At 71.4% G+C, this 57,671-nt stretch carries 45 protein-coding genes (2 of these 45 cut by a window edge); 22 read left to right on the forward strand and 23 right to left on the reverse strand.

The genetic code is table 11. The features are described 5' to 3' along the window. The 4 genes from A0130_15425 to A0130_15440 form a co-directional block, all read left to right on the forward strand. Nucleotides 1–634, forward strand: the end of a protein-coding gene (locus A0130_15425; protein ANF32865.1) for a transcriptional regulator. The gene continues 728 nt to the left of window position 1, outside the view; only the last 634 of its 1,362 coding nucleotides appear in the window; its start codon lies off the left edge, out of view; the stop codon is at nt 632–634. Between the two features lie 134 nt (nt 635–768). After that, nucleotides 769–1,965, forward strand: a complete 1,197-nt coding sequence (locus A0130_15430; GenBank protein ANF33485.1) for a hypothetical protein — start codon at nt 769–771, stop codon at nt 1,963–1,965. Nucleotides 1,966–2,120: 155 nt separating this feature from the next. Next, nucleotides 2,121–3,710, forward strand: coding sequence for a hypothetical protein (locus A0130_15435; protein ANF32866.1), 1,590 nt, complete (start codon nt 2,121–2,123; stop codon nt 3,708–3,710). A gap of 85 nt (nt 3,711–3,795) precedes the next feature. Continuing rightward, complete coding sequence (locus tag A0130_15440) at nt 3,796–4,659, forward strand: sortase (GenBank protein ANF32867.1); 864 nt, start codon at nt 3,796–3,798, stop codon at nt 4,657–4,659. On the opposite strand, the gene A0130_15445 is transcribed toward A0130_15440, so the two are convergent. The 4 genes from A0130_15445 to A0130_15460 all read right to left on the reverse strand — a co-directional run bounded on the left by A0130_15445 (nt 4,607) and on the right by A0130_15460 (nt 10,217). Continuing rightward, a complete protein-coding gene (locus A0130_15445; GenBank protein ANF32868.1) occupies nt 4,607–5,755 on the reverse strand; it encodes a mannosyltransferase in 1,149 nt (382 codons plus the stop codon). The genes A0130_15440 and A0130_15445 overlap by 53 nt on opposite strands. A gap of 86 nt (nt 5,756–5,841) precedes the next feature. Beyond that, the gene (locus tag A0130_15450) at nt 5,842–8,238 is read right to left on the reverse strand and encodes a hypothetical protein (GenBank protein ID ANF32869.1); all 2,397 of its coding nucleotides are present in this window, start codon (nt 8,236–8,238) and stop codon (nt 5,842–5,844) included. A 141-nt stretch (nt 8,239–8,379) separates the two neighbouring features. Then, nucleotides 8,380–9,228 (reverse strand): NAD(P)-dependent oxidoreductase, encoded by an 849-nt coding sequence (locus A0130_15455; protein ID ANF32870.1) that lies wholly within the window; start codon nt 9,226–9,228, stop codon nt 8,380–8,382. After that, nucleotides 9,228–10,217: a dTDP-glucose 4,6-dehydratase gene (locus A0130_15460; protein ID ANF32871.1), complete on the reverse strand. Its 990-nt coding sequence runs from the start codon at nt 10,215–10,217 to the stop codon at nt 9,228–9,230. The genes A0130_15455 and A0130_15460 overlap by 1 nt, the downstream gene beginning before the upstream one ends. Nucleotides 10,218–10,359: 142 nt before the next feature. On the opposite strand from A0130_15460, the gene A0130_15465 reads away from it, so the two are divergent. The 4 genes from A0130_15465 (at nt 10,360) to A0130_15480 (ending at nt 15,780) form a co-directional block, all read left to right on the forward strand. Continuing rightward, nucleotides 10,360–12,162, forward strand: coding sequence for a hypothetical protein (locus A0130_15465; protein ID ANF32872.1), 1,803 nt, complete (start codon nt 10,360–10,362; stop codon nt 12,160–12,162). Between the two features lie 9 nt (nt 12,163–12,171). Beyond that, the gene (locus A0130_15470) at nt 12,172–12,795 is read left to right on the forward strand and encodes a dTDP-4-dehydrorhamnose 3,5-epimerase (GenBank protein ANF32873.1); all 624 of its coding nucleotides are present in this window, start codon (nt 12,172–12,174) and stop codon (nt 12,793–12,795) included. Between the two features lie 2 nt (nt 12,796–12,797). Continuing rightward, complete coding sequence (locus tag A0130_15475) at nt 12,798–13,661, forward strand: glucose-1-phosphate thymidylyltransferase (GenBank protein ANF32874.1); 864 nt, start codon at nt 12,798–12,800, stop codon at nt 13,659–13,661. An 85-nt stretch (nt 13,662–13,746) separates the two neighbouring features. After that, entirely contained in the window at nt 13,747–15,780 is a 2,034-nt protein-coding gene (locus A0130_15480; protein ANF32875.1) for a hypothetical protein, read from the forward strand. A gap of 57 nt (nt 15,781–15,837) precedes the next feature. Here the strand turns inward: A0130_15480 and A0130_15485 are convergent, their stop codons facing one another. The 6 genes from A0130_15485 to A0130_15510 form a co-directional block, all read right to left on the reverse strand. After that, nucleotides 15,838–16,650: a hypothetical protein gene (locus A0130_15485; GenBank protein ANF32876.1), complete on the reverse strand. Its 813-nt coding sequence runs from the start codon at nt 16,648–16,650 to the stop codon at nt 15,838–15,840. Then, a complete protein-coding gene (locus tag A0130_15490) occupies nt 16,632–17,504 on the reverse strand; it encodes an N-acetylglucosaminyl-diphospho-decaprenol L-rhamnosyltransferase (protein ID ANF32877.1) in 873 nt (290 codons plus the stop codon). Before A0130_15490 ends, A0130_15485 begins: the two co-directional genes overlap by 19 nt. Continuing rightward, nucleotides 17,501–18,700: an ABC transporter gene (locus A0130_15495; GenBank protein ID ANF32878.1), complete on the reverse strand. Its 1,200-nt coding sequence runs from the start codon at nt 18,698–18,700 to the stop codon at nt 17,501–17,503. Before A0130_15495 ends, A0130_15490 begins: the two co-directional genes overlap by 4 nt. A 57-nt stretch (nt 18,701–18,757) precedes the next feature. Beyond that, nucleotides 18,758–19,657 (reverse strand): sugar ABC transporter, encoded by a 900-nt coding sequence (locus A0130_15500; GenBank protein ID ANF32879.1) that lies wholly within the window; start codon nt 19,655–19,657, stop codon nt 18,758–18,760. Nucleotides 19,658–19,689: 32 nt separating this feature from the next. Next, nucleotides 19,690–20,994 (reverse strand): glycosyl transferase family 1, encoded by a 1,305-nt coding sequence (locus A0130_15505; protein ID ANF33486.1) that lies wholly within the window; start codon nt 20,992–20,994, stop codon nt 19,690–19,692. A 277-nt stretch (nt 20,995–21,271) separates the two neighbouring features. After that, nucleotides 21,272–22,339, reverse strand: coding sequence for an aromatic ring-opening dioxygenase LigA (locus A0130_15510; protein ID ANF32880.1), 1,068 nt, complete (start codon nt 22,337–22,339; stop codon nt 21,272–21,274). A gap of 89 nt (nt 22,340–22,428) precedes the next feature. On the opposite strand from A0130_15510, the gene A0130_15515 reads away from it, so the two are divergent. Beyond that, nucleotides 22,429–25,362 carry a hypothetical protein gene (locus A0130_15515; GenBank protein ANF32881.1) on the forward strand — a complete coding sequence of 978 codons (2,934 nt, stop codon included), beginning with the start codon at nt 22,429–22,431 and terminating at the stop codon, nt 25,360–25,362. Here the strand turns inward: A0130_15515 and A0130_15520 are convergent. Then, nucleotides 25,293–26,834: a hypothetical protein gene (locus A0130_15520; GenBank protein ANF32882.1), complete on the reverse strand. Its 1,542-nt coding sequence runs from the start codon at nt 26,832–26,834 to the stop codon at nt 25,293–25,295. The genes A0130_15515 and A0130_15520 overlap by 70 nt on opposite strands. Before the next feature lie 2 nt (nt 26,835–26,836). Next, a complete protein-coding gene (locus tag A0130_15525) occupies nt 26,837–28,204 on the reverse strand; it encodes a hypothetical protein (protein ID ANF32883.1) in 1,368 nt (455 codons plus the stop codon). Between the two features lie 136 nt (nt 28,205–28,340). Here A0130_15525 and A0130_15530 point away from each other — a divergent pair, with 136 nt between their 5' ends. Continuing rightward, complete coding sequence (locus tag A0130_15530; GenBank protein ANF32884.1) at nt 28,341–30,818, forward strand: glycosyl transferase; 2,478 nt, start codon at nt 28,341–28,343, stop codon at nt 30,816–30,818. Further along, nucleotides 30,815–31,819, forward strand: coding sequence for a hypothetical protein (locus tag A0130_15535; GenBank protein ID ANF32885.1), 1,005 nt, complete (start codon nt 30,815–30,817; stop codon nt 31,817–31,819). Before A0130_15530 ends, A0130_15535 begins: the two co-directional genes overlap by 4 nt. Before the next feature lie 1,665 nt (nt 31,820–33,484). Here the strand turns inward: A0130_15535 and A0130_15540 are convergent. The 5 genes from A0130_15540 to A0130_15560 are packed head-to-tail and all read right to left on the reverse strand — an operon-like array spanning nt 33,485 to nt 37,732. Beyond that, entirely contained in the window at nt 33,485–35,038 is a 1,554-nt protein-coding gene (locus A0130_15540) for a hypothetical protein (GenBank protein ID ANF32886.1), read from the reverse strand. Nucleotides 35,039–35,042: 4 nt separating this feature from the next. Continuing rightward, nucleotides 35,043–35,420, reverse strand: coding sequence for a hypothetical protein (locus tag A0130_15545; GenBank protein ID ANF32887.1), 378 nt, complete (start codon nt 35,418–35,420; stop codon nt 35,043–35,045). Next, nucleotides 35,420–36,154 (reverse strand): glycosyl transferase family 2, encoded by a 735-nt coding sequence (locus A0130_15550; GenBank protein ID ANF32888.1) that lies wholly within the window; start codon nt 36,152–36,154, stop codon nt 35,420–35,422. The genes A0130_15545 and A0130_15550 overlap by 1 nt, the downstream gene beginning before the upstream one ends. Nucleotides 36,155–36,212: 58 nt before the next feature. After that, the gene (locus tag A0130_15555) at nt 36,213–36,773 is read right to left on the reverse strand and encodes a hypothetical protein (protein ID ANF32889.1); all 561 of its coding nucleotides are present in this window, start codon (nt 36,771–36,773) and stop codon (nt 36,213–36,215) included. Further along, nucleotides 36,770–37,732 carry a hypothetical protein gene (locus tag A0130_15560; protein ANF32890.1) on the reverse strand — a complete coding sequence of 321 codons (963 nt, stop codon included), beginning with the start codon at nt 37,730–37,732 and terminating at the stop codon, nt 36,770–36,772. Before A0130_15560 ends, A0130_15555 begins: the two co-directional genes overlap by 4 nt. Before the next feature lie 100 nt (nt 37,733–37,832). Between A0130_15560 and A0130_15565 the strand changes: the two genes are divergently transcribed. Beyond that, nucleotides 37,833–39,689 (forward strand): hypothetical protein, encoded by a 1,857-nt coding sequence (locus tag A0130_15565; protein ANF32891.1) that lies wholly within the window; start codon nt 37,833–37,835, stop codon nt 39,687–39,689. A gap of 10 nt (nt 39,690–39,699) precedes the next feature. On the opposite strand, the gene A0130_15570 is transcribed toward A0130_15565, so the two are convergent. Further along, the gene (locus tag A0130_15570) at nt 39,700–40,587 is read right to left on the reverse strand and encodes a glycosyl transferase family 2 (GenBank protein ANF32892.1); all 888 of its coding nucleotides are present in this window, start codon (nt 40,585–40,587) and stop codon (nt 39,700–39,702) included. A 209-nt stretch (nt 40,588–40,796) separates the two neighbouring features. Between A0130_15570 and A0130_15575 the strand changes: the two genes are divergently transcribed. Further along, nucleotides 40,797–42,032, forward strand: a complete 1,236-nt coding sequence (locus tag A0130_15575) for a hypothetical protein (protein ID ANF33487.1) — start codon at nt 40,797–40,799, stop codon at nt 42,030–42,032. Here A0130_15575 and A0130_15580 read toward each other — a convergent pair. The 3 genes from A0130_15580 to A0130_15590 are packed head-to-tail and all read right to left on the reverse strand — an operon-like array spanning nt 41,974 to nt 45,808. Next, complete coding sequence (locus tag A0130_15580) at nt 41,974–43,263, reverse strand: exopolysaccharide production protein (protein ANF32893.1); 1,290 nt, start codon at nt 43,261–43,263, stop codon at nt 41,974–41,976. The genes A0130_15575 and A0130_15580 overlap by 59 nt on opposite strands. A gap of 23 nt (nt 43,264–43,286) precedes the next feature. Beyond that, complete coding sequence (locus A0130_15585) at nt 43,287–44,627, reverse strand: exopolysaccharide production protein (protein ANF32894.1); 1,341 nt, start codon at nt 44,625–44,627, stop codon at nt 43,287–43,289. Between the two features lie 14 nt (nt 44,628–44,641). Continuing rightward, nucleotides 44,642–45,808: a mannose-6-phosphate isomerase gene (locus A0130_15590; GenBank protein ID ANF32895.1), complete on the reverse strand. Its 1,167-nt coding sequence runs from the start codon at nt 45,806–45,808 to the stop codon at nt 44,642–44,644. Between the two features lie 115 nt (nt 45,809–45,923). Between A0130_15590 and A0130_15595 the strand changes: the two genes are divergently transcribed. From A0130_15595 to A0130_15615, 5 genes are all read left to right on the forward strand, one after another. Then, nucleotides 45,924–47,102 (forward strand): acyl-CoA dehydrogenase, encoded by a 1,179-nt coding sequence (locus A0130_15595; GenBank protein ANF32896.1) that lies wholly within the window; start codon nt 45,924–45,926, stop codon nt 47,100–47,102. 54 nt (nt 47,103–47,156) lie between these two features. Beyond that, on the forward strand, nt 47,157–48,119 hold the full coding sequence (locus A0130_15600; protein ANF32897.1) for a UDP-glucose 4-epimerase GalE: 963 nt from the start codon (nt 47,157–47,159) through the stop codon (nt 48,117–48,119). Nucleotides 48,120–48,359: 240 nt separating this feature from the next. After that, on the forward strand, nt 48,360–48,629 hold the full coding sequence (locus tag A0130_15605; protein ANF33488.1) for a transcription factor WhiB: 270 nt from the start codon (nt 48,360–48,362) through the stop codon (nt 48,627–48,629). A gap of 81 nt (nt 48,630–48,710) precedes the next feature. Continuing rightward, on the forward strand, nt 48,711–51,899 hold the full coding sequence (locus A0130_15610; GenBank protein ANF32898.1) for a hypothetical protein: 3,189 nt from the start codon (nt 48,711–48,713) through the stop codon (nt 51,897–51,899). Continuing rightward, complete coding sequence (locus tag A0130_15615) at nt 51,892–53,322, forward strand: hypothetical protein (GenBank protein ID ANF32899.1); 1,431 nt, start codon at nt 51,892–51,894, stop codon at nt 53,320–53,322. The genes A0130_15610 and A0130_15615 overlap by 8 nt, the downstream gene beginning before the upstream one ends. Nucleotides 53,323–53,340: 18 nt before the next feature. Here the strand turns inward: A0130_15615 and A0130_15620 are convergent, their stop codons facing one another. After that, nucleotides 53,341–53,784: a hypothetical protein gene (locus tag A0130_15620; protein ID ANF32900.1), complete on the reverse strand. Its 444-nt coding sequence runs from the start codon at nt 53,782–53,784 to the stop codon at nt 53,341–53,343. A 42-nt stretch (nt 53,785–53,826) separates the two neighbouring features. Here A0130_15620 and A0130_15625 point away from each other — a divergent pair, with 42 nt between their 5' ends. The 4 genes from A0130_15625 to A0130_15640 all read left to right on the forward strand — a co-directional run bounded on the left by A0130_15625 (nt 53,827) and on the right by A0130_15640 (nt 57,607). Beyond that, nucleotides 53,827–54,033 carry an alcohol dehydrogenase gene (locus A0130_15625; GenBank protein ID ANF32901.1) on the forward strand — a complete coding sequence of 69 codons (207 nt, stop codon included), beginning with the start codon at nt 53,827–53,829 and terminating at the stop codon, nt 54,031–54,033. Nucleotides 54,034–54,061: 28 nt separating this feature from the next. Beyond that, a complete protein-coding gene (gene manB, locus A0130_15630; protein ANF32902.1) occupies nt 54,062–55,486 on the forward strand; it encodes a phosphomannomutase/phosphoglucomutase in 1,425 nt (474 codons plus the stop codon). A gap of 91 nt (nt 55,487–55,577) precedes the next feature. Beyond that, nucleotides 55,578–57,056: an adenosylhomocysteinase gene (locus A0130_15635; GenBank protein ANF32903.1), complete on the forward strand. Its 1,479-nt coding sequence runs from the start codon at nt 55,578–55,580 to the stop codon at nt 57,054–57,056. Continuing rightward, nucleotides 57,056–57,607, forward strand: a complete 552-nt coding sequence (locus A0130_15640; GenBank protein ANF32904.1) for an acetyltransferase — start codon at nt 57,056–57,058, stop codon at nt 57,605–57,607. The genes A0130_15635 and A0130_15640 overlap by 1 nt, the downstream gene beginning before the upstream one ends. Before the next feature lies 1 nt (nt 57,608). Here the strand turns inward: A0130_15640 and A0130_15645 are convergent, their stop codons facing one another. Then, nucleotides 57,609–57,671 carry the 3' portion of a cyclase gene (locus tag A0130_15645; GenBank protein ANF32905.1) on the reverse strand. The gene runs 615 nt beyond the window's last position, so only the last 63 of its 678 coding nucleotides appear in the window; its start codon lies off the right edge, out of view; it ends in the stop codon at nt 57,609–57,611.

The following is a 57,671-nucleotide window of genomic DNA, read 5'->3' on the forward strand; positions in this document are numbered from 1 at the left end:
CAACTCCATCTACACCGAGGTCGAGCTGTACAAGCCCGAGCTGTACCCGAACGCCACGAAGAACAAGAGCGAGCCGGGTATCGAGGCGATGCGGGACGCGCTCGAGGGAGCGACTGGGCTGAAGATCCAGTACTACGTGCTCATCGACATGCAGGGCTTCGCGGACCTGGTGGACGCGCTCGGCGGCGTCGACATCACCGTCACCCAGCGCATCCCGATCGGCGGCGACGAGAACCTGAACGGCGTCGTCGAGTGGATCGAGCCGGGTCAGCGCCACCTCGACGGCTATCACGCCCAGTGGTACGCCCGGGCGCGGCACGGCACGAGCGACTACGACCGCATGGCGCGCCAGCGGCAGCTCCAGGATGCGATCCTCAAGCAGGTCAACCCGGTGAACGTCGTGTCGAAGTTCCAGGACATCGCCAAGGCGGGCTCGCAGGTGATGAAGACGGACATCCCCCAGTCGATGCTCGGCTACTTCGTCGATCTGGGCATGAAGACGCGGAAGCTGCCGATCTCCCAGCTGGAGCTCGTGCCGCCGACGATCGACCCGACGAACCCGGATTACACGCAGATCCACCAGCTCGTCCGGCAGGCGTTGCATCCCACAACGGCCAAACCGACAGGCAAGTAGGAGACCCCGCCGCGTCCAGGTGGCCCCTTAATAGGTCACAGGACCTGTCCAGCGCAACCCCGTATCTTCGACCGCTTATGACGGGTACAGGTGGAATCGTGGGAGAGAAGACGGGACAGGTGAACGGCGGACGGCTGGCCGCGCTCGACGGACTGCGCGGGATCGCCGCTCTGGTCGTCCTGCTGCACCACGCCATGTACACGAACCCCGACTTCCCGGGGGCACCCGGCGGCGGAACCGCACCGACCGGCTCCGCGATGTGGTGGATCAGTTATACGCCGCTGAAGCTGTTCACCGCCGGCGTGGAGTCGGTCATCGTGTTCTTCGTCCTCTCCGGACTGGTGGTCACGCTCCCGGTCATTCGCAAGCGCGGCTTCGACTGGGTGGCCTACTTCCCCCGACGCGCGGTGCGCCTGCTGGTGCCCGTGATGGCGTCCGTCCTGCTCGCCGCCGTCTGGGTCATGGCGATCCCGCAGAAGACGACGCAGCCCGACGGCACCTGGCTCAGCAACTCCTCCACGCCCAACTTCGGCTGGGAGTACATCGTCAAGGCCTGGGACCTCCTCGGCGGCGACGGTCAGATCAACAACCCGCTCTGGTCGCTGCGCTGGGAGCTGGTGTTCTCCCTGGCGCTCCCGATCTTCGCCGTCCTCGCGCTCGCCGTGCGCAAGTGGTGGATCGGCGGCCTGGCCGCTGCCTGCGCGCTCACCTATCTGGGCGTGCACGCCGGCTCGGGCGAGCTGCAGTACCTGCCGGCGTTCTTCGTCGGAGCGGTCATCGCCGTCCGGCTCGATGCCGTCCGCAACGTCGCCGAGCGGATCAACACGCACTGGTACCGCCACCCGCTCTGGGCGGGACTGACCACCGGCAGCCTCCTGCTGCTGATCGCGCCGTGGCTGGTCGGTCCGAACGTCGGGGAGATCCCGGAGCTCGAGCCCGTCCTGAAAGGCATGGTCCCGCTCGCGGCGGCCGGCCTGGTCGTCGCCGCGCTCGGCTGGAAGCCGCTGCGCGCGCTGCTGGAGACCCGTCCGGTGCAATTCTCGGGCACGATCTCGTTCAGCCTGTACCTGGTGCACGTCCCGATCCTCATCTTCAGCACCTACCTGTTCGCCGACGCTGCGTGGTTCGTGGGCCCGTTCCTGTTCGGCATCCCGGTGGCGGTGCTGGTCGCGGTCGGCTTCACGTGGCTGATCGAGAAGCGCAGCCACGGCTGGTCGAAGGCCGCCGGCGCGTGGGCGTCGAAGCGTTACGCCACCTGGTTCGGGCGCGAGGAGGCGTCCTCGGCGGAGTCGCGGACGGACGCCGAGTCGGCGGCGCCGTCGCGCCGCTAGCGCTTTCGCTCAGCGCCGCGCATATATACCCCCAAACCCATCTATACCCTGGCGAATCGCGTAGCGAAGGCCGCCCTGGGCCGGTCCTCAAGTGTGAGGGCATGTCGCCTCGCTCATCCGCTTACAGCGGCTTCGAACCAGGGAGTAACACTGCAATGACCACGAACTCGGGGCTCCGCGGGCGCACTGCGCTCGCTGTCGGAACGGCGTTGTCGCTCGGGGCACTGGGAGTGCTGACGTCGGCGACGGCCGCGTCGGCCGCCTCCATCGACCCGGCGCGCACCGGCCAGATCATCATCCACAAGTACGCCGATCCGGGGAACGGATCCCAGAACCCTTCGGGAACAGGCACGGACCCGGACACCGCCCCGATCGCGGGCGTCGTGTTCGAGTACTGCACCATCGACGGCATCGACCTCCTCGACGGCTCCGGCTCGGGGTGGGATGCCGTGAACGCCATCACCGCCGCTGACAGGCTCGCCTCCGGCGCTCACGGAGTCGACACGCTCGCCTCCCATGCGCTGACCGGCTGCGCCGAGCTGCCGGCCACCGACGCGGCCGGCCGTGCCGCGTCGGCGGCGGATCTGCCGCTCGGGGCGTACTTCGTGCGCGAGATCTCGGCGCCGGCGAACGTCGTCGCCCCAGCGGCGCCCTTCATCGTGACGCTCCCGTCACCGCAGGACCCCCACGACCTCACGGGCGGATGGGTCTACGCGGTGAACGTCTACCCCAAGAACACCATCGCGACGGGTCCGGTGAAGAACGTCGTCGGCCAGCCTGCGAACGGGTCGCTGCTGGGCGCGCCGGTGCGGTACGAGGTCACGCAGCTGGTCCCCGCGCTCGCGCCGGGTGAGGCCTACACCACGTTCTCGATGGTCGACACGCTCGACGCGAAGCTGACCCCGTCAACAGGCAAGGGAGTGACCGTCGAGGCGGGCTCCACGAGTCTCGTGGCCGACGTCGACTATCAGGCGGTCTGGGCGGGGCAGAGGCTCACGGTGACGTTCACGCCGGCTGGGCTGGCGAACCTCCGGGCAGGACAGCATGTCGTGTTCGGATTCGAAGCCGCCGCGAACGCCGTAGGCGAGATCGACAACACGGCGTTCGTGAATCTGAACGACTTCGTCCTCACCCCCGGCAGCCCGAACGGTCCGGACGGATCGCCCACCACCACCGCCACGACCAGGTGGGGCGACCTGACGGTTCGGAAGGTCAACGCCGCTGACGCCGCCGACGGCCTCGCCGGTGCGAAGTTCCGCCTCTACCGGGGCGACACCGACCATGACTGCGCGGCGGACATCGCGGGTCTCGCACAGGTCGCCGACCCGGTGAGCGGCGACCCCTACGTGGTCACGTCGGACAGCGCGGGCACCGTCGCCGTCCCCGGTCTCTGGATCGGCGACACCGAGAAGACGGTCGAGGCCGACGGCACCGTCTCCACCACGACGGTCGCGGGCCACGATGTCGATGCGCGGTGCTACGTGCTGGAGGAGATCGCCGCTCCGGCCGGATTCGTGCTCCCGAACAGCACGGGGAAGCTGACGCCGGTCCTCGTGAAGACGGGCGCCAACGGCGCGGTGCCGCTGGTGACGATCGAGAACCGGCAGCAGGGCGCGCCCGAGCTGCCGTTCACCGGATCGAACGCCCAGGTGGCGCTGACCATCGGCGGTATCGCGTTGGTCGTCGTCGCGGTCGGCGGCGTGCTCCTCGTCCGTCGCCGCAATGCGACGCGCGCGGGCGACTGATCGGCGCTCGTCGCAGGGAGGGCGGCCCGGCGCACCGGGTCGGTCCGTCCTCCCAGCGACGACGAGGCGCTGGCGGCCGAGTGTCGTGCTGATCCTCGCGGTGATCCTCGCCGTGGGCGGGGTGACCGCGCTGACCTACTCGCCGGCCGCCGGCTGGTTCTCGGGCTACAACCAGTCCCTCGCCGTCGGCGACTACATCGACGCGATCGACGGCCTGGGGCCGGCCGCAGAGCGCCAGCTGCGCGCGGCCCAGGACTACAACGACGCGCTCTCGTCCGGAGCGACGCTCGAGCCCGGCACCGCCATCGCCACCGGCGACGGCACGAGCGCGCAGCCATCCCTCGACTACGCGAAGCTGTTGCGCACGCCCAACGGGATCATGGCCCGCATCCAGATCCCTGTGATCGGTGTCGACCTGCCGATCTACCACGGGACCGACGAGAGGACGCTGCTCCGGGGCGCCGGCCACCTCCGGGGGACGTCGCTCCCCATCGGCGGCGTGAACAGCCATGCCGTCATCACGGCGCATCGGGGGTTGGCCGAGAGCACGATGTTCACCGACCTGGACAGAGTCTCGGTGGGCGACCGGTTCATCATGACGACCTTCGGTCGCGTCCTCGCCTATGAGGTCACGGCCACGCGGGTGGTCGAGCCCACGGACACCGCCGCGCTCCGTCAGGAGGCGGGGAGGGACCTCGTCACGCTGGTGACGTGCACACCACTTGGGATCAACACGCACCGCATCCTCGTCACCGGAGAGCGGATCATCCCCACACCGACCGGCGACCTCGACAGAGCGAGGGAGCCTCCCGCGGCCCTGGGCTTCCCCTGGTGGGCTGTGCTGTACCTCGCGGCGCTCGTGGTCATCGCGCTCGCCGCCTGGTGGGGAGGCCGGGTCAGAGGTCCGCGTGGAGCTGCCACACGCGCTCGGCGGAGTCGCGCCAGCTGAACGCGCGGGCGCGGTCGGCGGCGAGCACGCTCAACCGGGAGCGCAGCTCGTCGTCGGTCAGCACGCGTCCGATGGCCTCGGCGAGGAGCTCCGAGTATGCGGCGTCGTCCTCTGTGCTCGCCGGCCGCTCGACCACCAGGCTCGAACCGGCTGCGACCTCCACGAGGGCCGGGTCGTCCGAGTGGATGACCGGGAGGCCGAACTTGAACGCCTCCACGATCGGCAGGCCGAAGCCCTCCGCCAGGCTCGGAAAGACGAACAGCGTCGCGCGGTCGAGTGCGACGGCGAGATCCGCGTCCTCCAGGCGGCCGAGTGCGCGGACGCGGTCCTCCGGCAGACCCGCCGCCGCGGCCACGCCGGTGGCCGAGCGCTCGCCGACGCGGTCAGGCCCGGCGATCAGCAGAGGAAGACCCTCCGCCTCGGGACGGGCCATCGCCCGGATGAGCGGAGCGAGACCCTTACGCGGCTCGACGGAGCCCAGCGTGAAGGCGTACCGCTCCGGCAGCCCCAGCCGCTCGGCGCGCTCGTCGGCGTCGGCCGGGACGCGGAGGGCGGTGGCCGGTGCCCCGCCGATCACGCGGATGCGGTCGCCGAAGTCGAGCACGTCGGCCAGGCGGTCGGCGACGGCGTGGGTGGGGACGACGATGGCGTCGGCGTGCTTGCGGGCGCGCTTGGCCATCGCCTTCGTCCACAGCGTCGTCGGCGTGCCGAGGGCGTCAGGATGGGTCCACGCGAGCGTGTCGTGGATGGTGACGGCGACCTGCTCGGGCGCATCCAGCTGGCTGTGGCGCCGCAGCGGCGCGAGCAGTGTGGGGGCGTGCAGAATGCCGGGAGGGCCGCCGACGGCGAGGCCGGACTGCCACGCGAGCGACAGCTCGCGGCGGGCGAGGGGGAGTCGGGTCACCGCCGCGACGCCGGGAAGACGAGTGCGAACCTCCTCCAGCTGCTGGTCCGAGACGGCGGAGACGATCGCCTCCACGTCGCAGTTCCGCGGAGCAGTGAGGATGAGCTGGCGAGTCAGCTCCTCGGTGTAGCGGCGCGCCCCCTGGGGTGCGTCGACGACGAGGTCGTCGACGATCACTCTGAGGGTCGTCATGCCCGCTCCTGTCTCCCGTCCGGATGTCGGATCCTATGAAACCATGCTCCGGCCCGGAAGTCGCTGGGCGCGCACGACGGCGCGGGTCAGCAGGCGGTGAGAGAGTTCAGCGAGGTGGCCAGGACGGCGGTGCCTCCGAGCAGGAACACGCGCTGCGCGTTCTGGGCGCCGAGGTCCGAGAGCACCGAGCGCGGGACGCAGCCGCCGTTCGTGGTGAACAGCGGGGCGCCCTTGGCCCCGGCCAGCGCCGATCCGGACAGGGCGTCCGGGAACCCGAGACCGCTGGCGAGGTAGGCGGTGGTGTACGTCGCGAACGACGCGCGTCCGACCTGCTCCGCCGTCTCGAACCGGTCGCTGCCCGACAGCCGGGTGACCGTCGCGCCGTTCGCGCCGAGGCCGCTGACGACTCCCGGACTGACGACGTTGACGCCGCCGACGACCTTGATAGCGGTGGTGTTCTTCAGGAAGGCGGTGGTGAACGAATCCACGGACGGGGCGCTGCCGTTGACCAGCAGGACGGGAGCGCCGGCCGCGCCCGCGGCGGCACCGGCGGCCAGGGCGTCCGGGAAGTTCATAGCGGTGGCGACGAACACGGTCGGGATGGAGGCGCCGAACGCCGTCGTTGCGATCTGGCGGGAGGTCTCGAAACGGTCCGAGCCGGCGATGCGCGTCACCGTGGCGCCTAGCTGCTTCCCGACGTCGACGAGCGCCGACTCGATGGCGGGCGAAACGGCGTTGACGCCTCCGACGACGCGGATCGTCTTCGGGTGCAGCGACAGGATCTCGTCCCGCACCGCGTCCGAGAGCGTGTAGGCGACGAGCAGCAGGGGACCGCCCTCCTTCGCCGCCGCCGGCGCGGCGCTCAGCGCATCCGGGTAGTTGAGGCCGTTGGCGACCCAGACTGTGTTCGCCGTCGTCGGATACGCCTCCTGGGCGATCTTCACGCTCGTGTCGAAGCGGTCCGTGCCCGCGATCCGCTGTGTCGGGATCGCGTCGATCGAGAGCGGGCCGCCGACGGCCGGGCCGACCGAGCGCGTGCCGTAGGCCGCACGCACGGTGAAGCTGGTGTCGCCGTTGGGCGCGCCCACGAGCGACACGGACCACGCGCCGTTCACGATCGTCGCCACCCGTGCCGTGCTCTCCGACGCGAGCTGGAGGCGGACGGTGGAACCGGAGACGGCGCCGGTGGCGGTGCCCGAGATCGTGGCGCCCTGCGTCACGTGGTTGCTCGCCGGCAGCGAGGTGACAGCGACGGTGGCTGTGACGGACACCGCGGGCTCCCACCTCCCGGAGTAGCGCGACATGACGCTGGAGCGCCCGGCCGAGGAGACGAGCGGGTAGAACGCGGTGAAGTAACCCTGCTGGTCGCACGCGATGTCCGGGCCCGCGGAGACGAGGCCGATGGCCGTGCCGCCGGTCATGGCCGCACCGCCGCTGTCGCCGTGGTCGGCGCAGGTGGTCGCGATGATCGAGTTCACCGAGTGCACGCCGTTCTCGTCCTCGACCGACACGCTCGCGTCGGTCTCCTCGATCGTGCCGCAGGTCCATCCGGTCGTCGAGCCGCTCTTGCACAGCGGCGCGCCGGCGACGGCAGCACCCACGCCGGTCACGGTGCTGGGAGCGGTGCCCAGCGGGGTGCCCGTGCCGTTCGTCCCCCAGGTCAGCACCGACGACTGCGGGGTGTGACCGCCGGTCAGCGCGATGAGCGAGGAGTCGGCGTCGTTGCCGAACTGATTGGCGCCGCTGACCCAGGGACCGAGCGGGGCGCCGACCGTACCGTCCGAACCGGTGTACTTCTGCGGCCCGGTCATGCTGAGCTCCGAGGTCGTGGAGCCCGGCTCGACGCAGTGACCGGCCGAGAGGAGCTGCGGCGCCCCGCTCGCGACGGCGTAGCCGGGGAAGCCGGCCGAGCACCGCCAGGCACCGGATGCGTTCTTGATCAGGTAGGGCTGCCCGCCGTACACCTCGCCCGCCAGGGGCCGCAGTGCGACCTTCGGCAGCGGGCGGTGGGGCGCGGCCCCGACGACGGCCGTCGCCCCCGCCTCCCGGGCCAGGGACGCCGTCTGAGCGTCCGACGCGTAGACGGTCACAGCGGTGCCGTCGAGGCGCGCGCTGACGGTCGCGCCGGTCCGGTCCTTCAGCGCGCCGACGAGCGCGTCCGCATCCTGAGCCGCGGCCGCCTGCGCCAGGTATTGCGCCGGGTCGATGTGGAGGTCGCGGCGGACCGCCTGGGCGACGCCCGGCTGGAGCTTCTCGGCGGCGGAGCGGAAGGCGTCTGCGGACCGCGGGTGCAGCCGGGGGAGTGCGGGAGGCGTGGCGTTCGTGTCCGGCGCGTCTGAGTGCGGCCCGCCCGTGCCCGGCGCGGCGGCCGTCGCGACGACGGCGGAGCGTGCCGGCGTGGCGCTCTGCGCGGAGGCCGGAGCCGGGGCCAGCAGCGCGAGGCCGGCCGCGGCCGCCACGGCGAGGACAAGTGCTCGGTTCACGAAAAGGCATCCCTCGTCGAAGGCGAGGGCGAATCGGGCACTTCGATCCCCGCGCTGATGGTGTCGCAGCAAACCTAGACGGCCGGGGAAATCGCCCGCAAATCCCCCGACCGGGGTTCGTGTCCGGAAGGAACGCCCGGGTCAGTCGAAGAGACCGGCGGCGGTCGCCGCCTCGAGGGCCTCCTGCCAGGGCCGCATGGGCTGCAGCCCGGCGCGCGTCCACGCGTCGTGCCCCAGTACGGAGTAGGACGGGCGCGGGGCCGGGCGGACGAAGGAGGAGCTGTCCGTCGGCTTCACGCGCTCCGGATCGAGCCCGGCCGCGGCGAAGACCGCGCGCGCGAAGCCGTACCAGGAAGTCTGGCCGGAATTCGTCCCGTGGTACACGCCGGCCGGCGCGTCGCTGTCGACGAGCGCGACGATCTGCGCCGCTAGATCGCCGGTCCACGTCGGCTGCCCGACCTGGTCGTCGACGACGCTGACGGTCTCGTGGCTGCCCGCGAGCTTCACCATCGTCTTGGCGAAGTTCGGGCCGCCGGCGCCGTACAGCCAGGCCGTGCGGACGACGTACGCGCCGTCCGGGTGCGCCGCGAGCGCGAGCTCCTCGCCGGCCGCCTTGGTGCGGCCGTAGGCGTTCAGCGGGTCGCGCGGGGTGTCCTCGGCGTACGGCTCGGTCGCCTCGCCGTCGAACACGTAGTCGGTGGAGACCGTGACGAACCGTGCGCCGTTCCGTGCTGCGGCGAACGCGAGGTTCTCGGTGCCGAGCGCGTTGATGGCGTAGGCGTCGTCCTCGTGGGTCTCCGCGTCGTCAACCTTCGTGTAGGCGGAGGCGTTGATCACGACGTCGTGGCCGGCGACGGCGGCGAGCACCGCATCCCGGTCGGTCACGTCGAGCTCGGCGCGCGACAGGGCGGTCACCTCACGGCCCGCCAGCGCCTTCTGGAGGTCCTGGCCGAGCATCCCGGCTGCGCCGGCGATGAGGTAGCGCGTCATCAGTTGTCGAGCGCCGCGCGGGCCTTCAGCGGCTCCCACCAGGCGCGGTTGTCGCGGTACCACTGCACCACGTCGGCGAGGCCCTGCTGGAACGGCACCAGCGGCTCGTAGCCGAGCTCCGACTGGATCTTGGAGATGTCGACCGAGTAGCGCAGGTCGTGGCCGAGACGGTCGGCGACGCGGTCGACGTACGACCAGTCCTTGCCGGTGGCGTCGAGCAGCAGCTGGGTGAGCTCCTTGTTGGTGAGTTCGGTGCCGCCGCCGATGTTGTAGATCTCGCCGGCGCGGCCGTTCACCAGCACCATCGCGATGCCGCGGGTGTGGTCGTCGACGTGCAGCCAGTCGCGGATGTTGTTGCCCTCGCCGTAGAGCGGCACGTGCTTGTCGTCGATGAGGTTCGTCACGAACAGCGGGATGACCTTCTCGGGGAAGTGGTATGGCCCGTAGTTGTTCGAGCAGCGCGTGATCGAGAGGTTGAGGCCGTGGGTGCGGAAGTAGCTGCGCGCGAGGAGGTCGCTGCCGGCCTTCGAGGCGGAGTACGGCGAGTTCGGCTCCAGCGGGCGGTCCTCCGCCCACGAGCCCTCGGCGATCGAGCCGTAGACCTCGTCGGTGGAGACGTGGACGAAGCGCTTCAGGTTGTTGCGCAGCGCTGCGTCGAGCAGCTGCTGGGTGCCGAGGACGTTGGTCTCGACGAAGATGGAGGCGTCGCGCACCGAGCGGTCGACGTGCGACTCGGCGGCGAAGTGCACCACCGCGTCCACGGTCGGGAAGAGCTCGTCGAGCAGGCCGCCGTCGCGGATGTCGCCCTTGACGAAGGTGTAACGCGGCGAGTCGGCCACGGGCGCCAGGTTGGCGAGGTTGCCCGAGTAGGTCAGCGCGTCGAGGACGACGACCTCGGCGCCCTCGAGGCCCGGGTACGCGTCCTGCAGGGTGCGGCGGACGAAGTTCGAGCCGATGAAACCGGCGCCGCCGGTGACGAGAATCTTCATGGGGATGGATGACCTGCCTCACGGAGTTGGATTACCGGGCGAGTCTACCGGGTAGGGCATGGAAGCTCTTGCAGAGGGCCGAGGCGGGACCGCTAGGCTGCCGATCATGGTCTCTGGGGGGAAGCGCGCGAGGGCGCGCGCGATGGTCACTGCTCTGTTGTCGCTCGCGGTCGCGGTGGGGGTGATGACGGCGTCGCCCGCGGTGGCGCAGGAAGTCTCTCCCGGTGCGCCGCCGACCGCGCAGCAGCAGAACCGGTACGTGGTCGAGGGCCTCTCGAGCGGCGTCTCGCCGCTGGGCGCCGCAGACGCCGACCTGTCGAAGTTCGTCGACGGCGACCTGGTCAGCGACGCCGTGTTCTTCAACGGCACGGCCTGGTCGGCCTCCACGATCCAATCGCTTCTGAACACCAAGGGCGCGAGCTGCCCGGCCGGCAGCAATCCGGCGTGCCTCAAGAGCGCGACGTTCACGACGCCGAGCAAGGCGGCGGGTGCCGCGTGCCCGGCCGGATACACGGGAGGAAGCGGACAGACGGCCGCGCAGATCTTCGCGGGTGTCGGCGCGGCCTGCGGCATCAATCCGGCGGTGCTGGTCGCTCTGGTCCAGAAGGAGCAGGGCCTCATCTCCACGTCTGCGCCCACCCAGTGGATGTACGACCACGCGACCGGATGGAACTGCCCGGACGTCGGGGCGGACCCGCAGTGCGACGACACGCCCACCTCGACCGGCTTCTTCAACCAGGTGTACGGCGCGGCGTGGCAGTTCAAGCAGTACGGGGCCGACCCGTACTTCGCGAACCGGTTCCCGGTCGGAAAGGTCAGCGCGATCGGCTACAACCTCGACGCGAGCTGCGGGACGAAGCAGGTCGCCGTGCAGAACGAGGCGACCCGGGCGCTGTATATCTACACCCCGTACACGCCGAACGCCGCCTCCCTCGCGAGCTACCCCGGCGAGGGCGACGACTGCTCCGCGTACGGCATCCGCAACTTCTGGATGCTGTTCAACGCCTGGTACGGCTCCTCGACCGCGGGCTCGGTGCCGGCGGTGTACCGCATCGCCGGTGGAGACCGGTTCGAGACGGCGGCCGCCATCTCGCAGGCCGCCTACCCGAGCCCGGGGACGGGTGTGGACGCGGTCTACATCGCCAACGGCCTGAACTTCCCCGACGCGCTGGCGGCGGCGCCCGCGGCGACGCAGGCCGGCGGCCCGCTCCTGCTCGTCCAGACGACGGCCGTCCCGCAGGTGATCATGACCGAACTGCAGCGGCTCAAGCCGAAGCACATCTACGTCGCCGGCGGGGTCAACGTCATCACCGACGCCGTCCTCGGCCAGCTGGCGACCGTGCAGCCCGCGATCACCCGCCTCGGCGGCTACGACCGCTTCAACACCTCGGTCGTCATCGCGCAGCAGGCCTTCGGCACCTCGTCGAGCTCCGCGTACATCGCGTCGGGGCTGGGCTTCGCCGACGCGCTCTCCGCGGGAGGCGCCGCGGGCGCGAAGCACGAGCCGGTCATCCTGGTCAACGGCGCGCTCGGCGCGGTCGATGCGGGCACCCTGCAGGGCCTGCGCGACCTGCACATCACGAACGTGACCATCGTCGGCGGCACGACGATCGTCTCCAGCGGATTCCAGTCGAGCCTGGCGAGCAACGGGATCACTGTCACCCGCCTCCAGGGCTCCGACCGCTTCGAGACCAGCATCGCGGTCAACGCGCAGGCGTTCCCCGGCGCGACCACGACCTCCTACTACGCGTCGGGTACCTCGTTCCCGGACGCGCTCGCCGGAGCCGCCTGGGCCGGCAAGGCCGGAGGTCCGCTGCTGGTCTCCCCGTCCGGCTGCGTCTATCCCGGCGCCGCGGAGCTCGGGTTGCGTTCGACCGCCATCGGCCTCCTCGGCGGCGCCAACGCCCTGGGGGCCCAGGTGGGGGCCTTCTCGGTCTGCCAGTAGACTCTCGGAGTGCAGATCCGCGAATTGACGATCCCCGACTCGTACGAGATCACCCCGAAGCAGCACGCCGACGACCGCGGCGTGTTCCTGGAGTGGTACCGGTTCGACCGGCTGGAGGAGGCCGTCGGCCACCGCCTCGACCTGCGGCAGGCCAACACCTCCGTGTCCCGGCGCGGGTCCGTGCGCGGCATCCACTTCGCCGACATCCCGCCGAGCCAGGCCAAGTACGTGACCGCCACGCGCGGCGCCGTGCTCGACTACGTGATCGACATCCGCGTCGGCTCGCCGACGTACGGCCAGTGGGACTCGGTGCTGCTCGACGACACCGACCGTCGCGCCATCTACATCGCCGAGGGGCTGGGCCACTGCTTCGTCGCGCTGACCGACGACGCCACCGTGAGCTACCTCGTCACCGATGTCTACAACCCGGGACGCGAGCACGGCATCAACCCGCTCGACCCGGACATCGCGCTGCGTTTCCCGGAGGAGGCAGGCGAGCCGCTGCTGTCCCCGAAGGACACCGACGCGCCGTCGCTCGCGGAGGCCGCCGCGGCCGGCCTGCTCCCCACCTGGGACGCGGCCCGCGCGTACTACGCGTCGCTCGACGCATCCACCGACAAGGGAGGCAACTGACGATGCGCGGCATCATCCTCGCCGGCGGATCCGGCACCCGGCTGTGGCCGATCACCAAGGGCATCTCGAAGCAGCTGATGCCCATCTACGACAAGCCGATGATCTACTACCCGCTGTCGACGCTGATGATGGCGGGCATCGACGAGATCCTCATCATCACCACCCCCGAGTACAACGACCAGTTCCGTGCCCTGCTCGGCGACGGCTCGCACCTCGGCATCCGCATCGAGTACGCGGTGCAGGAGTCGCCGGACGGCCTCGCGCAGGCGTTCATCATCGGCGAGGAGTTCATCGGCGACGAGTCGGTCGCCCTCGTCCTCGGCGACAACATCTTCCACGGCACCGGACTCGGCTCGTCGCTCCGCAACCACAGCAGCATCGACGGCGCCCTGATCTTCGCCTACCAGGTCAGCAACCCCACCGCGTACGGCGTTGTCGAGTTCGACGACGACTTCAAGGCCATCTCCATCGAGGAGAAGCCGGCGAAGCCGAAGTCCAAGTACGCCGTCCCCGGCCTGTACTTCTACGACAACCGCGTGGTCGAGATCGCGAAGACCATCGAGCCCAGCGCGCGCGGCGAGCTGGAGATCTCGACGGTCAACGAGCGGTACCTCGAGGCCGGCGACCTGCAGGTCCAGGTGCTCGACCGCGGTACCGCGTGGCTCGACACCGGGACGTTCGAGTCGATGATGCAGGCGTCCGAGTACGTGCGCGTCATCGAGGACCGGCAGGGCTTCAAGGTCGGCTGCATCGAGGAGATCGCCTGGCGCGCCGGGTGGATCGACGACGCGCAGCTCGAGGCACTGGCCGGGCCGCTCGTGAAGAGCGGCTACGGCAGCTACCTCATGCGTCTGCTGAGCGAGTAGCGCGCTCTCCGTGCGTCGCGCCCGGGGTGGAGCACGACCCCGGGCTAGGCTGGCCCGCGTGACGCCGACTCGCCACCCCTTCCGCATGCTCGCCGCCGTGCTCTCGGTGATAGCGGTCGTGCTCGTCGGCGCCCTCGCCACGACGCCCCAGCGTGCCGAGGCGGCGAACGCGACGGACTTCCAGCCCGGCTACATCATCAGCGACTCCAACTTCTACAACGGGAGCGCGGTCGACGCCGGCAACATCCAGGCGTGGCTCAACGTGCAGGTGCCGAAGTGCGACTCCGGCTACACCTGTCTGAAGGACTACCGCGAGTCGACCTACTCCCGGCCCGCGGACGCGATGTGCGCCGCCTACTCCGGGGTGGCGAACGAGACGGCCGCGACGATCATCGCCCGGGTCGGCGCCGCCTGCGGCATCAGCCAGAAGGTCATCCTCGTCCTGCTCCAGAAGGAGCAGAGCCTGGTCACCGACACGTCGCCGACGGCCGGTCAGTACCAGAAGGCGACCGGCTTCGCGTGCCCCGACACCGGCGGCTGCGACGCGACCACCCTCGGCTTCTACAACCAGGTCTACAAGGCCGCGTGGCAGTTCAAGCGCTACAGCAACCCGCCGGGGACGTCGCCCTACTTCACCTGGGTGCCGGTCGGCCAGGTGAGCGCGATCCGCTACAGCCCGAACGCCGCCTGCGGTTCGTCCAACGTGCTGGTGCGCAACCAGGCGACCGCCGCCCTCTACTACTACACGCCGTACCAGCCCAACGCCGCGGCGCTCGCCAGCCTCTACGGGACCGGCGACGGATGCTCGGCCTACGGCAACCGCAACTTCTGGCGGCTCTACGCCGACTGGTTCGGTTCCCCCACGTCCGGCGCGCGGCCCACCGGGAACTTCGAGGCGGGGACGCTCGGCGCGACCACCTTCTCGGTCTCGGGATGGACGTTCGACCCGTCGCTCAGCACCGTGCCGCTCAACGTGCAGATCACGTGGAACACCCCGTCCGGCGTGAGCTCGCAGACCGCCGTGGCCAATCTCAGCCGACCGGATGTCGGCAACGCCTACCCGATGGCCGGACCGGCGCACGGCTTCGCCGCCAGCGTCCCGCGCACGACGGACGGGCAGTACTCGGCGTGCCTCGTCGCGATCGCGGCGCCCGGCAACCCGGCCGGCAACAGCGACCTCGGCTGCCGCACGGTGCTCTACTCCAGTACGATCGGCGGCAGCCCCACCAGCAGCAGGATCTCGGGCTCCGACCGGTTCGACACGTCGGTGGCCGTCTCGAAGGCCGCCTACCCGGCGGGTAACGTCCCCGTGGTCTACATCGCCTCGGGCATGAACTTCGCGGATGCGCTCTCCGCCGGCCCGGCGGCCGCCGCCCAGAAGGGGCCGCTGCTGCTCTCGACCGGTGCGGACGTCACGGACAGCGTGCTGGCCGAGGTGAAGCGCCTCGCGCCCGCCAAGATCGTCGTCGTGGGCGGGGTGAACGCGGTGTCCGCCGCAGCGGTGGCGAAGCTCGCGGCCCTGCAGCCGAACCTGCAGCGCATCGCCGGCTCTGACCGCTTCGAGACCTCGCGTCTGCTCGCCCAATACGCCTTCCCCGGGGTGAAGGGCGCCTACTTCGCCTCCGGCCTCAACTTCCCGGACGCGCTCTCCGCGGCGTCGGCGGCGGGGGCCGGCGGTCAGCCCGTCGTGCTCGTGACCGGATTCGGCACCACCGATTCCGGGACCAGCGGATACGCGGCCTCGGCGAAGCTCACCTCCGCCACGGTCGTGGGCGGCACGACGGCCATCTCCCCGGCGCTGGACACGTCCATCCGGGCCACGGGCGCCACCGTGACGCGGATCGGCGGCTACGACCGCTTCGACACCAGCCACCTGGTCAACTCGCAGAAGTTCCCGACCGCGTCGACGGTGTACGTCGCGTCGGGGGTCGACTTCCCGGATGCGCTGGCAGGCTCGGCCGTGGCGGGTGCCCAGAAGGCGCCGCTGTTCGTCGCCCGGTCCTACTGCCTGCCGCGGTCGATCGGGAACGACCTGGTCACGATGAAGACCACCAAGGTCGTGATCATCGGCGGCACGACCGCGCTCGCGGCCGACGTCGCGTCGTTCCGGCCCTGCTGACGCCCGCCCCGCCGACGCCCCCGCCACACTGACGCCCGCCTGGGCGGACGCCGCGGGTCAGCGGCTGTCGTCGAGCCGGAGGTAGCGGTAGAACTCCGCCTTGCGCTCGGCGAGCGTGTGGTGCTGGTTCGTCTCGTCGAGCACGAACTCCAGCGGGGTGTCGACCTTGCGCAGCACCCAGCCGCGCTTGCGGGCGTAGCCGCACATCCAGATGTCCTCGAGGAAGGCGAAGTAGCGCGGCAGCTCGGTGAAGAAGGACAGATCGGCGACGATGTCGAGGTCGCAGGCGCAGCCGCCGGTGCCCACGTAGCTGACGCGGTCACCGGGCTGGGCGGGGGTGCGGGCCCAGTACTCGCCCTCCATGGTCCACGCCCAGTACCCGGCTATCGTCCTGGGGCCCGCGGCGTCCAGCAGGTCGGTGATGAACGCATCGCTGACGTCCTGGTCGTCGTCGAGCATGACGAAGGTGCCGCGCTGGCCCGCGACCCACAGCTGGCGGGCGGCGAAGAAGCGGCCGAGACCGCCGACGTTGACCGGGCTGGAGAAGAGGGAGACGGAGGCGAGCGCGCCGTGCGGGCGGTACGCGGCGATCCGCTCGCGGTAGTACGCGTCGTCGGACGGGTTGTTGTTCCACAGCAGCAGCCGGACGCGGGTGCCCTGTTGCGCGTCGAGCTGCGTGAGCACCGCGTCGATGCGCTCGCGCCGGTTCCACAGGCACATGATGACCGCGACGCCGTCCGGGTCGCCCGAGCGCTTCAGTTCGCGCATCCGGAACCGGCCGGCGCGGTACAGCCGCATCGCCGCTCGCCAGCGCACCGCGGAGACGGCGCGACGGGCGAAGGAGGCGGCACTCACCGCGACACCCACCACAGGCGCCCCCAGAGGCCCAGCCGCACCGCGAGACGCAGCGGCGCGAAGTACCACGAGGAGTACTTGCGCGAGAGATAGCGGTAGGCGCTGTCGTGGTGCGCTTTCTCCATCCGCTTGCGCTCGCGGGAGGTGGAGTGCGCGCCGGTGTGGGTCACGACGGCCTCCGGCACGTAGACGTTGCGCCAGCCGGCCTTGCCGAGCCGGTCGCCGAGGTCCACATCCTCGAAGTACATGAAGTAGGCGGGGTCGAAGCCGCCGAGCTCGCGGTAGGCGTCGCCGCGGATGAGGAGGCACGCGCCGGACAGCCAGCCGGCGTCGCGACGCGTCTCGGTCTCGCGCTCGGCGCGGTAGCGGACGGTCCAGGGATTGGACGGCCAGAGCCGGCCGAACAGCGCGTGCGCCACGCCCGTGCGGAGCGACGGGAGCCGGCGGGCGGAGGGATAGACGGTGCCGTCGGCGTCCAGGATCTTGGGGCCCAGCGAACCCGCCGAGGGGAGCTGCTGCCCGGCGGCGACGAGCGCGTCCACGGCACCGGGGGAGAAGATCACGTCGGGATTGGCCACCAGCACATAGTCCGGCTCGACGAGCGCCGCATCGACCGCGCCACGCACCCCGCCGCCGTAGCCCTCGTTCTCGGGGAGCTCGACGAAGCGGTACCCCGCGGCCGTGACCGCAGCCTCCACCTCGGCCGCCTCGGCGGAGGCGTTGTCCGCCACCACGACCTCGTCGATCCGGCCGGCCGTCGCCAGCGACGACAGGAACGGCTCGATGGTGTCGGCGGAGTTGTACGTGACCGTCACCGCAAGCACGCGCGGGGCGACGCTCGCGGCGTCGCCGGTCGGGCCGCCGGTCACGCCGTCGGCTCGACGACCTCGGGGACGGCGTGGACCATCCCGACCGCGAGCGGGTAGTACGGCACATCGAACGAGCAGGCCTGCGGCATGTCCGAGAGGTGGCGGCCCGCACGGTCCATCAGCGACGCGTTCACGAAGTACTTGCCGGCGCCGAAGCGGGCGTCCCGCAGCACGAACGCGACGGTGCGGCGCTCCTTGAGGCGGGACACGTCGGCGCCGATCCGCGCGGTCGTGGTGCCGTAGACGGGCTGACCGAGGGTGTTGTCGATCTGGATGGCGGCCATCCAGTCGTCGATGCCCTCCTCGTGCTCGACGGTGACCTCGATGCGCAGATCGTCGCCCGGCTGGACCGGTTCGCCCGGCTCCCGGCCGTCGGCCCAGGCGCGTGCCTCGACGACCCGGCCGTGCTCGACCGTCGGCTCGCCGTGCTTGGACGCGTGCACCGCGGCCTCGGCCTCGGCTTCGAGCACGCGGCGCCCCTCGAGGATGTTGCGGAACTCGGTGACCGCCCCGCCCGGCTCGCCGTCGTAGACGACCTCGCCCTTGTTGAGCAGGATCGCGCGGTCGGCGAGCTCGGTGACCTGGCTGAGATTGTGGGTCACCAGGATGATCGTGCGGCCCTCCTGCTGGAACGACCGGATCTTGTCGAGGCACTTGCGCTGGAACGCCTCGTCGCCGACCGCGAGCACCTCGTCCACCAGGAGCAGGTCGGGGTCGGTGTGCACGGCGACAGCGAAGGCCAGCCGCACGTACATGCCGGAGGAGTAGAACTTCACCTGGGTGTCGATGAAGTCGCCGATGCCCGAGAAGCTCAGGATCTCGTCGAAGCGCTCCTCGGTCTCCTCGCGGCTGAGGCCCAGGATCGAGGCGTTCAGGTAGACGTTCTCGCGTCCGGTGAGGTCGGGGTGGAAGCCCGCGCCGAGCTCCAGCAGCGCGGCGATGCGACCGCGGCGTGCGACGCTGCCGCTCGTCGGGTCGATGATGCCGCCGATGACCTTGAGCAGCGTGCTCTTGCCGGAGCCGTTGTGGCCGATCAGCGCGACCGTGTGGCCCGCCTGAATGGTGAGGGACACATCCCGGAGCGCCCAGAACTCCTCGCGGTGCTCGCGGCCGCGGCCGAAGGCGACCAGCCGCTCCTTGAGCGAGTTGTCCTTGCGGATGACGAACCGCTTGGAGACGTCGGCGACCCGGACGATCTCGGGGTCTCGCCCTCGGCCTCGTCCGAGGCGACTGCTGTCGTGTCTGTCGTCATGTCACACCACCTGTGCGAAGTTGCCCTGCAGGCGCGCGAACACCCGCTGGAAGCCGAACAGGAGGACGAGGCCGACCAGGAAGGCGATGCCCATGCGGAGCAGCAGCTGGTCCGGGTAGACCGCCGTGCCCTGGCCGCCCACCCACATGGCCTTCTGGAATCCGAGCACCGCGAGCGTCACCGGGTTGTCCGTGTAGATGTCGAGCAGGATGCCGGGGCCCAGGGCCTTCGCGACCATCTCCCAGGAGTACACGATGGGGGAGGCCCAGAGCAGGAGCAGCAGTACGACCTCCACAAGGTACTGGACGTCTCGCAGGTACACGTTCACGGCAGCCAGCAGGAGGCCGAAGGCCGTGCCGTACAGCAGGAGCAGGAGCACGGACGGGATGAGATACCAGGTCTCCGCGTGAAGCGGCGGCTTGCCGATGGCGATCGTCGCGACCAGGAGGATCGCGAACTGGATGAGGAAGTTGAAGCCGGCCGAACCGACGCTGGCGAGCGGGAAGATCTCGCGCGGCAGGTAGATCTTCTTGATCAGCCCGGCGTTGCCGACGATCGACGCGGTCGTGCCGCCGATGATCTCGCTGAACAGGCCGTACGCGGTCAGACCGGTGAAGACGTAGATCGCGAAGTCGGCGATGCCGTGCTCCGCGCCCAGGATCTTGCCGATGACGATCGCGTAGATCAGCAGCTGGGTCAGCGGGCGGACCAGCGTCCACACGAAGCCGAGGACGCTGTCCTTGTAACGCGACTTGAGGTCGCGGCGGACGAGGAGCGAGAGGAGCTCGCGGTGGCGGAGGATGTCCCGCACCGCGGCCCAGGAGCCGCTGGATTTGTCGTCGCCGCTGACCGTCACCATCCGCTCGTTAGAGAGCGCACGATATCGATCCAGTGCAGTCATTCAGTCGTCAATCTCTTCGGGCATTCGATGGATTATAGCTTGCGGCGCTTGGCGGAGACCCACTGGGAGGCCGCCCGCAGCGGTCGGGTGAGCCGCCAGGACGAGCTGCTCTCGAGCCCGCGGATGCGCTTGCGCAGGTCGTTCGTGACCCGTGTGCGCTCGGACACGATGCCCGCGACCCGGTCCGGCGCGGGCGTCGGGTCGGCGCAGTAGGCGACAAGCGGTCGGAGCGTGTGCTCCCAGGTGTGCTCCCGGGCGTACGCGGTGATGTTCGCCGCGATGCGCTCGCGCTCCTCGCCGTCGTACAGCAGCTCCTCGATGGCGGCGGCCAGGGCCTCCACGTCCTCCGACGGCACCACGCGTCCGAGCTCGTTGTCGCGGATGATCGGGGCGAACGTGTCCCCGTCGGTGCTGATGATCGGGAGCGACGCCCACAGGTAGTCGAGGATGCGTGTCCGGAAGCTGAACGCGGTCTCGAGGTGCTCGTAGTGCGTGCTGACGCCGAGGTCGGCGTCGAGCAGGTAGTCGGCGCGGTCGGCGTACGGCACCCAGGACTCGTTGAAGAACACGGCTTCGCCGGTGAGCCCGAGGGCGTCGGCGCGCTCCCGTGCCTGCACGGCCATCCGCATCGTGGGGATGTTGGGGTTGGGATGCGCGGCGCCGAGGAAGAAGAGCCGCAGGTCGGGGTGCGCGCGACGGGCGAGGGCGACCGCCTCGATCAGGGTGAGCGGATCGAACCAGTTGTAGATGCCGCCGCCCCAGACGATCACCTTGTCGTCCGGTCCGATGCCGGGGACCGTTCCTTTGATGCCGTGCCGCTTCTGTACGGGCGGTTCGTTCTGCACGCCGAACGGGGCGATGTCGAGCAGCGAGCGGAGGCTGGGGTCGCGGTCGTAGGTGGCCGGGTTGATGCGGGCGAGGCCGGCGAGCTGGCCGAGCCAGAAGTCGCGTTGCTTCTCGGACGCGCAGACCAGGAAGTCGGCGCGCTCGAGCTGGTCGTTCAGCACCTCGACGGTGTCGATGGCGACCGCGAGGCGCTCCTCGGGCGAGAAGTCCTTGCCCTGCTCCAGCTGCTCCAGGTGCATGGGGTCGTAGATGTCGGCGACGATCATGGTGTCGGTCGCCTTGATCCACGGGTGGCTGCGCAGGATGTGGCCCTGGAAGACGAGCACCTCGGCCCAGTCCACATGGGCGCGCAGGCTCGCGTCGTCGGCGAAGGCGACGTGGAAGCGGTCGTCCGAGATGTCGGCGACCCGATTGGTCGAGATGAGGCGCACGTCCCCGACCGCGCTGAGCGCCTTGGCGATCTCCCACGCCCGGATCGCGGGGCCGGCCATGAGCTCGCCGAGCGTGTCCGGGGTCACGACGAGGATGCGCCGCCGCGGCGCCGTGGTCGTGGTCGCGTCCGTGCCCGCGCTCGGATCGGTGGTCGGCATGGTGCTCCTTCTCGCGTCGTCTGGTGGGCCACCCTCCTGCGGTCCGGGCTTGACCGAAGGGAGGCGACACCGCAGGGAGGCCTCTCGCCCGCGTACGGGTAAGCGCCGAGCACGAAAGCCGCTCGGCAGGTTACCACCCTCAGTCCCGAAGACGGTGTGAGACGGTCTGTGCGGACTCTCAGCGGCGGCGCGGGAGCAGTCGCGCCGCGCGGTCGGTCAGGCGGACGATGCGGCGGTTGCGAAGCGCGCCGAGCTGCTCGTGGAGCGCCCGGTTCTCCTCGCGGGCCGCGTGCAGCTCCGCCTCGGCGCGGGAGCGGTCGTCGCGCTCCCGGGCGAGCCGGGCGTCCAGGTCGGCGAGGGCGAGGCCGATCGCGCGGTCCACCGGCTCGGTGACGCCGTCGACCGGACGGTCGGGAACGGGGGAGGGGACGCGCTCGGCGATGCGCGTGTCGAGCACGTACTCGCCGGTCGCGACGCCCGCGGCCAGCTCCTCCTCATCGGGGTGACGGCAGAGGTAGAGGGGATAGAGGACGCCGGCGAGCAGGCGCCGGTAGTCCCGCATCCCGTGGTGGTTGGGGCTCGGCGTGAGGTCGGAGTTCTCATAGGCGCTGCCGGCGTTCCGCACCTTGCGGCTGTACTGCTCCCACGAGCGCCACGGGAAGTGCAGCACCTCGACCTCGAAGCCCGCGGGAACCGGCCCGTTGTTCGGAAGGCTCACGAAGTGGTTGCCCTGCACGACCTCGATGGCCGGGTCGCCGATGTGCACGGCGTCGTGCGTGGCGTGCGCCTTCAGCCCGACGCGGTGGAGCGCCTCGGTCGAGCGGAGGTCGCGATAGGCGAGTCGCTGCAGCCCGGTCCCGGCCAGCGCGGCCGGGCCGATCATGTCGTGCACCGGCACGTCGAAGGCCTGGATGCTCGTCGGGATGCCCGAGAACGCGTCCTTGAGGGTGAGACCTTCCGCCCGCGGCAGCCAGAACTCGTCGGCGTCGGCGTTGATCACCCAGTCGGCGCCGTGCTCGGTGGCCGCTTCGCGCGCCATCCGGGTCACGGTGACCGCCTGCTGCTTGCGGTGCTCGGGGTCGTGGTGGAGCACGATGCGGCCGTCGGCGGCGTACTCCTCGAGCAATTCGGTGGTGCCGTCCGCCGACCCGTTATCGGTGACGATGAGCGTGTCGACGCCCTGGGCCAGGTGGTGGTCGATCATCGCACCGACGATGTCGGCCTCGTCGCGCACCATCAGGGTCATCGCTAGTCTCACGGCGCCTCCTCTCCGCCCAGTCTAGGCGGGCGGGATCCGGGCTCCTCCCGGCTAGACTTGCCCGGATGAACCCATGGATGAGCCACGCACAGCGCGCGCTCGGCCGGCTGTTCCCCCCGCAGTCCGGTCCAGGGAGGGTGCTTCGCGCCGGCAAGGACGCCGCCCGCACCTTCCGTTCCGAGCTGAGCCACGAGGTGCCGGAGGCGGAGCCGGTCGACCGCGGCTCCGGCCTCACCGACTACGCCGAGTGGCGGGCGCAGCAGCCGCCGCTCGAACCGCTGCCTGCCGGGCAGGCGACCACGTTCCTCGTCATCGTCGAGACATCGGGGTCCGGCGACGACGACGAGGCGGCCCGCGTCGCCACGACCGAGGCGAGCATCGCGGCGCAGGTCGCGCTGGAGCCCCGGTCGATGGTGCTGCGCACCGGGACGCCGCTCCGCGAGGTGCTGCCCGACGTCCGGGAGGACTTCGTGCTGTTCCTGAAGTCGGGCTCCGTGCTCGACCCGCACGCGCTGGAGCAGGTGGCGAAGGAGCACCGCGTCGACCCGGTGCGCCGGGTGATCGCCTTCGACTCCGACCGGCTGACCGCCGACGGCGAGCGGGTGTCCCCGCTGTTCGGGCCGGTCTGGTCGCCCGAGATCATGCTCGGCGTCAACTACTTCGGCCGTGCGTTCGCCATCCGGGTGAAGGATGCGCGGAGCGCGAGCGGGGTCACGCTCGACGATCACGGCATCTGGCGGCTGCTGCTGCGTTCGGAGCTGACCGAGTCCTCCGTCGGGCGCGTCCCGCATGTCCTGCTGTCGGTCCCGGTGGAGCCGCCCGCGCCGGCGACGCCGGAGGACGCGGCGATGGTCGCGCGCGCCCTGAACGACCGCGGCGAGACGGCGACCGCGGAGGTGGACTCCGGCATCGTCCGGGTGCGCTTCGAGCCCACCGACTGGCCCACCGTGTCCATCGTCATCCCGACGCGGCATTCGCGCGCGAACCTGGAGCGCCTGCTGCCCAGCCTCGCGACGACCGACTACCCGGAGTTCGACGTCACGGTGGTCGACAACGGCGGCGAGACCGAGGAGAACGAGGCCTGGTACGCCGGGCTCGACACGGGTCTCCCGCTCCGTCACGTCTGGTGGACCGAGGAGCCGTTCAACTACTCCCGCGTCAACGACGTGACCGCGCGCTCCACCTCCGGCGAGGTGCTCGTCTTCCTCAACGACGACACCGAGATCGTCGACGCGGGCTGGCTGCGCGAGCTGGTCGGGATGCTGCACCGCGAGGGCGTCGGCACGGTCGGCTTCCAGCTCCGCACCGGCGACGGCCTGGTGCAGCACGGCGGCGTCATGCTCGGCCCGGGCGGGTTCGCGGCCAACCTGTTCGCCGGGATGCGGCCGGAGGAGGACTCGCTGATCGGCCCCGTGCGCTGGTACCGCGACACGCTCGCGGTCACGGCGGCGTGCGTCGGCATCCGCCGGGAGCTGTTCGAGGAGGTCGGCGGCTTCGACGAGCGCTTCCAGCTCACCGGGAGCGACGTCGTGCTCGGGCTCGACCAGATCATCCGCGGGCGCCGCAACGTCGTCATCCCCTTCGACGCCGTACGTCACTTCGAGTCGCTGACGCGCGGCGCGCACGCCCCGCGCGCCGACTCCTTCGCCAGCTACTGGCGCTACCAGCCGTGGCTCGCCGCGGGCGACCCCTACATCTCGCCGAACGTCTGCCGCCTGGTCGAGGTGCCGCGCTTCGCGTCGGTCGACGACCCGCCCCCGTTGAAGCTCACCATGGCCGGCCTCGGCCGCCCGTGGAAGTCGGACGCGCAGCAGTCCACCATCTCCGAGGACGCGACCGCGCTGCTCCCGCTGGCGACCATCACCGCGGAGGAGGTGGACCGCGTCGTCGAGACGCACGCCGCGACCGTGGGGCGTCGCGAGGTGCGCACCATCAACTGGCTGCTCCCCGGCTTCGACCTCCCGTTCTTCGGCGGGGTCAACACGACGCTGCGGATGGCCGACAAGCTCGCGCGCGAGCACGGGGTGCTCAACCGGTTCCTGGTCAACGGGCACCCGGCGAACGAGTTCTACGAGTCGGCCATCGTCGCGGCGTTCCCGGGGCTCGCCGGCTCTGAGGTGGGCAACTACTACGGCACCGACGAGGGTCTCGCGGCCGTGCCTCCCGCGGACGCCGCCATCGCGACCTTCTGGCTCACGGCCCGGGATGTGGCCAAGCTGTCGGGGACGCCTCGCAAGTTCTACCTCATCCAGGACTACGAGCCGTCGTTCTACCCGGCGAGCACGATGTTCGCGATGACCGAGCAGACCTACCGGCTCGGGCTCTACGGCATCTGCAACACGCGCAGCATGCACGACATCTACGCCGGCGGCTACGGCGGAACGGCGACCTACTTCGAGCCGGCGGTCGACCGTGCCATCTTCCACGCCGAGGGCCGCGCAGAGCCGGAGCCCGGCGAGCCCGTGACGATCTTCGCCTACGCGCGCGACCACTTCCGCAACTGCTGGGAGCTCGTGTACGCGGCCCTCAGCGAGATCAAGCGGCGCCACGGGGACAGGGTGCGGATCGTCGCCGCCGGGGCCAAGTACCTCCCGCCGAGCGCCGACTTCATCGACCTCGGGCTGCTCGACTACCGCGCGACCGGACGCCTCTACCGCGAGACGGACATCGGCATCACGCTGCAGATCTCACGCCACCCGTCGTACCTGCCGCTGGAGCTGATGGCGAGCGGCGTGGCGATGGTGGTGCCGGACTCGCCGTGGTTCCGCTGGCTGTTCGAGCCGGGCGTCAACGCGCGCACGTCGATGATGACCTACGAGGAGGTCGTGGCCGCGCTCGACGAGCTGGTCCGGGATGCGGAGACCCGCAAGCGCATCGCCGTAGCGGGTAAGGCGACCATCGACGACCGGCACTCCGACTGGGATGCGGCGCTCGACGGGCTCTACGACTTCCTGTCCGACCCGGAGGGCAACGCGGTCCCGACGGCCGCTCCGCCCTGGGTCGCGCCCTGAACGGGACAGGGCAGGGCGAGTCGCGGTAGCGCGCGCCACGCGGAGACGACCGCGTAGGCGAGCGCGGCCACGACGACGAGCGTGAGCACGATCGTGCCGGCGGGCGGCTGCCACTGCGGATCGAGCAGGAACTGCGGCCACGAGCCGTTCGTCACCGCGTAGCGGCGCAGCGTGAACGCGAACGCGGCGAACTGTCCCACCGCGACCAGCACCAGCAGAGTGCGGACGACCGCCGTCGAGCCGCGCCCCGGGCGGAACCCGGCCGCGTCGAGGGCGAGGCCGCCGGCGATGGCGGCGAGGAGCAGCACGGCCAGCACGTAGCGGCCCTGCCAGACGTCGCCGACCTGCCGCCACAGCGCGACCTGGGTGACGACCGGCACCACGACGAGAGCCACGGTGAATCCGAGGGCCACCCATCGCTCGCGGCCGCGGCCGAGCACGAGCGGCAGCACGAGCACCGCGAGGAAGAGCGCTGTCCACAGGGTCTGGACGCCCTCGGGCGCCGGCACGTCCACGGTGCCGAACAGACCGGTCAGCTGCCGCGCGTAGACGAACGTGTTCTCGAGCATGTTCTGCGCGACCGTGAACAGGCTCCCCGGGACCGGCTCGGCCAGCGCCTGCACCGCATTCGCGGGCCGGGTGAACCAGATCAGCTGGCCGAGGCAGACCACGACGATGGCGCCCAGCACGACCCACGTCGAGACCCGCTGGACCAGCGCGCGCCAGTCGTCCCGACGGAGCAGTGCGATGACTCCGAGGCCGGCGAAGACGACCCACAGCATCCCGAGACTGCGTCCGCCCGTCACGAGCGCGGTGGAGACGACGGCGGTCGCGGCGGCGAACCCGAAGGCCCAGCCGGAGGGACGGACGCGGGCCAGGACGAGCAGCGCGGCGAACAGGCCCCCCGCCGCCGCCATCTCGATCGCGTTCGGATTGATCGCGCCGCCCAGGAAGGCGACCTCCGGAGTGATGGCGGCGATCGGCAGTAGCAGGCCCCAGCGCACGCCCGGCATCCGCCGCAGGAGGACGGCCGTCGCGGCGAACACGGCCGCGACGAGCGCGGCCGACAGCATCCGCATCCCGAAGATGGCGGCCGTCCCCGACAGCACCAGCGAGGGGAGCCCGACGATCAGGTAGTAGACCGGGGAGTTGGTCTGCGCGGTCGAGATGCTGTCGCGCAGCTCGGCCCCGTAGGGCGACGTGCCGACGCACGCCGGCGTCTTGTCCGGCCGTCCGGCGAAGCAGGCGCCGGCGCCGGGGATGAAGAGGTAGCCGGGCGCTTCGAAGTGCTTGCCGTCTCCGACGATCTGACCGCGCACCGCCGCCGTCGCCCGCACGGTGTGCGAGGCCTCGTCCGGCACGGCGTAGATCGGGGTCGCGAGCGACCAGGCGGCCATCAGTGCGAAGAGCACCGCGAACACCGAGACGAAGAGGCGGCCCGGGAAGCGGGGATCGGTCGTCGCCGCGTCCATCGTCATCCCTGCGGAAGGAACAGGCTGGCCAGGAACGTCACGGCGCCGACGCCGAGCAGGATCCAGCGCGGCACGGGGCGCCGTGCCGGCACGAGCAGGGCGGCGCAGGCGAGGAACAGCGGGACCAGCGAGATGCCGTAGCGGGCGGGCGGCGGGTCGGGATAGGTGCCCAGGGTCACGTAGGTCACCGCCGAGAGCAGCGGAGCCGAGATGACCGCGGCGGCGAAGGTGGCGAGCGCGATCGCGTTGCGCTTGCGGCCCCAGCGCGCCACGATCAGCAGGCCGATCACGCCCGCGACGGCGATCCAGGAGACGGCGTAGTTGACGATGAGGCCCGGACCCTTGAGGAAGGTGGTGATGTCGCCGACGCCCTTGGTGGCGCCGTCGATGAACAGGCCCGACTGAAGGATGATCGAGGTGATCCCGAGCGGACGCACCTTGCCCATGTCGGGGGCGGGGCCCACGGCCGTGGCGGTGGAGTACGCGAGCCAGGCGACCTGCGCGACGACGGCCGCGACCACGGCCACGATGGAGGTGATCGTGCGGCTGTCGCGGAGCAGCGCGCCGACCCAGCTCCAGCGCGACGTGCGCTCGCGGTAGGCGGCGACGCCTGCGCGCAGCACCACGAAGAGCACGGCGGCGGCGACGGCTGCGAGGTTCTGCACCTTGAGCAGCGTCACGAAGACGGCCCCGGCGACGAACAGGATGCGTCCCCGGCGTTCCAGGACGAACGTCGCGAGGTAGAGCATCAGCCCACCGGCGAAGAGCGCCGTGGCGTCCGTGCTGATGTACGTGTTGGACCAGTACGCGGGCAGCGAGCCGATCATCAGCAGGCCGACGGCCGTCGCCGCGACCGGGTGCACGCGCAGCCGGCGCAGCGCCAGGTACAGCAGCAGGGCGGCGGCGGCGAGCCAGATGGCGCCGACGAAGCGCCCGGCGTCCACCAGGCCGACACCCGCCCACACCAGCGGCTCGGCGAGCACGCGGGTGATCGCGAAGTAGAGAGGAGTGTAGATGTACGCGGAGGTGGCGCCGTGGAACGGGAAGAGCTCCTTGTTCTCGGCGTTCTTCAGCTCGCACCGCGCGTCCGGCGCCGGCTGCAGCAGCCTGAGACCGCGACAGCCGAGCTCCTGACGGGCGAAGGTGCCGGTCTGCTCACCGCGATGGACCGTGCCCTGCGTGGCGACCTTGGCGAAGTAGTCGATGTAGACGTACTCGTCGACCGGCGAGACGCCCTTGTGACCGGGCACCTGGACGATCCCGACCAGCAGGGCGGCGAGCACCAGCAGCACCGGCCCGATCGACGCCCGCGAGAACACGCGCTCCCGGAAGCCCCGGCGTCGCGGCGTCGTGGCGGTGTCGGTGCTCATGCGGTGGCGGCCTCATATCCGATCGCGGTCCGGGCGGGGGTCGCCAGAGAGCTTAGCAAGTCCCTGTCGCCGCGCCCCGGTGCGCCTCAGGGGGCCTTGGTAGGCTGGCGGGCGCATCCGCCAGCGAAAGGACCGCATGCCCACCACGCGCCCCGGAGTCGTCTCCGTCGTCCTCGTGAACTTCCGGGGAACCGACGACACGCTGACCGCCATCGAGCACCTCGGCCGGCTCGACTGGCCCGCCGACCGCCTCGAGATCGTCGTGGTCGAGAACGCCTCCGGCGACGACAGCGCCGAGCGCATCCGCCGCGAGGCCCCGCACGTCGTCCTCATCGAGTCGAAGGCCAACCTCGGCTTCGCCGGCGGCTGCAACCTCGGCGTGCGCAGCGCCTCCGGCGAGTACGTCGCGTTCCTCAACAACGACGCCAAGCCCGACGCCGCGTGGGTGCGCGCCGCCGTCGAGCGCTTCGAGTCGAGCTCGCGCGTCGGCGCGGTCGCCAGCCGGGTGCTCGACTGGGACGGCGAGAAGGTCGACTACATCGGCTCGGCCATGACCTGGTTCGGCCAGGGCTACAAGCCGCTGACGGCGCAGCCCGTCCCCTCGACCCCGGACGTGCCGAAGGACGTGCTGTTCGGCACCGGCTCGGCGATGTTCGTCCGCCGGTCGGTCTACGAGGAGCTCGGCGGGTTCGACGAGCGCTTCTTCATGTTCTTCGAGGACGTCGACCTCGGTTGGCGGCTCAACCTGGCCGGCCACCGGTTCGTCTACGAGCCGGCGTCGCTGGCCTTCCACAAGCACCACGCGTCCATGTCGTCGTTCGGGGCGTTCAAGGAGAGCTATCTGCTGGAGCGCAACGCGCTGTTCACGCAGTACAAGAACCTGGGCGAGGAGGCGCTGGCGACGGCTCTCCCCGCGACCCTGGCGCTCACGGTCCGTCGCGGCGTGGCCAAGGGCGGCCTCGACTCGACCGAGTTCGACCTCCGCAAGGGCGGCTCCAACGACCCGACGATGGAGATCGACAAGGAGACGGTCGCCGCCGTCTACGCGATCGACCAGTTCGTCGAGAACCTGCCCGGCCTCACCGCCGACCGCGAGCGCATCCAGAGCACCCGCGTCGTCGCCGACAGCCGGATCTGGGCGCTGTTCGGCGAGACCGACGCGCCGTCGTACACCGACGAGCACTACCTCGAGGGTTACGACAAGCTGGCGACCGCGTTCCCGGTCACCGAGAGCCCGGCGGTCACCCGCGTCCTCATCATCACCGGCGACCCGATCGGCGCGAAGATGGCCGGCCCCGCGATCCGCGCGTGGAGCATGGCCGAGGCGCTGGCGAAGGACAACCTGGTGACCCTCGTCTCGCTCGCCGGCCTCGAGCCGGTGTCCGCGCCGTTCGACGTGGTCCACATCCGCCCGGGCGACGACCGCGCGATGAAGGCGCTCGAGCGCGAGAGCGACGTCATCGTCTTCCAGGGTCTCGCGATGGCGCTGTTCGAGAGCCTCCGCAAGACCGACAAGATCATCGTCGCCGACGTCTACGACCCGATGCACCTGGAGCAGCTGGAGCAGGGCAAGGAGCTCGGCCGGGCGCAGTGGGACAAGCAGGTCCTGGATGCGACCGACGTGCTGAACGAGCAGCTCGAGCGCGGCGACTTCTTCCTGTGCGCCTCCGAGCGGCAGCGGCACTTCTACCTCGGCCAGCTCGCGGCGCTGGGCCGCATCAACCCGGCGAACTACGACGACGATCCCGACCTCGACCACCTCATCGACGTCGTCCCGTTCGGGCTCTCCGAGACCCCGCCGGCGCACGAGCGCGACGTCCTCAAGGGCGTGCTGCCCGGCATCGGCCGCGACGACAAGCTGCTGCTCTGGAGCGGGGGCCTCTACAACTGGTTCGACCCGAAGTCGCTCATCGAGGCCGTCGCGCGTCTGTCGGAGACCCACCCCGACGTGCGGCTGTTCTTCCAGGGCACCAAGCACCCGCATCCCGGTGTCCCCGAGATGGGCATCGTGGCGGAGTCCCGCCAGCTGGCCCGCGACCTCGGCGTGCTCGACACCGCGGTGTTCTTCAACAGCTCCTGGGTCGACTACGCCGACCGGCAGAACTACCTCACCGAGGCGGACGCGGGTGTGAGCACGCACTTCTCGCACGTCGAGACCACGTTCTCGTTCCGGACGCGCATCCTCGACTACCTCTGGGCCGGCCTGCCGATGGTGGTCACCGAGGGCGACCACTTCGCCCAGTTGGTCGAGGAGGAGAAGCTGGGCGTCGTCGTCCCCTCCGGCGACGTGGCGGCGCTCGCCGCGGCGCTCGAGAAGGTGCTGTACGACGAGAAGTTCATCGCCGCCGCCAGGCGCAACGTCGCTCGGGTGCGGCAGCGCTACTTCTGGAGCGTCGTCCTGGCGCCGCTGGTGGACTTCGTCGCAGACCCGCGGCACGCGGCCGATCTCGTCGCTCGCGGGGTCGTCGGCTCCGGCGCTCCGGTCAAGCGCGCGACGACCCGCCGTAAGAAGCACGGCGTCCGGCACGACGTGGGTCTGTTCTTCCACTACATGCGCAACGGCGGCCCTGCCGTCGTGGCGAAGAAGATCCGGAGCCGGCTGGGGCGGCGATGACCGACGCGGCGACGGCCCCGACCATCTCGGTCGCGCTGTGCACGCATAACGGCGCGCGGTTCGTCCGGAGGCAGCTCGCGGGCATCCTCGCCCAGACGCTGCCGCCGGCGCAGCTGGTGGTCTCCGACGACGCATCGGCGGACGACACGGTCGCGATCGTCGACCAGGAGGTCGCGGCGCACCGCGCCTCCGGTGCTCCGACGCCCGAGCTGGTGCTGCTGCGCAACGAGACCCCGCTGGGTGTCACGGCCAACTTCGAGCAGGCGCTGCGAGCGTCCACGGGCGACCTGATCGCGCTGAGCGACCAGGACGACGAGTGGGAGCCCGACAAGCTGGAGCGGATGGCCGCGTACTTCGCTCAGCGTCCCGGCCTCGGCTTCCTGCACACGGATGCGACTCTCATCGACGACGACAGCCTCCCGGCCGGCGGCACACTGTTCGGCGTCCTGGAGGTGACGGATGCGGAGCGCGCGGCCGTGCACTCGGGACACGCGTTCGACGTGTTCGTGCGCCGCAACCTGGCCACCGGGGCGACCGCGATGGTGAGCGCCGACCTGCTGCGGATCGCCCTGCCGTTCCCGGCGGAGTGGGTGCACGACGAGTGGCTGGCCGTCCAGGCGGCGGCGCGCGGCCGGCTCGACCTGAGCGAGCGTCCGCTCACCCGCTACCGGCGTCACGACGAGAACCAGATCGGGGCGGGTGACCCGACCCTCCGCCACAAGATCGGACGCGTGCTCGGTCGCCGTGGCGATCGCAACCGGATGCTGGCGGTGCGTTCGCGCATCCTCGCCGAACGTCTGGCGGGAGCCGCCGACGTGCCGTGGGAGAACCGCACGCTCGCGGAGGAGAAGGCTGCGTTCGAGGCGGAACGGGCGGCCCTGCCGGTCAGCCGGCCGGCGCGCGTGGCCCGCGTGATCCGCCTGGCCCGCGGAGGCCGCTACGGCCGCCTGGCGAGCCGAGGGCGACTGGACGTGCTCCGGGACCTGCTGCAACCGGCGTGAACCGCCGGGCGCCGTCGCCGTCGCCGGACGCGCGGAACAGCAGGACCGCCGCGACCGCGAACGCTGCGGCGGCGACGATCAGCACCGCAGGCGCGCCGCCGAGTGGTGCCCAGTCCGGCGAGCCGAAGAGCAGCGTCTTGACCGAGCCGTTCGAGCCGACCGCGTAGCGACGCAACGCCGTCTCGAACGCCCACAGCTGCCCGATCGCCGCCAGCGTCACGACGAGGACGCGCAGCCGCAGGCGGCTGTGCCGCGCCCGGAACACCGAGTCACCGAGCAGCGCCGCCAGCCCGATCACGAGGCAGAGGAACAGCGGCAGATTGTACCGGCCCTGCCAGATGAGGCCGCCGCCGTGGATGTAGACGGCCTGCACGACCGCGGGCAGCAGGAGGAAGGCGCCGACCAGTACCGAGGCGACGAGCAGTCGCCGGCCGCGGAGCACGAGCAGCGCGCCGACGCAGAGTGCGCCGATGGCGAGGCCCCAGACGTACAGCACCGGATCGGGCGCCGGGGTGTCCATCCATCCGAACAGGCCGACCAGGCCCTGCGAGTATCCGACGGTCCCGAGGAACACCTTCTGGAACCCGGTGACCGGCGATGCTCCGACACCGGGGAACTGCAGCGCGTCCTCGGGGTGGGCGATCGCGTTGGCCAGCGAGTTGGTCCCGAAGGTCCAGGCCGCCGCGGCGAGCGTGCCGGCGGCGACGACGCCGATCGTGACCAGGACGGCCGGGCGCCGCAGCAGCTGCGCGAGGCCGCGTCCACCGGTGAGCAGCAGCGGGACGGCCAGGGCGGCGAGCACCCAGAGCGGCGAGAGCCCGCGCGCGTTCACCGCGACGACGGCCGACACGGCGATGATGGCGGCGCGCCCGCGCAGTCGATCCGGGGCGGGGGAGAGCGTGACGCCGAGCATCCCGCAGAACACCGCGAGCGTCGCGGTCGCCTCGACGGCGCTGGGGTTCACCGTCCCGCTCAGGAACAGCAGCATCGGGGTGACGGCCACGGCGAACGCGAGCACGGGCATCCGGCGCTCGCGGAACGTCATCACCACGGCGAAGGCGAGCGCGGCGAATAGGGCCGAGAGCACGGCGCTGGCCACCCGCATGGCCGTCAGCCCGTCCGCGTCGCCGAACAGCAGCGACGGCCAGCCGACGAGGGCGTAGTACAGCGGGTTGTACAGCCCGGCGGAGGTGGGCGCTTCCACCAGCGCGGCCGGATCGGCCTCGGCCGGGAGCGGGCAGTTCGCCGGGACCGTGGGCTGGAACGCGTAGCACGTCTCGCGGTGCGCATCCGCGACGTACTGCGGCACGTGGACGAGGTTCCCCCACGCGGACGGCTCGCCGAACAGCTCGCCGCGCACCACGCTGGCGGCGCGGATGATGTGCGCGGGCTCGTCCGGAGAGGCCGAGGGCGGCGTCGCCCAGGCCCAGATCGAGCCGAGCACGGCGAGGACGGCCCACGCGGCGAAGAAGGCGGCCACGGGGCGCCCGACGGGCCTGCGGGTGACGGCGACGAGCCGGGAGAGCTGCTCCGGGCGCGTGCGCGGCACCGTCGTCACCGCGTACGTGCGGGCGTCGTCGCCCGGCGGCCGGCATCGGTCTGAGGAGGCACGGTTGCACCCTAGCGGACGGGCAGGGCTCGCGGGGCGCCGTTCCTCCGGCGTGCCTAGACCGTCGAGTGCACCAGGCGGTCGGCCGGCGGCTCGGCCGCGACCGTCGGCGTGCGCGAGGCGCGCACGCCCAGCCACACGCCCGCGGCGAGCAGAGCCGCGGTGAGCAGGAGCCAGAGCAGCACTCCGCCGGGCGGGCTCCAGGGCGGCGACCCGATCAGCATGACCTTCAGCGACCCGGTCGGCCCGACGGTGTAACGGCGGAGCGTGCTCTCGAAGGCGTAGAAGTGGGCGGCGGCCAGCGCCACCAGGCTGATCAGCGTGAGCCGTCGCAGCCATCGGGCGGCCGGGGCGATGTCCACGGTGCGGTCGAGGGCCACGGCGAGTCCGACGCAGAGGCAGACCAGGAGCGGCAGCGCGTAGCGGCCCTGCCAGATGATGCCGCCTCCGGTGATGTACGCGGCCTGCACGATCGGGGGCAGCAGCACGTAGGCGCCGAGCAGGGCGAGGGCGAACACCAGGAGCCGCCCGCGGAGCAGGCAGACGGCCGCGAGGAGCAGCGCCCCGATCAGCGCCGCCCAGATGAAGAAGACCTCCGGTGGCGCGGGCGTGTCGAGCCAGCCGAACAGCCCGATCGCGCCGTGGGCGTACTCGATCGTGCGCACGAGGGTGATCCAGAAACCGCTGAGCGGGTTCGTGCCCTGCCCGGGGAAGTGCTGCGGGGTGGAGTCCGGGTTCTCGACCGCGTTGTAGAGCGAGTTGCTGCCCAGCGTCCATCCCACGGCGAAGAGCGCGCCCGCGGCTACGACGCCGGCCGCGATCCACACCGCACGGCGGCGGAGCAGGTCGCGGATCAGCGGGAGCGGAGCCAGGATCAGCGGCACGGCGATCGCGAGCAGCACCCAGAGCGGGGAGAGACCGCGGGCGTTCACCGCGAACGCGCCGGAGACGGCGACGACCGCGGCGCGCACGGCGAGCCGGTCGGGCCGTGCATCGAGGACCACCGCCAGCATCGCGGCGAAGAGCGACAGTGTCGCGGTCGCCTCGACGGCCGTGGGGTTCACCGAACCGCCGAGGAAGAACAGAGCGGGCGTCATCGCGAGGGCGAACCCGAGCAGGGTGAGGGCCCGGCGCGGCAGCGCCCACAGCACGGCGAAGCCGAGGGCGGCGAAGAGGGAGGCGAGGATGCCGCTGACCACGCGCATCGCGTAGATCCCGGCGTCGTCGTGGAAGAGCAGCGACGGCCAGCCGACGACCACGTAGTAGAGCGGGTTGTACAGCCCCGCCGTCGTCGGCGCGGTGGTCGGCGCATCCGGAGCGGAGGGCGCGGGAGCCGCATCCGGGCCGTGCGTCACGCAGTCGGCGGTGCGCTCGTAGTGGAACGCGAAGCAGGTGAGCTGCTGCGTGCGGGCGATGTAGCCCGGCACCGTCACCAGGTGGCCCTCGGGGGACGGCGTCCCCACCCACTCGCCGCGGACGACGCTGGCGGCCCGGATGATATGGGCCGGCTCGTCCGGGGAGGCCGAGATCGGGGTCGCCAGGGCCCAGCAGGCGCACAGGGCCGAGAGGAGGGACCACACCACGAGGAGCGGTCGCCACAGTCCGCGCAACCCGCTACTCCTGCTCGCGGCTGAGCTGGGCGACGCGCTCCTCGAGCTGGCTGATCCGCAGCTCCTGGAGGGCGCTCCGCTCGGCCAGGGTGCGCGACTTGCTCTCGAGCGTGGTCAGTTCGGAGCTGTGCTGGATGCAGACCAGGAACAGCACTGCGATGCTGACGAAGAAGACCAGGTTGACCGGCTGGCCGACCCCGATCAGGCCGGCGGCCCAGTCCAGGATGGCCGGGAAGACGCCGATCAGGAGCGCGAGGCTGCCCGCGACGATCCACCAGATGGCGTGACGCTCGCGCATCCGGCCGCGCCGGAGCATCTCGATGACCACCGCGAGCGTGAGCAGCGCGGCGAGGATTCCGAAGATATAGCTGGTGATCGACATCAGGCCGTCGCCGTCTCCTTCAGGGCTGTGCGCGGGCGCATGAGGGCCACCAGCAGGGCGACGAACGCACGCCCGAGATAGACCGCGGACTTGACGAAGTTGTGGGAGGGCTGGCCGCCGGACCGCGGACGCATCGCGACGGGGACCTGACGGACGCGGAGCCCCGCCCGTCCGGCGATGACCAGCGCCTCGATGGTGTCGCCCAGGTACTCGGCCGGGAAGGAGTGGGCGAAGAGGGCGATCGCGCGCGGTCCGTTCGCCTTGAAACCGCTCGTCGTGTCCTTGAGCGGGGTGCGTACGACGCGGCTGAGCACCGTGGAGAGCACGCTCATCGCCCACTTGCGCGGTCCGCGCACGGTGTAGTCGCCCTCACCGGAGAAGCGCGCGCCGATGACCAGGTCGGCGTCGTCGAGACCGGCGAGCAGCGCGGGGACGAGTCCCGGGTCGTGCTGGCCGTCGGCGTCGATCTGGACCGCGACCTGGTAGCCGTTCTCGACCGCGTACTGGAACCCGAGTCGGAGCGCGCCGCCGACGCCCATGTTGAACGGCATGGAGGCGACCTGCGCACCGGCCGCCCGGGCGACCTCCGCCGTCGCGTCGAGAGAGCCGTCGTCGACGACCAGCACGGAGGCTCCCGGGAGCTTGGCGTGCACCTCGGCGATCACCGCCGCGACCGACTCCTCTTCGTTGAAGGCGGGCATGACGATGAGCGTGTCGGAGAGGGCGTAGGGCATGGCAGTCACGGTACTAGATGGGCGGCGGAGGGAGACGGCACGGAGGCGGGCGTCGGAGTCATTCTCGCACGGAGAGCCGGGTGGTCACCGAGCGGATGGTGAGCCAGGCGCCGACGGCGGCGGCGGCCGTCAGCACGACGACGAGGACGATCCAGCCTCCCGGCGGCTGCCACACCGGGTGCCGCAGGAGGTCGAGCCAGGTGCCCGTGCTGGTGAGTCCCGTCACGTAGCGCCGCACCATCCACAGGAACGCCGCGGCCTGGCCGATCGCCAGCAGGACGATCGACACCCGGACCAGGGGCCGCAGCGGCCCCGCCGGATCGAGCGCGGGAAGGGCGCGGTCGAGCCCGATACCGGCGAGCAGGAGCAGCATCACGGCGGGAGCCAGGGTGTACCGGCCCTGCCAGATGTAGCCGGCCACACCGATCACGGCGGCCTGCGAGAACGGCGGGACGAGCACGAGGGCGAGCCCGATCGGAAGCGCCGCGAGCTGCGTCCGGCGTCCGCCGAAGACGATGCCGGTGACCAGGATGCCGCCCCCGACGACGGCCCAGATCCCGATCGCGATGGCGGGAGCCGGGATCTCGAGCCAGCCGAACTGCGCGATCCACCCGGTCATGAAGGAGAACGTCTGATCGATGGTCCAGGAGAAGCCCTGCCCCAGCTGCTGCCCGCGCCGATCGGCTGGTAGGCGGGGGTGAGGGCACGGGGACGCAGGTAGAACACCGCGACCGCGAGCGTGACAGCGGCGACGACACCGACGGCGACCCACGTCGCCCACCACCGGAGCACGATGCGGAGCGCGGAGCGGTCGGACAGGATGAGCGCGGCCACCAGGGCGAGCAGCAGCCACAGCAGCGCGATGCTGCGGGTGTTCACGAGGAGCAGCGACACCGCGGTCACGCCGACGAGCCGCCAGGCCAGCGTCCGCCGCGACGCCGGTGCGCCGAAGGTGGCGGTCAGGAGGGCGAACACGGCCGCCGTCGCCGCCACCTCCAGCCCGTTCGGATTGACCGTCCCCGACAGGAAGAGCGTCATGGGCGTCACGCCCGCGGCGAGGGCGACGGTCGCCCACCGCGACCGGGGGAGCGACCGGACGGCGACGAACGCGAGCGCGAGCAGGGCGGCGCACAGCGCGGCGCTCACGAGCCGCATGGCGTACAGGCCCTTGGCGCCGTCGAGCACCGCGGTCGGCCAGCCGACGGCCAGGTAGAACACCGGGGTGCTCAGACCGGTCGACGAGTGACCGGTGGCGGGCTCGTCCTGGTCGGCGATCGGGGTGACGCACGCCGGGGTCTGGGTGATGTCCCGCTTGAAGCACGGCATGTGCTTCTCGAGCTGTGCGAAGTACTCCGAGACCTTCAGATCGATGGTCCCGGGGACGGCCGTCGACTCCGGCCCGAAGAGCTGACCGTGCGCGGCCGCGTAGGCCCGCATGGCATGAGCCGGCTCGTCGGGGCTGGCGCCCTGCGGCACCGCGAGCGAGTAGGAGCCCATCATCAGGAACAGCACGCCGAAGGCCAGCCAGAACGTCGTCCACGCGCCGCGGACGCCGGTCCGGGGTGGCACAGAGGTCATCACGGCATCCTGTCGGTCGCGGAGCACCTGCACGAACCCGGTGAGGTAGGTTCGGATGCTGGGCGGAGGCCGCCCGCGCAGGCTGACGAAAAGGGGACAGGTGGACGATACCATCCGAGCTTCACGCGCCCGGTGGTGGTCCGCGGCGGTCCTGCTGCTCATCGCGGCGGCCGGTGTCGTCCTCGCGGCGGCGGGCGTGACGATCTGGGTCCTCGGCGCCGCGGCCGCCGTCTCCGTCGCAGCGGCCTCCCGGTCGCGGGTGGTGGGCATCGCCGCCGGAGTCGTCGTGCCGCTCGTGGTGGGGGCGTTCGCCGTCCGCGCGTTCCACAAGGTCGGGCTGAGCCTGGCGGCGGGGAACATCCTCGTGCTGAGCGCGACCGTGGTCGTCGCCCTGGCGGCCGTGGTCTTCGGTCGCGGGTTCCGGCTCCCGTCGTCTCGCGGCTGGTGGCTCGCGCTCGCCGCCGGCGCCCTGCCGGCCCTGGTCGCGGTGGTGTTCTGCGGCCTGCCCCTGCTCCGCGACGGCCACGCGCTGTCCTGGGCGATGCAGAACGACGCCGTGTGGAACCTCGTCTCCTCCCGCTTCCTCATCACCGACGCGGGACTCATCCCCTCGCTGCACCCGAACGTCTCGCCCCTCGTCTCGGTGCTGCTGGCGGCCGCGATGGCCACCGGACGCCCGGAGGCCGGCGCCCCCGGGCTCCTGCAGCACGACATCGCGGCGATGGCGGGCGTCTTCGCCGCGACCACCGTCGTCACCGCCTTCCTCGCCGGGCTGGTCGCCGGGCAGCTGGTGCGCGGGCCGCGCCCGGTGCTCCGTTCGATCGCCGCGGTGCTGGGCTCCGCGCTCATCCTCTCGTGGTTCGTCGCCGGGTTCTCGATCCAGTTCGGCTTCTACAACGTGATGCCGACGCTGGCGTGCCTCTTCGCCGCGTGGCTGGCGTGGCGCGGCGCCGGGCGCACCCCCGTCGCCGCCATCGGCATCCTGCTGCTGGCGGCGACCGCGCTGCTCGCGCTCTGGGCGTTCCTCGCGATCATCCCGCTCGCGCTCGCGGGCGTGGCCGGCGTCCGCTGGCTCCTCGGCCGCCCCTGGTGCGCGGGCGTCCCGTGGGTCGCCTGGGTCGCGCTCGCGGTCTGCGCCCTGCAGCTGGTGGCGTACGCCCTGCTCTTCTCGGTGCCCGACCTCCGCCGGGAGCAGGGCGCGCTCGCGCAGGGCGGCTCGATGGCCCCGGTCACACCCGCGCTGCTCTACGTGCTGGCCGGCGTCGCGATCGCGCTTGCCGCGGTGAGCTTCGCCACGCCGGGGCGACGCTCGCATCTGCTCGGGGTGCTCGCGGTCGTGGTGCCGTCGGTCGGGGTCTACATCTTCCTCGCGAGCAACGTGGGCGCGGACCAGTACGCGTGGGGCTACTACCCGGCGAAGCTGGTCTGGTTCATCGGGATCCTGTCGCTGGTCCTCTCCCTCGGCCTCGCGCTCGACGCGGTCGCCGCCGCCACGCTCACCGTCTGGCGCCGGGTCGCCGCGGTCGCCGGCGTGCTGATCGCCGTGGGGTCGACCGCCGCGGGGGTCCTGCCGAAGCCGCCGACGTTCGGCGCTCTGGTGCCGTACGCGGACATCCTGCATGGACAGGGGGTGGCCAGCGGCGACGCGGTGCTCCCGACCCTCTTCGCGCTGAAGGACCCGTCGCAGGCCCACACGATGCTCGCCGGCTACTTCGACTGGCGCGCGGACGGCTTCGCGAACCTCTGGCTGCTCGGCGCGTCGGCCACCAGCGGCACGGACCCCATCCGGCCGTTCGGCTACTCGCTGCGGGTGGACGACCCGCAGCAGGTCTGCGCCGCGCTGGGCGCCTGGGGGCCGGGCGCCGAGATCCGGACGCACGACGAAGGCCTGGAGGCCCGCTTGCGGGAGCTGTGCCCGGACGCCGACCCGCGGGTCGTCGTCGGCACGGTGCGCTAGCGCCGCCCGCTCACCAGCCGCGGAGGATGTGGCGGCTCAGGGCCCGCAGGCCGGCGCCGTCGCGCTTCTGGATCGCGCCGGGCAGCTTGGTCGCCGCGTTGAGCCGGGACGACCAGTGCGCCCCGGCGACGCGGGCCGCGTGACGCCAGCCGCGTGCGCGGAGGCGCGACTTCGCATCCAGGAAGAACGCCCGCTCCTCGTCGAAGCGCGTGCCGTCCTGAGCCGTCCACGACGAGACGCTGCCCGCGTGCCGTCGGTAGCGGAAGGCGTGCTCGGGGAGCAGCACCAGGCTGCCGCCGTCGAGCACGATGTCGAGCTGCAGTGCGAGGTCGAGCACCACGTCGAAGGCGGCGTCGAAGCCGTGACGCCGGACGGCCGCGGTGTTCCAGCAGATCGAGGGGAAGTACGTCCAGTTGCCGCGCAGCAGGCTCACCGCGAGCTGCTCGCCGGACAGCACGGTCGGCTCCGCGTGCGACGGGCGGTACCAGGACTTCACGCGGTCGGCCAGCGGCAGCGCCGGGCGGCCGTCATCGCCGATCACGGTCACGGCGGGCTGGAAGTACGAGCCGTCCGGATGGCGCGCGATGGCGTCGCGCATCGCGGCGATGTAGCCGGGCTCCATCAGGTCGTCGCAGCCCATGAGCACGAAATGCGCGGCCTCGACGAGTTCGACCGACTTGGTGAAGTTGCCGCTGACGCCGAGGTTCACCTCGTTGCGTACATAGTGGATGCGCGCGTCGCCCAGCGAGGACACCCACTCCCCGGGGGCGCGGTCCGGGTACACGTCGTCGATCACGACCAGGCGCCAATCGCCGTCCTCCTGGGCCCGCACGCTCTCCACGGCGTCGCGGAACAGGCCGGGGTCGCCGTAGAACGGCATCATGATGTCGATCGTCACTGCGTCCAGACTTTCGTCGTAGTGTTGGCGTGCCGCGATCGCGGCCGCCGACCATCCTTTCACGCGCTTCCGGGGAGAGACCCATCACCGCCTTCGAACCGCTCAACGAGCCCATTCCGGACTTCGAGGAGGCAACGGCACCGCGGTCGGCTCGGTCGTCGGTCGTCCTGATCCTCGCGGCGACGGCGATCTCGGGGATCGCCGGCTATGTGGTGACCTGGCGGGTGTACACCGAGGTCGGTGCGGCGGGGTACGGCGTGTTCTCGGTGTTCTGGTCGGCCCTGTTCCTCGTCGTGGGCATCCTGTTCGGGCTCCAGCAGGAGTCGACGCGCGCGACCGCCCAGACCGTGCGCGAGACGCAGCAGGCGGCCGAGTCCGCCGCGCCGGGCGCCGGGCGCCGGACGTCGCTCTGGGCCTTCGCCGCGGTCGCGGCGGTCGTCGTCGCGGTGGCGGTGCTGCTGACCAGCCTGGTGTGGGCCGTCCCCAGCCTCGGCGCGGCGAACGCCGGCCTCGCCTGGTTCGTGGCCGTCGGCGCCGGCCTGAACTGCCTGGTCGCCGCAGCGTCGGGCGTCATGGCGGGAGCCGGGATGTGGCGGCAGCTGGCGACGATCGTGGCGCTGGACGGCATCCTGCGTGTGATCGGCGTGGTGGCGGTGCTCAGCGTGACGCACGACATCGTGCCGCTCGCCGTCGCGGTGATCCTCCCGTTCCCGCTCTCGCTGGCGATCGTCTTCCTCACCGCCCCGCGGGCGCTGGTGCAGAACGCGCGCGTCGCGCTCGGCGTGCGCTCCCTGGTGGCGAACACCGGGCGCACCATGCTGGCCGCGTCGGCGACCGCCGTGCTGATCAACGGGTTCCCGCTGGTGCTCTCGTTCTTCGCGGGGCCGGAGAACCACTCCGACCTCGGGTCGCTGGTGCTCGCGGTCACGCTGACGCGCGCGCCGATCCTCGTGCCGCTGACCGCGCTGTCGAGCTTCCTGGTCAGCCGGTTCTCGCACCACCCCGAGCAGACCGCGCGGACGATCGGGCTGCTCTTCGCCGGGATCGCCGCCGTCATCCTGGTGCTCTGCGGCGCGGCCTGGCTGTGGGGCGAGCCGGTCATGCACCTCGTCTTCGGGTCGCAGTTCGACCTGTCCGCCGGCGTCCTGGTCGCGCTGATCGCCTCCTCCGGGCTCATCGGTGCGCTGTTCGTGAGCGGGTCCGCTGTGCTGGCCAGGAACCTCCACGGCCTGTACGCCGCCGGGTGGGTGGCCGCCTCCGTCGTCACCCTGGCGCTGCTCTTCGTGCCGCTGCCGCTGGCCGGTCGCGCGGCGCTCGCCCTCGCAGCGGGGCCCGCGGTCGGCCTGGTGGTGCACCTGGTGGGGATGAGGCTCTCGCGCGGGTCCGTCAGCTCGCGTCGCGGTGCGGCAGACGCAGCCGCCAGCTCATCCCCTGCGAGGCCTTGACCGTGCAGATGACGAGCAGCATCCATCCCGACTCCACCAGGATCGAGCTCTCGAAGACGCTCGTCACCAGCAGCGCGACCAGCACCAGCGGCGCCCACGCGTAGACCGTGCTGCGGCGGTTGGAGGCGAGCAGCCACGACCGGCCGAAGGCGAGCGCGATGAGGGCGACGAAGAGCAGGAGGCCGATGATGCCTACCTGCAGGTAGACGTCGAGATACGCGTTGAGCCCGTTCGCGTGGTAGACCCCGGTGTTCGCCTGGATGGCGGTGAACGGGTAGAGGTCGGTCGGCCAGGAACCCACCCAGCCCCAGCCGACGATCTGCTGCACCGGGATGAGCTGCCAGATCTGGATCCACAGCTGGTAGCGCACCTGGAAGTCCGCGCGGGCGTTGAGCAGGTCGATCACGCGCGTCCGGTAGATGTACGCCACGACCAGGACGGCGACCGTGAGGAGCGCGAGTCCCCACTGGAAGTACACCCGCTGCGAGGCGGGCGCCTTTCGGATGAGGAACAGCGCCAGGGTCGCCAGCCCCACGACGACCGAGACGGCGGCGATGACGGGGGAGTGGGCGAGCAGGATGCACAGCGCCGCCAAGGTGATCGAGTACGCGGCGATCAGGGGCCGGACGGATCGGGTCCGCAGCTCGACGAGGAACGTCACGAAGGCGATCAACGCGACGATGCTCAGCTGGTTGCGGGTGCCGAACAGTCCCTGGATCGGGCCGCCCGCGGCGATGTTGCCCTGGATCGCGAGGAACTTCAGCGGCGCATCGATCAGCAGCCCGCTCAGCACCTCGAGGGCGAGGGACAGCGACAGCAGGAACCGCAGCGCGTCGCCCACCACCCGGACGATCTGGATGGCGTCCCGCACCAGCGCGATGTACACGGCGAGGAACGCGAAGATCAGCTGGTAGATCACCGCGGCGGACGTCGCCCACTGGTACTGGCTCCACAGGATGGACAGCGCGCACCAGCCGACGAACAGGAGCGCCGAGATCGGCAGCAGCCCGTGCCACTCGATCAGCCGCCACTGGGCCGCGAACGACACCGCGGCCAGGACGACGAGGACCGCCAGCGCTCCGATCAACCCGGGCCAGCCGATCAGCGCCCGGATGGCGTGCGTCGAGAACCCGGTGATCACCGCGAGCAGGGCGAGCGTCGAGGTGAAGCGGGCGGAGCCCAGGAACTCGGTCACCGCGGGCGGCACCAGGGTCCGTCGGGGCGTTGCCATGCTCACAGACTACGGGTCCCGGCTCAGCGGGCGTCGGGGACTGACCGCTTCGTGGACACGGCGATGGCGACGAGCAGCGCCCACCCGCCCTCGATCAGCATCCGGCTCTCGGCGAAGCTCTGCGCGATCAGCGCGGCCATCAGCAGCAGCGGGAGCAGCGTCGTCGCGGTGTAGGGCTTGTCGTCGGCGACGGTCCAGCGCGGGCGGTCGACGGCGAGGAACCAGCTGCGACCGAACGTCGTGAGCACCAGGAGGATGAACACGACGAGGCCGACGATCCCGAGCTGCAGCCACACGTCGAGCCACGCGTTGTGCGCTTGGAGGTACTCGACGCCGTTCCGTGTGGCCAGGCCGTCGAAGGGCTTCACCCACGGCGCCCAGTAGCTCACCCAGCCCCAGCCGAACACGGGACGCTGCTGCGCCAGGTGGATGACCGCGTCCCAGATGTCGATCCGGCCGGTGAGGTCCTCGCTCTTGCCGAAGAGCGCAGGCAGTCGGGAACCGAACACCGACACGAGCACGATCACGGCGGCGACCAGCACTATGGCGACGACGTAGACCGGGGTGCGTCGCTCGGGTCCGACGCGTCGGGTCCACAGTGCGAAGCCCAGGACCACGGCCGTCGCGAGAGCGGCGGCGATCACGGTCGCGGAGCGGGTCAGCGCGAGCGTCAGCACCGCCACGACCAGCCAGGTCGTCGCCGATCCGCGGCGCAGCGTCCGGTCGGCGCGTTCGATGGCGAACACGACGATGGCGAGCAGCGCGATCATCGCCAGCAGGTTGCTGTTGCCGACGATCCCCTGGATCGGACCGCCGTGGAACAGCAGGTCGCGGCTCCAGTAGAACGCCGACGGCAGCTTGCCCGACGGCACGGCCTGGACCGGCGTGAGCGGGAGCACCGGCTGCCGGACGAACACCGCGACGACGAACTCGAACAGGAGCGAGAGGCCGAGGATCCAGCGGAACGCGTTGCCCAGCGCGTTCAGCAGCCCGGCGGTCGAGAGCCGCAGGCCGAGGAACAGCCCGCCGATGGTCGTGAGGAGCTGGGCGAGCACACCGAGCGCACTCGCGCCGGGATACGCCGACCACGCGATGGAGAGCACGGCCAGCGCGAGGAACACCAGCAGCGTCTTCGGCGTGGTGCGCCACCGGAACGCCGGCCGCGACCGAACCACGAAGACCGCACTGCCGACCGCGAGCGCCGCGGCCAGCACGAAGTACCCGGGCCAGCTGATCAGGTCGCGCCAGAACTCTCCGGCGAACAGCGTGAAGAGCAGCACGGCCGCGAAGATCGACTCGGCCGTCCCCGTGACCGCCCGGGCGGCGCGGATGCGGGCGCCTAGCGCGGGGGTCGGGCTCGTCACCCCCGAAGGATAGCTCACCGGTTGGGGGTGGCGACGAACACGGTACCCGGGCCGTGCGCGACCGAGACCGCGCCTTCGTCCGCCGTGATCACGGTGGACTCGCCGCGGCGGAGGGTCGTGCTGCCGGAGGCGCCCGTGAGCGTGACCGTTCCCTCGGTGCAGAGCGCGATCGCCGTGCCCGGCAGGTCGAGACGGGCGTCCGCGACCTCGCCGTCGAGCACCACGCGGGCGAGCTGGAAGTCGGGCACGTCCGGCCGGAACACCTCGACGCCGGACGACGGGTGCTCCGGCGCCAGCGGGGTCGCGCGGATCGGGGAGAAGTCGAGCACCGAGACGAGCTCCGGCACATCGATCCGCTTGCGGGTGAGGCCGCCGCGCAGCACGTTGTCGGAGGCCGCCATGAGCTCGATGCCGAGGCCCTTCAGGTAGGCGTGGATGTTCCCCGCCGGCAGGTAGAGCACCTCGCCGGGCCGGAGAGTCGCCCGGTTGAGCAGCAGGGCGAGCACGATCCCGGGGTCGCCCGGAAACGCCGCATCGAGCATCCGGACGGTGTCGGCGTCCCGGTCGTCGGGCAGTGCGCGGACGGCCGCGACGACCTCTGCGACGAGCAGGTCGACGTCGGTGTCTCCGCCGAGCAGCCACTCGGTGGCACGCCGCAGCACGGCTCCCGGCTCGCCGTCGAGCGTTCTCGCGAAGCCCGAGATCACCGCGCCGCCGGTCGCCGCGGCCGCGAGGCGCTCGAGCGCTGCGCGGCTCTCGGCCGGGTCGCGGAAGCCGCAGAGCGCCTCGAACGGGTCGCTGAGCGCGAAGATCAGCTCCGGCTTGTGGAACGGGTCCTTGTAGTTCCGGTCCGCCGAGTCCGGGGCGAGCCCGGCGGCGTTCTCGCGCTCGAAGCCGGCGCGCGCCTGCTCGGGCGACGGATGCGCCTGCAGCGACAGCGGGCCGTCCGCGGCGAGCACCTTGAGCAGGTAGGGGAGGTCGCTGGTCCGCTCCCACGCGGCCAGGTCCGCCGCGCCGTCCGCCGCGGCCGGGTCGAGCACGCGGGCCGGGGAACCGGGATGCGCGCCCAGCCACAGCTCCGCCTCCGGGCCGCCGCTGGGCTCGGTTCCGAGCAGGCCGGCGATCGCCGTGGTGGAGCCCCACGCGTAGTCGCGCGGAGTGTTGCCGATGCGCACAAACATGCGTCCTCATCCCTTTCGTCGCGTTGGACCAAACTACCAATCGCTTTGTCCGCCCGGCCTCCCGTCCGTAGGCTGACGACCGCCCGACCATCCCTGTGGACGCAATGGAGCAGACATGCCCTTCGAGACCATCGCCGGCGACTTCTACGGCTTCGAGAACCAGCTGACCGACCGCGAGAAGGAGTTCATCGCGACCCTCCGCGCGCAGCTCGAGACCGAGGTCAAGCCGATCGTCAACGAGTTCTGGGAGAAGGCGGAGTTCCCGCATCAGATCATCGACGTCCTGCACCGCAACGGCGCGATCGGCCTGGGCTTCCCGGAGACGGCGCCGTTCGAGAACTCCGCGGTGTTCCGCGGCTGGGTCGCGCTGGAGCTCGCACGCATCGACGCCTCGGTGAGCACCTACGTCGGCGTGCAGAACGGCCTGGCCCTCGGCGCCATCGGCGTCTGCGGCTCGGACGAGCAGAAGGCCGAGTGGCTGCCGAAGCTGGCGAGCGGCGAGGTGCTGGGCGCCTTCGGCCTGACCGAGCCGACCTCCGGCTCCGACTCGGCCCAGGGCCTCAAGACGGTGGCGACGCGCGACGGAGACGACTGGATCCTGAACGGCTCCAAGCGCTGGATCGGCAACGCGACCTTCAGCGACATCACCGTGATCTGGGCCAAGAGCGCCGAGGACGGCCAGGTCAAGGGCTTCATCGTGCCCAACTCCACGCCGGGCTTCACGGCCACCAAGATCGAGGGCAAGCAGTCGCTGCGCATCGTGCAGAACGCCGACATCACGCTCGAGAACGTGCGCGTCCCCGAGTCGCTGCGGCTGCAGAACGCCAACAGCTTCAAGGACACCGCCGCGGTGCTGCGCCTGACCCGCGCCGAGGTCGCCTGGGCGGCCGTCGGCGTCGCGGTGGGCGCCTACGAGGCCGCGCTGCGCTACACGAAGGAGCGGGTCCAGTTCGGGAAGCCGATCGCGTCGCACCAGCTCATCCAGGACCTCCTGGTGAAGTCCGTCGGCAACATCACCGCATCCATCGGCCTGTGCACCCGCGTCTCCGAGATGCTGGACGCCGGCGAGCAGCGCGACGAGCACTCGGCGCTCGCTAAAGCGTTCGCGACCTCCAAGATGCGCGAGACGGTCGCCTGGTGCCGCGAGGCCCTCGGCGGCAACGGCATCGTGCTCGACTACGACGTCGCCCGCTTCTTCGCCGACGCGGAGGCGCTCTACTCCTACGAGGGCACGCGCGAGATGAACACGCTCATCGTCGGCCGCGCGGTGACGGGTCAGGCCGCGTTCGTCTGAGCGCCCGACCCGCCCGGTAGGGTTGAAGCTCCGTCGAACACAGGAGGTTCGCCCGTGGCGTGGTTGGTGACCGGAGGAGCAGGCTACATCGGGGCGCACGTGGTGCGTGCGTTCCGCCAGGAGGGCATCGACGTGGTCGTGGTCGACGACCTGTCGAGCGGGCGCGAGGAGTTCGTGCCCGCGGGCGTCCCGTTCTACCGGGGCACCCTCCTGGACGGCGAGCTGCTGTCGCGGATCTTCGCCGAGAACCCCGTCAGCGGCGTCGTGCACGTCGCCGGCTTCAAGTACGCGGGCGTCTCCGTCCAGCGTCCTCTGCACACCTACGAGCAGAACGTCACCGCCACCGCCGTCCTGCTGGCCGCGATGCAGGATGCCGGGGTCGACGCCATCGTGTTCTCGTCGTCCGCCGCGGTGTACGGGACGCCGGATGTGGACATCGTCACCGAGGCCACCCCCAAGAGCCCGGAGTCGCCGTACGGCGAGTCCAAGCTGATCGGGGAGTGGCTGCTCCGGGACCAGGGCGTCGCCGCGGCGCTGCGCCACACCTCCCTCCGCTACTTCAACGTCGTCGGCTCCGGGGATGTGAGCCTGCGCGACACCAGCCCGCACAATCTCTTCCCGCTCGTCTTCGACGCGCTCGCCGAGGGGCGCACTCCGCGCATCAACGGCACCGACTATCCGACGCCGGACGGCACGTGCGTCCGCGACTACATCCACGTCGCCGACCTGGCGGTGTCGCACGTCGCGGCGGCCAAGCGGCTGGATGCGCACCAGCCGATCGAGCCCGTCTACAATCTGGGCAGCGGCGAGGGGGTCAGCGTCCGCCAGATCATGGACACGGTGGCCGAGGTGACCGGAATCGCCTTCACCCCAGAAGTGGGGCCTCGACGGCCGGGGGACCCGGCGAGGATCGTGGCCTCAGGAGAGCTCGCCGCGCGCGATCTCGACTGGAAGATGCGTCACACCCTCGACGAGATGGTGCGCAGCGCCTGGGAAGCGCGCCAGGCGGCGTCCTGACACCCCTTCGGCCGAGCGGTTCCGGTTCGGGCGTGTCGCGATTGTTGTCGTTCTCCGGCGCGTCGCGAACTCTCGACCAGCGGTCAAGGCTTTACGATTCGCGACTTGACGTGAGCGAATGACAACGGTGTAATTAGGGCACACGGGAATCTCGTGTTTCAGCAGTTCATGGGTGGGGAGACCGATATGCCAGTTCCCGAATATCGTGCGGGTGTTCCCGACGACTGGTTCGTCGACCCGATCACGCTCGGAGTCCCCGGAGTCCGGTCAGCAGACGTCGACGACGACAACCCGCTGTCCTGGCAGTCCGACGCGCTCTGCGCTCAGACCGACCCCGAGGCCTTCTTCCCGGAGAAGGGCGGCTCGACGCGCGACGCCAAGCGCATCTGCACCTCGTGCGAGGTGCGCGCCCAGTGCCTCGAGTACGCGCTCGCCAACGACGAGCGGTTCGGGATCTGGGGCGGGCTCTCCGAGCGCGAGCGCCGCAAGCTGCGCAAGCGCGCCGGCTGACCGCGCACTTCTGACCGCAATGGCACGCCGCGCCCGGCGCAAAGACGCGATCGGCGCGACCCCGACCTAGGCTGACTCCCGATGTATCCGAGAGTCACCGCCATCGTCGTCGCCCAGAGCGGCGGCCCCCACCTGCAGCGCACTCTCGACGCCCTCGCGGAGCAGACCCGACGACCGGACGCCGTGATCGCCGTCGACTGCGCCTCCACCGACGACGCCGCCCGGCTGCTGTCCGACGCCCAGCCCACCCAGCTGATCTCCCTCCCCGAGAAGCTGCCCTTCGGCGCCTCCGTCGCCGCGGCCGTCCGCGTCCTCCCTCCCGCCGGCGGAGCCGAGCAGCTGCTGTGGCTGCTCGCCCAGGACACCGCCCCGGAACCGCAGGCGCTCGAGTCGCTGCTCGCCGCCCTGGAGGTGTCGCCCTCCGTCGCGATCGTCGGGCCCAAGCTCGTCGACTGGGACGACCCCGCGTTCATCCGGGAGTTCGGCGAGGCGATGACGCCGTTCGGCGCCTCGGTGCCGCTGGTCGAGAACGAGCTCGACCAGGCGCAGCACGACGGCCTCAGCGACGTGCTCGCCGTCTCCAGCGCCGGGATGCTGGTACGTCAGGCGCTCTGGGAGCGGCTCGACGGCTTCGACCCCGCGCTCCCGACCATCGACGACGGGCTCGACTTCTGCACCCGCGCCCGCCTCGCGGGCTTCCGCGTGACCCTCGTCGCGTCCGCCCGGGTCGCCCTCGCCGGCGACGGACTCGCCGGCCCGAACCTCAGCCCGAAGTGGACGGTGCGCCGCCGGCTCGCGGGGGAGCGCCGTCGCGCCCAGCTGCACCGCCGCATGGTCTACGCGCCGGGATGGACGGTGCCGCTGCACTGGCTGACCCTCGTTCCGCTCGGCATCCTGCGCGGCCTCCTGCGGCTCCTGCGCAAGGAGCCGGGATCCATCGGGGGAGAGCTGGGAGCCGCCTTCCGGGTCGCGTTCTCGGGCGTGGCGGTCGGGAACGCCCGACGCCGGCTCGCCTCCGCGCGGGAGGTCGGCTGGGCCGCCGTCGCGCCCCTGCGCATCCCGTTCGCCGAGGTTCGCCGCGCCCGCGCGCTCAAACGCGAAGCGGCGACCGTGCGGCTGCAGGGCGAACGACAGGACCTCGACTTCTTCGGCACCGGCGGGGGATGGGCGGTGCTCACCGCCCTCGTCGTCGGCCTCGCCCTGTTCTTCCCGCTCATCGGCTCCGGCGCCCTGAGCGGCGGGGGACTGCTGCCCCTCGACACCTCGGTCGGCCAGCTCTGGGCGAATCTCGGCTACGGCTGGCGCGACGTGAGCCTCGGCTTCACCGGCGCCGCCGATCCGTTCTCGGCGGTGCTGGCCGTCCTCGGCACGCTCACCTTCTGGCAGCCGTCTCTGGCGCTCGTCCTGCTCTGGATCCTCGCCCTGCCGCTCGCGGCTCTCGGGGCGTGGCTGGCCGCCGCGCGCCTGACGAACCGCGGCGTCCTCCGCACGGTCGGCGCCCTCGCGTACGCCCTCGCCCCCACGCTCCTCGTGGCCCTGCAGGGCGGCCGACCAGCCGCGGTGCTCGCGCACATCCTGCTGCCGTGGCTGTTCTTCGCCGGGCTCGCCGCACGACGGTCGTGGGCCGCCAGCGCGACCACCGCGCTGCTCGCCGCCGCGACCGTCGCGTGCGCGCCCATCCTCATCCCGGCCCTCGCGGTCGCCTGGATCGCCGCCATCGCGTTCGCCGGACGGCGCGCCGCCCGCATCGTGCTCATCCCGCTGCCCGCGGTCGTGCTGTTCGCGCCGCTGGCCTGGCAGCAGATCTCCCGCGGCGCGTGGCTGTCCGTCCTGGCGGATCCGGGCGTCCCGCTGGATGCGAAGCAGACTCCCGCCTGGCAGCTCGCCCTGGGCTTCCCCGACGGGACGCTCGGAGGCTGGCACGCGCTCGCGCAGGCCCTCCACGTGTCGACGGCATCGGCGAACATCCTGGTGCCGATCCTGCTGGCGCCGCTCGGCATCCTGGCGATCCTCGCGCTGTTCCTCCGCGGCACGGTGCGCGCCATCATCGCCCTGATCGTGGCCCTCGCCGGCTTCCTGACCGCCGTCGCCGCGCTGCATCTCCAGCTGGCCGTCGCCGGCGGAACGGCGGTGCCGATCTGGCCGGGCAGCGCGCTCAGCCTGTACTGGCTCGGACTTGTCGGGGCCGCGGTGCTCGCCCTCTCCGCCCTCGGGCGCGCGGCCGCCTACCCGGCCTGGGTGGCGATCGTGACGCTCGCGGTCGCCTCCGTACCGATCGGGATCGCGACCCTCAGCGGCCACGCTCAGGTCGCCGAGAGCGACGGACGCACACTGCCTGCGGTGGTCACGGCGAAGGCGGCCACCGCGCCGCGCACTGGGACGCTGCGGATCGTCCCGCAGCCCGACGGCGGCATCCGCGCCGACGTGGTCCGCGGCACCGGGCAGACCCTCGACGACCAGTCGACCCTCGCGGACACCGAGCGCAGCCTCTCGCCCGCGCAGCAGAGCCTGGCGACGCTCGCCGGCAACCTCTCGTCGCGCAGCGGTTACGACGCGTCGGGCGAGCTCAAGCGGCTCGGCATCGACTTCGTCCTGCTGACGCCGTCGGCGACGGCCCTCGGCTCGGAGGACACGACGACGGCCGACGCGACCCGCAGTCGCGCGGCGGTGGCGATGGATGCCAACCCGCTGCTCGCGCCGGTCGGGTCAACCGGCACCGGGCGGCTGTGGGCGTTCGACCGCGGAACCGCCGACGTGCCCGCGGCCGCGAAGATCCCGGCGGACGCCGGCGGATGGTGGCGCATCCTCATCCTGGTCGTTCAGGGCCTGGTCATCGGCGTCACGCTCCTGCTCGCCATCCCGACCACGCGGTCGGCCGACCGGGTGTCGGAGCTGTCCGCCCGCCGGCCGCGCCGCACCGAGAAGGAGCGCGCGGTCGAGCCCGACGACGAGCCGCACCGGCCGGAGGCGGCCTCGGACGGCGTCGCCGCCGAGACCCTCGACGAGTACGAGGCGGAGCCGGAGGGCGAGGCCGTCGTGGAGTCGGCGGAGGAGGAGGACGTGCCCGCGCCGGCCGCGGCTCCCGAGCCGGAGCCCGAGCCCGAGCCGGATCCCGAGCCCGTCTACGAACCCGATCCGGATCTCGACAGCCCCCGCGACCGCCAGGAGGAGCGCGTGACCACCCCACCCGCCCCGACCACGCTCGAGGAGGGCCTGGAGGAGACCATCATCCGACCCCGCGTCCGTTTCGAGGGAGGCGACCGTGGCTGACCGCAGGGGGATCGCCCGCATCGGCATGCGCACCGCCGGAGGCCTCGTCGGCGTCGCCGTCGCCGTCGTCGTCATCGCAGGCACCACCCTTCTCCCACTTCAGGACGTCGCCATCGGCGTTCCCGCGAAGACCGTGACCCCGGTCGCCGCGGACCAGCAGCGCGTCTGCCCGGGCCCGCTGCTCGAGCTGGCCGCCGACGCCGGCGCAGCCACCCGGCCCAGCGCCGTCGGGACGCCGGAGTACGCCGTCAGCAGCCAGGACGCCGAGATCAGCGGCCTCAAGCCCGACGCCGACAGCGACTCCTCCGATCAGGCGCCGCAGCTCGTCTCGCTTCGGACGCCGCAGGGCGCCACCGCACCACCGCTCTTCGCCGCCGCGCAGACTCAGACGGCGTCGACCGAGGACCTGACGGGGCTCGCCGCCGCGGCGTGCGCCGAGCCCAGCGCCGACACCTGGCTCGTCGCCGGGTCGACGTCCCTCGGCCAGACCAGCCTCGTGCTCCTGTCGAACGCGAGCGCAGTGGATGCGACCGTCGACCTGACGATCTACACCGAGTCCGGCGCCGTGAGCGCCCCCGGTGCGACAGGCATCCTGGTGCCCGCCGGGTCGCAGAAGGTGGTCCCGCTCGCCGGTCTCGCTCCCTCCGCCGCCGCGCCGGTGGTGCGGGTCACGACGAGCGGCGGCGAGGTCGTCGCCTCCCTCCAGCAGAGCTACGAGCAGGGCATCCAGCCGCGCGGAGCCGAACTGGCCGGCGCGACCGGTCTGCCCGGCCGACAGCAGATCATCCCGGGCGTCACCATCGCGTCGATGGACGCCGTCCAGAGCGCACAGTCCGCCGAGGGCGTGAGCGTCGACTTCCCCGTCGTCCGGCTCCTCGTTCCGGGTGACGCCGACGCCAAGGTCACCGTCGGAGCGGTCGGCGAGGCGGGCACGGCGGCGGGCAACTCGTACGCCACCACGGTCAAGGCCGGCACGGTCGCCGAGGTCCCGCTGGAGAACCTCAAGGACGGCAGCTACACCGTCACCGTCAACTCCGACGTCCCCGTGGTCGCCGCCGTGCGCACGACCGTGATCGGCTCGAAGACCCGCGACTTCAGCTGGTTCTCGTCGGCACGTCCGCTGCAGAAGGACCTGGTCGCCTCCGTGCCCTCCGGCGCTGCCGCGACCCTGCACTTCGCCAACGCGGGCGACAAGGACGCCACGGTCACCGTCAAGGGCGTGCGCGGAGGCGGCGCGCCGACCACGCTCACCGTCCCGGCCGAGGGTGGCGCCCAGGTGAAGGTCGCCCCGGGCACCTACACGGTGACCGGCGCGGAGGGTCTCACCGGAAGCGTCAGCCTCTCGGCCGACGGACGCGCGAGCAGCTTCGTGCTGGCGCCGCCCGGACCGCTCGCAGCGCCCATCACGGTCTACCCGAACTGACGCCGCGGGACGCCGTCGTCAGAAGTGGCGGTAGCGGTCGGGCGCCAGGTCCCACGGGTCCTTGCCGAGCAGCTCGGCGACCGCACGGAAGACGCATCCCTCGATGTACATGCGGCGGTGCAGGTCGTCGTCGCGGTGCAGCTTGGTGAGACGCTGGATCGGGACGCGGTACAGCACGATGCGGCGGCGGGACGCATCCACCCGCCAGCGGTCGACGCCGTCTGCTCCCGAATTGCCGATCGGGGTCGCCGCGACCTCGAAGTGCACGTCGGCGAGCTCCTCCGGCCAGATCCCCTTGAGGTAGTCGGCGGTGGACGCGACGGTCATGTCGAAGAAGTCGATCCGGTTCTGCAGCATGGGCAGGTGCGGACCGGTCACCGGGCCGCGCGCGCCGCGGCCGTGCCTGCTCCGCCAGCGGCTGGTCGCCGGGGTCTGACTGCTGGTGCGGCGGTTGCGGGGCATGTCGCCATCCTACGTCCGCCGCGAACCGCTATCCTGTCCCCGATGTTGAGCCGTCCCTGTTCCCGAGTCGCGTGCCCGCGCGACGCCGTGCAGACGCTCACGTACGTTTACGCCGACTCCATGGCCGTCATCGGACCGCTGAGCCTCTCGCACGAGCCGCACTCGTACGACCTGTGCGCCATCCACGCCGAGCGCTTGTCCGCGCCGCAGGGCTGGCAGATCGTCCGCCACGTCGGCGTGACCGACTGAAGAGGCCACCTCGCGGTAAGTTGGGGCCATGAGCACGCCCAGCGATCCGCGCCTGCAGTCCGTCGTCAAGACCTACGACATCCGCGGATTGGTCGGCAAGGACCTCGCGGAGGACGTGGTCGAGGCCATCGCCGCCGCCTTCGTCGACGAGGTGGACGCTGCGGGGAGCGACGTCATCGTCGGCCACGACATGCGCGACTCGTCCCCGGCCTTCGCCGCGGCGTTCGCCCGGGGCGCTCAGGCGCGCGGCGCCGACGTCGTCTCCATCGGGCTCTGCTCGACGGACGAGTCCTACTTCGCCTCCGGCTACCTCGAGGCGCCCGCCGCCATGTTCACCGCGAGCCACAACCCGCCGACCTACAACGGCATCAAGCTCTCCCGCGCCGGGGCGCAGGGCCTGAGCATGGACACCGGGCTCGGCGCCGTCCGCGACCGCGCGGACGCGTACCTGCGCGACGGCATCCCCGCGGTGGAGCGTCTGGGGACCTTCCGCGAGGAGGACGTCCTCGACCGCTATGCGGCCTATTTGCGCTCGCTCGTCGACCTGAGCGGGATCCGGCCGATCACGGTCGTGGTCGACGCCGGCAACGGGATGGGCGGACTGACCGTTCCCGCCGTGCTGGAGGAGGCGGCGGGGCTGCCCGCCCTGCCGATCACGGTCATCCCGCTGTACTTCGAGCTCGACGGCACCTTCCCGAACCACGAAGCGAACCCGCTGGAGCCGAAGAACCTCGTCGACCTGCAGCGCGCCGTCGTCGAGCACGGCGCCGACCTCGGGCTCGCCTTCGACGGCGACGCCGACCGCTGCTTCGTCGTGGACGAGCGCGGCTCGGCCGTCACACCGTCGGCCGTGGCGGCGATCGTGGCGCTCCGCGAGATCGCGCGGGCGCGTGCCGAGGATCCGGACGCCGAGATCACGGTCATCCACAACCTCATCACGTCCAACATCGTCCCGGAGACGATCGAGGCCGCGGGCGCGGTGCCGCTGCGCACGCGCGTCGGCCACACGCTCATCAAGGACGCCATGCGCCGGTCCGGCGCGGTGTTCGGCGGCGAGCACTCGGCGCACTACTACTTCCGCGACTTCTGGAGCGCTGACAACGGGATGCTGGCGGCCATGCACCTGCTCGCCGAGTTCGGCTCGCAGGAGCGTCCTCTGTCCGAGCTGGCGGCCCAATACACGCCGTACGCCATGTCGGGGGAGATCAACTCCACCGTGGACGACGTGCCCGCGGCGTTCACCCGCGTGGTCGAGGCCTTCACGAACCGCGCCGACTTCGACGAGCTGGACGGCCTCACCGTCACCGGCCGGGTCGGACAGGACGAGACGTTCTGGTGGTTCTCGGTTCGCCCGTCCAACACCGAGCCCCTGCTCCGGCTGAACGTCGAGGCCGGAGACCAGGCGACGATGGCCCGCATCCGCGACGAGGTGCTGGCGCTGATTCGTTCCTAGGGTCACCTCGGTCGCAGGCTCCCTCGGCGCTAGGGTCGCAGGACCGCTCCGCGCTCCTTCCAAGCTCCACCGCGCATGAGAGGATAGGGCCATGCCAGCTTCCACTTCGACCGCCCTGCCGTTCAAGGTCGCCGACCTGTCCCTCGCCGAAGCGGGACGTCACCAGATCCGCCTCGCCGAGAACGAGATGCCGGGTCTGATGGCCCTCCGCGCCGAGTTCGGCGACTCGCAGCCGCTCGCCGGCGCCCGCATCGCCGGCTCCCTGCACATGACCGTGCAGACCGCCGTGCTCATCGAGACGCTGGTGGCGCTCGGCGCGCGCGTCCGCTGGGCCAGCTGCAACATCTTCTCCACGCAGGACGAGGCGGCCGCCGCGATCGCCGTCGGTCCGACGGGCACCCCCGACGCCCCCGCCGGCGTCCCGGTCTTCGCCTGGAAGGGCGAGACCCTGGAGGAGTACTGGTGGTGCACCCAGCAGATCTTCGACTGGTCCGCGGAGGCCGCGGCCGACGGCGCCGACTACCTCGGCCCGAACCTGATCCTCGACGACGGCGGCGACGCCACCCTGCTCGTCCACAAGGGCCGCGAGTTCGAGCTCGCCGGCGCCGTCCCGGACGACGCCCCCGGCGACAGCCACGAGTACCGCGTCATCCTCGCCGCTCTCCGCGCCTCCCTCGCCCAGTCGAAGGATCGCTGGACGCGCATCTCCGGCGACATCCTCGGCGTCACGGAGGAGACCACCACCGGCGTCCACCGCTTGTACGAGCTGGCGAAGGCCGGACAGCTGCTGTTCCCGGCGATCAACGTCAACGACTCGGTCACGAAGAGCAAGTTCGACAACAAGTACGGCATCCGCCACTCCCTGCCGGACGGCCTCAACCGCGCCACCGACGTCCTCATGGGCGGCAAGGTCGCCTTCGTCGCGGGCTACGGCGACGTCGGCAAGGGCGCGGCCGAGGCGCTGCGCGGCCAGGGCGCGCGCGTCATCGTCAGCGAGGTCGACCCGATCAACGCGCTGCAGGCGGCGATGGACGGCTACCAGGTCGCGCGTCTCGAGTCGGTGATCGACCAGATCGACATCCTCATCACAGGAACGGGCAACCTCAACGTCGTCACGCTCGACCACCTGCTCGGGCTCAAGCACCTCGCGATCGTCGCCAACGTCGGCCACTTCGACAACGAGATCGACATGGCCTCGCTCGAGGCGCTGGAGGGCGCGGAGAAGGTCGAGATCAAGCCGCAGGTCCACGAGTGGCGCCTGCCGACCGGACGCAGCATCCTGGTGCTCTCCGAGGGCCGCCTGATGAACCTGGGCAACGCCACGGGCCACCCGAGCTTCGTCATGAGCAACTCGTTCACCAACCAGGTGCTCGCGCAGCTCGAGCTGTACGTCTCGACCGAGAACTACCCGGTCGGCGTCTACGTGCTGCCGAAGCACCTCGACGAGAAGGTCGCGCGCCTGCACCTCGACGCCCTCGGCGTCGAGCTGACCACGCTCACGGAGGAGCAGGCGGCCTACATCGGCGTGTCCGTCGACGGCCCCTACAAGGTCGACCACTACCGCTACTGATGGTGCTCGACTTCGCCGACCGGGAGCTGCCCGGCGGCCTGATCCTCCGGGTCCGGAAGGAGCAGGACGCCGCGGCGCTCGCCGCCGCCTACCAGCGCAATCGCGGGCACCTCGCGCCGTGGGACCCGACGCGCACGGAGGACTTCTTCACCGAGGGCGGCCAGCTGGCGCAGACGCGCGAACTGCTCGCCTTGCGCGAGATGGACGCGACGCTGCCGCTGGTGCTCGTCGAGGGCGGCGAGATCGCCGGCGGGATGACGCTCAGCGGCATCGTCCGCGGCGCCTTCCAGTCGGCGACGGTCGGCTACTGGCTCGACCGCGACCACACCGGACGCGGCCTGGCGTCGGCGGCGCTCTCGGCCGTGATCGAGGCCTCCCGCGACCAGTACGGGCTCCACCGCATCCAGGCGGCGACGCTGCTGGCCAACCACGCCTCGCAGTCGGTGCTCACCCGGGCGGGGTTCGAGCGCATCGGCGTCGCGCCGAAGTACCTGCAGATCGCCGGACGCTGGCAGGACCACGTCCTGTTCCAGCGCATCCTTCACGACTGAGTCAGCCCGGCAGCTCCGCGAACGCGCGCACCGGGAAGGTGCCGAAGCCCTCGATCGCCGGGGG

Origin of the sequence: Leifsonia xyli, from assembly GCA_001647635.1 — a bacterium.
Lineage (GTDB): Bacteria > Actinomycetota > Actinomycetes > Actinomycetales > Microbacteriaceae > Leifsonia > Leifsonia xyli_A.

What these genes read in the sequence shown, in the direction of transcription:
- A0130_15435 (ANF32866.1), top strand. Translation starts at nt 2,121, where the DNA reads ATGACCACGAACTCGGGGCTCCGCGGGCGCACTGCGCTCGCTGTCGGA.
- A0130_15445 (ANF32868.1), bottom strand. Translation starts at nt 5,755, where the DNA reads ATGACGACCCTCAGAGTGATCGTCGACGACCTCGTCGTCGACGCACCC.
- A0130_15455 (ANF32870.1), bottom strand. Translation starts at nt 9,228, where the DNA reads ATGACGCGCTACCTCATCGCCGGCGCAGCCGGGATGCTCGGCCAGGAC.
- A0130_15460 (ANF32871.1), bottom strand. Translation starts at nt 10,217, where the DNA reads ATGAAGATTCTCGTCACCGGCGGCGCCGGTTTCATCGGCTCGAACTTC.
- A0130_15465 (ANF32872.1), top strand. Translation starts at nt 10,360, where the DNA reads ATGGTCACTGCTCTGTTGTCGCTCGCGGTCGCGGTGGGGGTGATGACG.
- A0130_15475 (ANF32874.1), top strand. Translation starts at nt 12,798, where the DNA reads ATGCGCGGCATCATCCTCGCCGGCGGATCCGGCACCCGGCTGTGGCCG.
- A0130_15480 (ANF32875.1), top strand. Translation starts at nt 13,747, where the DNA reads ATGCTCGCCGCCGTGCTCTCGGTGATAGCGGTCGTGCTCGTCGGCGCC.
- A0130_15500 (ANF32879.1), bottom strand. Translation starts at nt 19,657, where the DNA reads ATGACTGCACTGGATCGATATCGTGCGCTCTCTAACGAGCGGATGGTG.
- A0130_15505 (ANF33486.1), bottom strand. Translation starts at nt 20,994, where the DNA reads ATGGCCGGCCCCGCGATCCGGGCGTGGGAGATCGCCAAGGCGCTCAGC.
- A0130_15510 (ANF32880.1), bottom strand. Translation starts at nt 22,339, where the DNA reads ATGACCCTGATGGTGCGCGACGAGGCCGACATCGTCGGTGCGATGATC.
- A0130_15515 (ANF32881.1), top strand. Translation starts at nt 22,429, where the DNA reads ATGAGCCACGCACAGCGCGCGCTCGGCCGGCTGTTCCCCCCGCAGTCC.
- A0130_15520 (ANF32882.1), bottom strand. Translation starts at nt 26,834, where the DNA reads ATGGACGCGGCGACGACCGATCCCCGCTTCCCGGGCCGCCTCTTCGTC.
- A0130_15525 (ANF32883.1), bottom strand. Translation starts at nt 28,204, where the DNA reads ATGAGCACCGACACCGCCACGACGCCGCGACGCCGGGGCTTCCGGGAG.
- A0130_15530 (ANF32884.1), top strand. Translation starts at nt 28,341, where the DNA reads ATGCCCACCACGCGCCCCGGAGTCGTCTCCGTCGTCCTCGTGAACTTC.
- A0130_15535 (ANF32885.1), top strand. Translation starts at nt 30,815, where the DNA reads ATGACCGACGCGGCGACGGCCCCGACCATCTCGGTCGCGCTGTGCACG.
- A0130_15545 (ANF32887.1), bottom strand. Translation starts at nt 35,420, where the DNA reads ATGTCGATCACCAGCTATATCTTCGGAATCCTCGCCGCGCTGCTCACG.
- A0130_15550 (ANF32888.1), bottom strand. Translation starts at nt 36,154, where the DNA reads ATGCCCTACGCCCTCTCCGACACGCTCATCGTCATGCCCGCCTTCAAC.
- A0130_15555 (ANF32889.1), bottom strand. Translation starts at nt 36,773, where the DNA reads ATGACCGGGTGGATCGCGCAGTTCGGCTGGCTCGAGATCCCGGCTCCC.
- A0130_15560 (ANF32890.1), bottom strand. Translation starts at nt 37,732, where the DNA reads ATGACCTCTGTGCCACCCCGGACCGGCGTCCGCGGCGCGTGGACGACG.
- A0130_15580 (ANF32893.1), bottom strand. Translation starts at nt 43,263, where the DNA reads ATGGCAACGCCCCGACGGACCCTGGTGCCGCCCGCGGTGACCGAGTTC.
- A0130_15590 (ANF32895.1), bottom strand. Translation starts at nt 45,808, where the DNA reads ATGTTTGTGCGCATCGGCAACACTCCGCGCGACTACGCGTGGGGCTCC.
- A0130_15595 (ANF32896.1), top strand. Translation starts at nt 45,924, where the DNA reads ATGCCCTTCGAGACCATCGCCGGCGACTTCTACGGCTTCGAGAACCAG.
- A0130_15610 (ANF32898.1), top strand. Translation starts at nt 48,711, where the DNA reads ATGTATCCGAGAGTCACCGCCATCGTCGTCGCCCAGAGCGGCGGCCCC.
- A0130_15620 (ANF32900.1), bottom strand. Translation starts at nt 53,784, where the DNA reads ATGCCCCGCAACCGCCGCACCAGCAGTCAGACCCCGGCGACCAGCCGC.
- A0130_15625 (ANF32901.1), top strand. Translation starts at nt 53,827, where the DNA reads ATGTTGAGCCGTCCCTGTTCCCGAGTCGCGTGCCCGCGCGACGCCGTG.
- manB (ANF32902.1), top strand. Translation starts at nt 54,062, where the DNA reads ATGAGCACGCCCAGCGATCCGCGCCTGCAGTCCGTCGTCAAGACCTAC.
- A0130_15635 (ANF32903.1), top strand. Translation starts at nt 55,578, where the DNA reads ATGCCAGCTTCCACTTCGACCGCCCTGCCGTTCAAGGTCGCCGACCTG.
- A0130_15640 (ANF32904.1), top strand. Translation starts at nt 57,056, where the DNA reads ATGGTGCTCGACTTCGCCGACCGGGAGCTGCCCGGCGGCCTGATCCTC.